The organism is Novosphingobium sediminicola, from assembly GCF_014196525.1.
In the GTDB taxonomy this organism is placed as follows: Bacteria; Pseudomonadota; Alphaproteobacteria; order Sphingomonadales; family Sphingomonadaceae; genus Novosphingobium; species Novosphingobium sediminicola.
In genome coordinates, this window is record NZ_JACIDX010000013.1 from 1 (window position 1) to 57671 (window position 57671).

47 protein-coding genes, 1 tRNA gene, 1 pseudogene and 1 other annotated feature (1 of these 50 running past the window's edge) are annotated in these 57671 nt (G+C 60.0%); of the genes and pseudogenes, 35 read left to right on the forward strand and 14 right to left on the reverse strand.

Annotated elements, in window-relative coordinates; translation table 11 throughout:
- Positions 1 to 580: 580 nt before the first annotated feature.
- Both GGR38_RS16070 and GGR38_RS16075 read right to left on the reverse strand, forming a co-directional pair.
- Positions 581 to 1009 (reverse strand): hypothetical protein, encoded by a 429-nt coding sequence (locus tag GGR38_RS16070; RefSeq protein WP_183627197.1) that lies wholly within the window; start codon positions 1007 to 1009, stop codon positions 581 to 583.
- Entirely contained in the window at positions 993 to 1649 is a 657-nt protein-coding gene (locus GGR38_RS16075) for a hypothetical protein (protein WP_183627198.1), read from the reverse strand. The genes GGR38_RS16070 and GGR38_RS16075 overlap by 17 nt, the downstream gene beginning before the upstream one ends.
- Positions 1650 to 1851: 202 nt before the next feature.
- Between GGR38_RS16075 and GGR38_RS16080 the strand changes: the two genes are divergently transcribed.
- Positions 1852 to 3080, forward strand: a protein-coding gene (locus GGR38_RS16080) for an IS3 family transposase (RefSeq protein ID WP_183627199.1) whose coding sequence is annotated in 2 segments (ribosomal slippage) — positions 1852 to 2140 and positions 2140 to 3080 — 1230 coding nt in all. Because the reading frame shifts where the segments join, the coding sequence is not laid out codon by codon here.
- Positions 2133 to 2249, forward strand: a sequence feature (AL1L pseudoknot). Its footprint overlaps the gene before it by 117 nt.
- Before the next feature lie 134 nt (positions 3081 to 3214).
- A complete protein-coding gene (locus GGR38_RS16085; protein ID WP_183627200.1) occupies positions 3215 to 4111 on the forward strand; it encodes a 3'-5' exonuclease in 897 nt (298 codons plus the stop codon).
- Positions 4112 to 4238: 127 nt separating this feature from the next.
- Here the strand turns inward: GGR38_RS16085 and GGR38_RS16090 are convergent, their stop codons facing one another.
- Positions 4239 to 7820, reverse strand: a complete 3582-nt coding sequence (locus tag GGR38_RS16090) for a DEAD/DEAH box helicase (RefSeq protein WP_246404779.1) — start codon at positions 7818 to 7820, stop codon at positions 4239 to 4241.
- Complete coding sequence (locus GGR38_RS16095) at positions 7813 to 8613, reverse strand: hypothetical protein (protein ID WP_183627201.1); 801 nt, start codon at positions 8611 to 8613, stop codon at positions 7813 to 7815. Before GGR38_RS16095 ends, GGR38_RS16090 begins: the two co-directional genes overlap by 8 nt.
- A gap of 368 nt (positions 8614 to 8981) precedes the next feature.
- Between GGR38_RS16095 and GGR38_RS16100 the strand changes: the two genes are divergently transcribed.
- The 7 genes from GGR38_RS16100 (at position 8982) to GGR38_RS16130 (ending at position 18040) form a co-directional block, all read left to right on the forward strand.
- Complete coding sequence (locus tag GGR38_RS16100; RefSeq protein ID WP_183627202.1) at positions 8982 to 10421, forward strand: IS1182 family transposase; 1440 nt, start codon at positions 8982 to 8984, stop codon at positions 10419 to 10421.
- A gap of 468 nt (positions 10422 to 10889) precedes the next feature.
- Positions 10890 to 11726, forward strand: coding sequence for a TIR domain-containing protein (locus tag GGR38_RS16105; RefSeq protein ID WP_246404782.1), 837 nt, complete (start codon positions 10890 to 10892; stop codon positions 11724 to 11726).
- A 312-nt stretch (positions 11727 to 12038) separates the two neighbouring features.
- The gene (locus tag GGR38_RS16110) at positions 12039 to 12815 is read left to right on the forward strand and encodes a MerR family transcriptional regulator (RefSeq protein WP_183627203.1); all 777 of its coding nucleotides are present in this window, start codon (positions 12039 to 12041) and stop codon (positions 12813 to 12815) included.
- A gap of 321 nt (positions 12816 to 13136) precedes the next feature.
- Entirely contained in the window at positions 13137 to 14684 is a 1548-nt protein-coding gene (locus GGR38_RS16115; RefSeq protein ID WP_183627204.1) for a hypothetical protein, read from the forward strand.
- Positions 14685 to 14739: 55 nt separating this feature from the next.
- A complete protein-coding gene (locus tag GGR38_RS16120) occupies positions 14740 to 15630 on the forward strand; it encodes a hypothetical protein (RefSeq protein WP_183627205.1) in 891 nt (296 codons plus the stop codon).
- A 270-nt stretch (positions 15631 to 15900) separates the two neighbouring features.
- Positions 15901 to 16791, forward strand: coding sequence for an SIR2 family protein (locus GGR38_RS16125; RefSeq protein WP_221227133.1), 891 nt, complete (start codon positions 15901 to 15903; stop codon positions 16789 to 16791).
- A 43-nt stretch (positions 16792 to 16834) separates the two neighbouring features.
- The gene (locus tag GGR38_RS16130; RefSeq protein WP_183627206.1) at positions 16835 to 18040 is read left to right on the forward strand and encodes a hypothetical protein; all 1206 of its coding nucleotides are present in this window, start codon (positions 16835 to 16837) and stop codon (positions 18038 to 18040) included.
- Between the two features lie 49 nt (positions 18041 to 18089).
- Here the strand turns inward: GGR38_RS16130 and GGR38_RS16135 are convergent, their stop codons facing one another.
- The 3 genes and pseudogenes from GGR38_RS16135 to GGR38_RS24635 form a co-directional block, all read right to left on the reverse strand.
- Positions 18090 to 18581 carry a hypothetical protein gene (locus tag GGR38_RS16135; protein WP_183627207.1) on the reverse strand — a complete coding sequence of 164 codons (492 nt, stop codon included), beginning with the start codon at positions 18579 to 18581 and terminating at the stop codon, positions 18090 to 18092.
- 744 nt (positions 18582 to 19325) lie between these two features.
- A complete protein-coding gene (locus tag GGR38_RS16140; protein ID WP_246404785.1) occupies positions 19326 to 19616 on the reverse strand; it encodes a hypothetical protein in 291 nt (96 codons plus the stop codon).
- A 39-nt stretch (positions 19617 to 19655) separates the two neighbouring features.
- Positions 19656 to 19718: pseudogene (locus GGR38_RS24635) on the reverse strand (toxin-antitoxin system HicB family antitoxin); the annotation flags it as partial.
- A gap of 397 nt (positions 19719 to 20115) precedes the next feature.
- Here GGR38_RS24635 and GGR38_RS16145 point away from each other — a divergent pair.
- A complete protein-coding gene (locus GGR38_RS16145) occupies positions 20116 to 21594 on the forward strand; it encodes a hypothetical protein (RefSeq protein WP_183627209.1) in 1479 nt (492 codons plus the stop codon).
- Between the two features lie 102 nt (positions 21595 to 21696).
- Here GGR38_RS16145 and GGR38_RS16150 read toward each other — a convergent pair whose 3' ends face one another.
- A complete protein-coding gene (locus GGR38_RS16150; protein ID WP_183627210.1) occupies positions 21697 to 22947 on the reverse strand; it encodes a tyrosine-type recombinase/integrase in 1251 nt (416 codons plus the stop codon).
- 163 nt (positions 22948 to 23110) lie between these two features.
- Positions 23111 to 23184, reverse strand: a tRNA-Cys gene (locus tag GGR38_RS16155).
- Positions 23185 to 23446: 262 nt separating this feature from the next.
- Between GGR38_RS16155 and GGR38_RS16160 the strand changes: the two genes are divergently transcribed.
- From GGR38_RS16160 to GGR38_RS16195, 8 genes are read left to right on the forward strand one after another with little or no spacing between them, the layout of a single operon-like run.
- Complete coding sequence (locus tag GGR38_RS16160) at positions 23447 to 24559, forward strand: S-(hydroxymethyl)glutathione dehydrogenase/class III alcohol dehydrogenase (RefSeq protein WP_183627211.1); 1113 nt, start codon at positions 23447 to 23449, stop codon at positions 24557 to 24559.
- A 13-nt stretch (positions 24560 to 24572) separates the two neighbouring features.
- Positions 24573 to 24959 (forward strand): VOC family protein, encoded by a 387-nt coding sequence (locus GGR38_RS16165; protein WP_343059133.1) that lies wholly within the window; start codon positions 24573 to 24575, stop codon positions 24957 to 24959.
- Positions 24959 to 25381 (forward strand): NAD(P)H-dependent oxidoreductase subunit E, encoded by a 423-nt coding sequence (locus GGR38_RS16170; protein ID WP_183627212.1) that lies wholly within the window; start codon positions 24959 to 24961, stop codon positions 25379 to 25381. Before GGR38_RS16165 ends, GGR38_RS16170 begins: the two co-directional genes overlap by 1 nt.
- Entirely contained in the window at positions 25378 to 26889 is a 1512-nt protein-coding gene (locus GGR38_RS16175; protein ID WP_183627213.1) for an NADH-ubiquinone oxidoreductase-F iron-sulfur binding region domain-containing protein, read from the forward strand. Before GGR38_RS16170 ends, GGR38_RS16175 begins: the two co-directional genes overlap by 4 nt.
- A complete protein-coding gene (mobA, locus tag GGR38_RS16180) occupies positions 26886 to 27419 on the forward strand; it encodes a molybdenum cofactor guanylyltransferase (RefSeq protein WP_183627214.1) in 534 nt (177 codons plus the stop codon). The genes GGR38_RS16175 and mobA overlap by 4 nt, the downstream gene beginning before the upstream one ends.
- A complete protein-coding gene (gene fdhF / locus GGR38_RS16185; RefSeq protein WP_183627215.1) occupies positions 27409 to 30243 on the forward strand; it encodes a formate dehydrogenase subunit alpha in 2835 nt (944 codons plus the stop codon). Before mobA ends, fdhF begins: the two co-directional genes overlap by 11 nt.
- Entirely contained in the window at positions 30240 to 30449 is a 210-nt protein-coding gene (locus GGR38_RS16190) for a formate dehydrogenase subunit delta (protein WP_246404787.1), read from the forward strand. The genes fdhF and GGR38_RS16190 overlap by 4 nt, the downstream gene beginning before the upstream one ends.
- A 1-nt stretch (position 30450) precedes the next feature.
- On the forward strand, positions 30451 to 30861 hold the full coding sequence (locus GGR38_RS16195; RefSeq protein WP_183627216.1) for a ketosteroid isomerase-related protein: 411 nt from the start codon (positions 30451 to 30453) through the stop codon (positions 30859 to 30861).
- A gap of 267 nt (positions 30862 to 31128) precedes the next feature.
- On the opposite strand, the gene GGR38_RS16200 is transcribed toward GGR38_RS16195, so the two are convergent.
- Both GGR38_RS16200 and GGR38_RS16205 read right to left on the reverse strand, forming a co-directional pair.
- Positions 31129 to 31758 carry a winged helix-turn-helix domain-containing protein gene (locus tag GGR38_RS16200; RefSeq protein WP_246404790.1) on the reverse strand — a complete coding sequence of 210 codons (630 nt, stop codon included), beginning with the start codon at positions 31756 to 31758 and terminating at the stop codon, positions 31129 to 31131.
- Positions 31759 to 32031: 273 nt separating this feature from the next.
- A complete protein-coding gene (locus tag GGR38_RS16205; RefSeq protein ID WP_183627217.1) occupies positions 32032 to 33240 on the reverse strand; it encodes an LL-diaminopimelate aminotransferase in 1209 nt (402 codons plus the stop codon).
- A gap of 456 nt (positions 33241 to 33696) precedes the next feature.
- Here GGR38_RS16205 and GGR38_RS16210 point away from each other — a divergent pair, with 456 nt between their 5' ends.
- The 8 genes from GGR38_RS16210 (at position 33697) to GGR38_RS16245 (ending at position 43433) form a co-directional block, all read left to right on the forward strand.
- On the forward strand, positions 33697 to 35541 hold the full coding sequence (locus tag GGR38_RS16210) for a PHA/PHB synthase family protein (protein WP_246404810.1): 1845 nt from the start codon (positions 33697 to 33699) through the stop codon (positions 35539 to 35541).
- Positions 35542 to 35850: 309 nt separating this feature from the next.
- Positions 35851 to 36819, forward strand: coding sequence for a phasin family protein (locus GGR38_RS16215; RefSeq protein ID WP_183627218.1), 969 nt, complete (start codon positions 35851 to 35853; stop codon positions 36817 to 36819).
- A gap of 285 nt (positions 36820 to 37104) precedes the next feature.
- Entirely contained in the window at positions 37105 to 37476 is a 372-nt protein-coding gene (gene clpS, locus GGR38_RS16220; protein ID WP_216650793.1) for an ATP-dependent Clp protease adapter ClpS, read from the forward strand.
- 199 nt (positions 37477 to 37675) lie between these two features.
- Positions 37676 to 38902: an LPS export ABC transporter permease LptF gene (lptF, locus tag GGR38_RS16225; protein ID WP_183627219.1), complete on the forward strand. Its 1227-nt coding sequence runs from the start codon at positions 37676 to 37678 to the stop codon at positions 38900 to 38902.
- Positions 38899 to 39993, forward strand: a complete 1095-nt coding sequence (gene lptG, locus GGR38_RS16230; RefSeq protein ID WP_183627220.1) for an LPS export ABC transporter permease LptG — start codon at positions 38899 to 38901, stop codon at positions 39991 to 39993. Before lptF ends, lptG begins: the two co-directional genes overlap by 4 nt.
- 180 nt (positions 39994 to 40173) lie before the next feature.
- Positions 40174 to 41058: a sterol desaturase family protein gene (locus GGR38_RS16235; RefSeq protein ID WP_343059137.1), complete on the forward strand. Its 885-nt coding sequence runs from the start codon at positions 40174 to 40176 to the stop codon at positions 41056 to 41058.
- A 129-nt stretch (positions 41059 to 41187) separates the two neighbouring features.
- Positions 41188 to 42339, forward strand: a complete 1152-nt coding sequence (locus GGR38_RS16240; RefSeq protein ID WP_183627221.1) for an N-acetyltransferase — start codon at positions 41188 to 41190, stop codon at positions 42337 to 42339.
- 329 nt (positions 42340 to 42668) lie between these two features.
- Complete coding sequence (locus tag GGR38_RS16245) at positions 42669 to 43433, forward strand: response regulator (protein ID WP_183627222.1); 765 nt, start codon at positions 42669 to 42671, stop codon at positions 43431 to 43433.
- Here GGR38_RS16245 and GGR38_RS24455 read toward each other — a convergent pair.
- Entirely contained in the window at positions 43424 to 45103 is a 1680-nt protein-coding gene (locus GGR38_RS24455; protein WP_183627223.1) for a CHASE domain-containing protein, read from the reverse strand. The two genes, GGR38_RS16245 and GGR38_RS24455, sit on opposite strands and share 10 nt — an antisense overlap.
- 157 nt (positions 45104 to 45260) lie before the next feature.
- Here GGR38_RS24455 and GGR38_RS24565 point away from each other — a divergent pair, with 157 nt between their 5' ends.
- Both GGR38_RS24565 and GGR38_RS16260 read left to right on the forward strand, forming a co-directional pair.
- Positions 45261 to 45545 (forward strand): NepR family anti-sigma factor, encoded by a 285-nt coding sequence (locus GGR38_RS24565; protein ID WP_343059139.1) that lies wholly within the window; start codon positions 45261 to 45263, stop codon positions 45543 to 45545.
- A complete protein-coding gene (locus GGR38_RS16260) occupies positions 45542 to 46120 on the forward strand; it encodes a sigma-70 family RNA polymerase sigma factor (protein ID WP_183627224.1) in 579 nt (192 codons plus the stop codon). The genes GGR38_RS24565 and GGR38_RS16260 overlap by 4 nt, the downstream gene beginning before the upstream one ends.
- Here the strand turns inward: GGR38_RS16260 and GGR38_RS16265 are convergent.
- Positions 46117 to 47388, reverse strand: a complete 1272-nt coding sequence (locus GGR38_RS16265) for a dicarboxylate/amino acid:cation symporter (protein ID WP_246404792.1) — start codon at positions 47386 to 47388, stop codon at positions 46117 to 46119. The two genes, GGR38_RS16260 and GGR38_RS16265, sit on opposite strands and share 4 nt — an antisense overlap.
- Positions 47389 to 47538: 150 nt before the next feature.
- Between GGR38_RS16265 and glmM the strand changes: the two genes are divergently transcribed.
- The 3 genes from glmM to thiD all read left to right on the forward strand — a co-directional run bounded on the left by glmM (position 47539) and on the right by thiD (position 50055).
- Positions 47539 to 48876: a phosphoglucosamine mutase gene (gene glmM / locus GGR38_RS16270; RefSeq protein ID WP_183627225.1), complete on the forward strand. Its 1338-nt coding sequence runs from the start codon at positions 47539 to 47541 to the stop codon at positions 48874 to 48876.
- 211 nt (positions 48877 to 49087) lie between these two features.
- Positions 49088 to 49312, forward strand: a complete 225-nt coding sequence (locus GGR38_RS16275) for a DUF1272 domain-containing protein (protein WP_183627226.1) — start codon at positions 49088 to 49090, stop codon at positions 49310 to 49312.
- Positions 49309 to 50055 (forward strand): bifunctional hydroxymethylpyrimidine kinase/phosphomethylpyrimidine kinase, encoded by a 747-nt coding sequence (thiD, locus tag GGR38_RS16280; RefSeq protein ID WP_183627227.1) that lies wholly within the window; start codon positions 49309 to 49311, stop codon positions 50053 to 50055. Before GGR38_RS16275 ends, thiD begins: the two co-directional genes overlap by 4 nt.
- Here the strand turns inward: thiD and GGR38_RS16285 are convergent, their stop codons facing one another.
- Positions 50056 to 50943 carry an LOG family protein gene (locus GGR38_RS16285; protein ID WP_183627228.1) on the reverse strand — a complete coding sequence of 296 codons (888 nt, stop codon included), beginning with the start codon at positions 50941 to 50943 and terminating at the stop codon, positions 50056 to 50058. It abuts the gene before it with no gap.
- 252 nt (positions 50944 to 51195) lie between these two features.
- Here GGR38_RS16285 and GGR38_RS16290 point away from each other — a divergent pair, with 252 nt between their 5' ends.
- The 4 genes from GGR38_RS16290 to GGR38_RS16305 all read left to right on the forward strand — a co-directional run.
- Positions 51196 to 52455, forward strand: a complete 1260-nt coding sequence (locus tag GGR38_RS16290; RefSeq protein ID WP_183627229.1) for an efflux RND transporter periplasmic adaptor subunit — start codon at positions 51196 to 51198, stop codon at positions 52453 to 52455.
- The gene (locus GGR38_RS16295; RefSeq protein WP_183627230.1) at positions 52452 to 55631 is read left to right on the forward strand and encodes a CusA/CzcA family heavy metal efflux RND transporter; all 3180 of its coding nucleotides are present in this window, start codon (positions 52452 to 52454) and stop codon (positions 55629 to 55631) included. Before GGR38_RS16290 ends, GGR38_RS16295 begins: the two co-directional genes overlap by 4 nt.
- A complete protein-coding gene (locus GGR38_RS16300) occupies positions 55628 to 57049 on the forward strand; it encodes an efflux transporter outer membrane subunit (protein WP_183627231.1) in 1422 nt (473 codons plus the stop codon). The genes GGR38_RS16295 and GGR38_RS16300 overlap by 4 nt, the downstream gene beginning before the upstream one ends.
- A gap of 94 nt (positions 57050 to 57143) precedes the next feature.
- Positions 57144 to 57671, forward strand: the 5' end (the start) of a protein-coding gene (locus GGR38_RS16305; RefSeq protein WP_183627232.1) for an MATE family efflux transporter. Its footprint extends 858 nt past the window's final position; 528 of the gene's 1386 nt are visible here — the first part of the coding sequence; the start codon lies at positions 57144 to 57146; its stop codon lies off the right edge, out of view.

Sequence of the window (57671 nt, forward strand, 5' to 3'; positions counted from 1 at the left end):
TCGTTATATTGCTCAAACTCGTGAGTCTGGCTTGGGAACCTCAAGGCCCATTTTATGCCCGACGATCCGAACATTTTGGGGTTCAGCAACCGCTGGTATAAAGAAGGCATATCTACGGCGATAGAATGTGCCCTTCCGAGCGGGCGCGTCATCTAGCTTCTCACATCCCCCCTCTTTCTGGCCACCAAACTGGAGGCTTATGCCGGGAGAGGTCAGAACGACCCCCTCGGGAGCCATGACTTGGAAGACATCATCACTGTGGTGGATGGCAGGGCCGAACTGGGGTAAGCGCCGTGAGGCCAGATGTTACCAGCCTGAATTGCGCGCGTTGTGACTTGCCCACATTGAGACGCGGGCGATGCGCCCCGGCTGGCAAGAAATGAGACAAAGCCGCCCTTTTCTGTTCACGACAGTGGATGACGGGTTTCGTGCAAACCTGACGCTTCGCTCTCAAGCCAAGAGAAGCCGTCTAGGGAAAACTCATTGCGGCATTGGAATGGTTCCCTTTGAGCATCAGAGCCCACCCTCACGGGAGAAATTGCAAGAAGAGATCGAAACGGGAACAGATTAGCGCTAAGGCTTAGACCTTCCGGATAAGATCACCCAAGGCTACGCTCTGAAACGGAAGCCTTATGGTGATTGTCTCGACATCGGGTTCGCTAAACATTGATCGCGGGCTCAAGAGGGACGATCCCTTCACGACTTTTCGATCTTGCTGTATGTCAGTGCATTCGACAACTGCCATGCGATCCATGACCGAAGCAATCTTTCCGATTCCCCGTACTACCTCGAAGCGTCCTAGGCTTTCCTGAGTGACAGGATCAACAATTTCGGGGCCAACTCCGAAGACCACCACTCTTTGCCCGACCGTTATCCCGTTGGTTGAGCCTGCGTTGATCAGGACTCGTTCGGAATCCTTCAAGAGTTCGTTCTGCATAACTTCGCCTAAGTGATCGATGTGTCCGATAACTCGCGGCAGTTTTGCGTAAGGGTCAGAAACTTGGTCCATGGCCGCCTCGGGTCAAAAGAAGATCGAAAATCTCAGGGGTGAATGGCATCGTGCAGACGGATTGTGGTGTCTGCGCTGCGCCGCCCGGCCTTATCAGTACGCGCCGCAAATTTTCCGCTTCGTTGGCCATGATGCTGGTCCTAATATGCTCGTAGCCATCGATCCAGTCAGTGACCCGAATGTTGATTTTGCCATTTGCTTGCACGTTGAGCACGCCGCCATGGCCAATAAGATATTCAAAACCGCTTGGATCATCGAAGTAGATGGAAACGGCCATAGATTGACCAAACAACGGATGAGGTTCGAGTAGCAGCGAAACGATCGTAAGCTCCCCATTTGCCAGAGCTTTGAGCACCTTGGGAACGGGTGAAACAATCTCGCCCCTGACGGTTTCGACCTCGCTCTGAAGTGCATTGCACCGAGCCATCGTGCTCCTCAACGCTTCGTAAAGGATCCAGATCATGGCAAGCAAAATGACGAGGATGCCGACGGCAGCTTGAGCAGGCACTGCTTTGTCGGCAACGACGAAGATACCGACTGCGCCTAGAACAGCGCAAGCAATGGCCAAACGGAACCCGCCCCATTCCATAAGGGCCACAAAGAAAGCGCGACCAGCAGTGGTTGGGGCAGTTTCAATCACGGGGTCTCCGAAAGGTCTGTTCTTAGACGCGCAACTGGTCTGTGCCAAAAATCGACATTCGCTACAATTCATTTTCGGAATGCAGCGTATACGAAACGCAGGTGGCGCTTCGTATACGCTATTGTCACGAGTGAGCTGTGCTGCAATGGTGAACCGCACCGAGTTTGCCGGAGGCTCCAACTTCTGAGAAAGTGGAGCCGATATGAGCAAAACGACGAACAAGTTTGCGCCTGAGGTCCGCGCCCGTGCGGTGCGCATGGTGCTGGATCACGAAGGCGACCATCCTTCTCGCTGGACTGCCATCGTCTCGATCGCGGAGAAGATCGGCTGCGTCCCCCAAACCTTGTTTGGATGGGTCAAGAAGGCCGAGGTCGACAGCGGCAAGCGGGCCGGTGTGCCAACCGAGATGGCAGATCGCCTGAAGGCGCTTGAGCGCGAGAACCGTGAGCTGCGCCAGGCCAACGAGATCCTGCGGAAGGCGTCGGCGTATTTTGCCCAGGCGGAGCTCGACCGCCCGTTCAAACGATGACCGCCTTCATCGATGCACATCGCGATGAGTATGGGGGCGAGCCGATCTGCAGGGTTCTGCCGATTGCCCCATCCTCCTATCGGGCGGGCGTTGCACAACGAAGCAATCCGGAATTGCTGTCGGACCGGGCTCGGGAGGATCAGCGTCTCAAGCCTGAGGTGACGCGCGTCTTTGCCGAGAACTTTGGGGTTTATGGCGTGCGAAAGGTCTGGCGGCAGATGAACCGCGAGGGTTTTGCTGTTGCCCGCTGCACCATTGCGCGCCTGATGCGTGATCTGGGCCTGCAGGGCGTGATCCGGGACAAGCCCGTGCGCACGACGGTCAGCAACAAGGCAGCGCCATGCCCGCTCGATCACGTCAACCGGCAGTTCCATGCCCCGGCGCCCAAGATGCTCTGGGTGTCCGACTTCACTTATGTCGCGACATGGGCAGGCTTCGTCTACGTGGCCTTCGTGATCGACGTCTATGCCCGCTATATCGTGGGCTGGCGGGTCAGTCGCACCGCTCATGCCGGCTTCGTGCTGGATGCGCTGGAACAAGCCATCCACGAACGCCGCCCGGTGCATCGTGGTGGCCTCATTCACCACAGCGACCGCGGATCGCAATACGTGTCTATTCGCTATTCCGAGCGCTTGGCAGAGGCGGGGATCGAGCCTTCGGTCGGCAGCGTGGGTGACAGCTATGACAATGCTTTGGCCGAGACCATCAACGGCCTCTATAAGGCCGAGGTGATCCACCGGCGCGGGCCATGGCGATCCTTCCAAGCCGTCGAATTTGCCACGCTCGAATGGGTGGACTGGTTCAACCACCGCCGCCTGCTCGAGCCCATCAGCAACGTCCCGCCTGCCGAGGCCGAAGAACTCTATTACGCCATGCTGGACGACATCTCCATGGCTGCCTAACTTAAACCAAACAGCCTCCGGCAAACCCGGGGCGGTTCAGTCAGCCAACGCCAGCAAGCGTTGGGGGCCAACCCTATGAATCAATGGAAATGGATGCTAGTGCAAGGGCCGCTCGTTTAGGCTAAGGTTGCCGTATGTCGAAACAAGGTGATAGGGTTCCCTCATTCACTGCGCTCGAGCAAGCCGCTGATTTTTTGGATGCGCATCCTGACTACAAGGTGCTGCGCCGCCTGCGTCATGTCGACTGGCTCTATAACGGGCCAACTGAGGGCGAAACGCGTGTCGGAGTTGCCGTTGACGTTGAAACCACCGGCCTGGATCACGAAGCTGATCGGATCATCGAACTGGCTGTTCAACGCTTTCGATTCGATGCACTTGGACGAGTCACCCAGATCGGGAAGGCTCGTTTGTGGCGTGAAGACCCGAGCATTCCGATCGATCCACACATCACGCAGTTGACCGGCCTCACGGCACAGGACGTGCTTGGCCAGTCAATTGATGTGAACGCTGCCGTGGAAATCCTCAAATCAGCTGATATCATTATCGCTCATAACGCAGCCTTCGACCGCCCCTTCGTTGATCGACGCCTACCGGCAATCGGCGGCAAACCTTGGGCCTGCTCAATGGCCGAGCTAGACTGGCTCGGTTTGGGTTTTGATGGTCGGGCTCTAGGACATCTGGTTTCACAATGCGGGTGGTTCTACGAAGGTCATCGTGCGGAAAATGACGTCCTCGCCCTGATCTACCTGTTGGCTCACACCTCACAGGATGGTGAAACTATCCTCGCAAAACTGCGGGCAGCTTCGGAACAACCGACCTTTCGAATCAATGCAGTCGATGCACCGTTTGACGCCAAGGACAGCCTCAAAGCTAAAGGCTACAGGTGGGACGCGACAATGCGCTTTTGGTGGAAAACCATTTCTCAGCCTGACCTGGATGCGGAGACCCAGTGGCTTCGGCGGGATATCTACCTGGAGCGTGGTATGCCAGCGGTCTTCCCGCAATCCGCATGTGAACGCTACAGCAGGTAAATGGCGCTGTCTGCCACGGTCATTCGGCATTGAGAGGCCACAGCGCGCCCCGCCCATGAGCTCCGAGCCGAATGTTCATCGCTAGAATAAAGTAGCATCAACTTCAACGGCGAGCATCTGGGCCGGGCTACCGAGAAACCCAATAGCGTATCTTACCTTCACCCTCGCACCCGTGGCAGCGCATGGCTTCACCCGAATATGGACTGATGCCGGAACCGTTACCCGTTCCATTACAAAGGCCACACTCGTGCTCCTCTAGATAACGCTCTGCCCCTTCATCCTCACCGTCATCGTCATCGCCTTTGGTCAGATCACCAAGCCCCGCCAAGAGGTGCGCCTTGGCGACACGGTCGATCGTAGCATCAAACGGTTCATCTATCGCGCCATTTTGCAGGTGCGTCCGGACGCTGATGAACTCATTGCGAGCTGCCACTCTTGACTTAGTAGCTCCAAGGCAGACAGCATTTGCCAATGCCTCAGGGCTGTTACACCCCCGGCGCACCGCACCCGGCAGAGTTGCAATGACCAGAGAAACTGGTTCAGTCATTTCTGTGGCTGGCCTCGCCGCAAGGATTCGCCCAGGCAGACCCGCTACGAACGCGATATCCGATACGACCCGAACCACAAAATGCCGAGCGACCTCGCAGGTCTTCAGCTTCCGGGGATCCGTCCCGGCTGCCCGCTCTAGGTCGCACAATGGCTTACCAGCCATCCACTGTTCAGTAAGCGCTCGCAGCACCGGTAATGCATGTTGGGCCTGCGCTACTGGGCTAGCCAATTCTTTGTAAATTTTGCCGAATAAGCCTTCAACATCACCTGGCCTGAGCAACTGGAGCACATATTCAGGATTTTTCTCGAGCCAGATGAACAGCACCGCGATACAGGTCATGGTATCGCCGCCGAATCTACCTTCATCGATCCAGGCAGCCAAACTGGAGAGGATCTCGATTGAGAGGCCAGTCGCAGATGCAACTTGGGCGAGCCAAGAAGCATCCTCTTGAGGGGCCTGCTCGGAACGAAGGGTCAGGGCAGCGGTGATACGGCTTTCGATCCACGCGGCTCTGTCCTCGCTGCGTTTACGATAGGCAGCAAACGAACGGCTAAGCATCGTCCGGGCCGGGCCGTCAATGTCCTCTTCGGAACCCGTCGGAAGCCGTGCGAGAAGGTACTTTTCGTTCGCGCCAATGCCCACACCGTCATGGATGTGGTCAAGTAAACCTGTGAGCGGATCATCGATCTTGAGGCACTGGTCCGACTGGGCAAATATCCCCTGCAGCGACATCCAATGGTCGTCGATCCTGCTTGCGCTATCGTCAAAATCTACCACTTTACTGGGGACGATCAGCACAAAGCCTTGGCCGCTTTCGCCAGCCCGGCCCGCGCGGCCAGCAGCATTCAGCAACTCGTGAGCTTCGAGTTGCTGCATCCTATCGACCGCGTTATCCCAGCGGCTGTCTCCTGCGATCAGCACGATGTCACTGGGGAGGTTCATCCCCTGCGCTACGGTGGATGTTGCGAACAAAGCGTCGAGCCCGTCTCGGCGCTCAAACAAGGATTTGTGCAGATCGCGCTCATCCTTGAGAAGCTGAGCATGATGACTCGTAGCACCTCCCAGGACGCGCCCTTCGCTATCAACGCTGACATAGCAATACTGCGGCCCGCCCATCTCCTCCACGATACGCTTGTACATCGCGGACTCATCGTCGGTCATAACGACACGCCGGTCAGGGAGTAACTGGCGAAAAACCTTTACCGCTCCCTCGGCAGCAACGGTCGATTGTACGAAGATGAGTGTTTTGAGCTTGTCGCCTGCAGCCGCAGCGGCAATTTCGGTGGCCACTCTGTTGCCATTCGGCGTCAGATACCAGCTGAGGGATTGGCTTGTCCCGGTGTTGAAGCCAATTTCCTCATCCAGCAGCGGCATGAGAGCGTAATCGCTTCGATCAATTGTCGCCCAGGTTTGACGCAGGCAGAAAAAGGCAAACGGCCGAGCCGTGAGTTGAGACCTCACCGCTACGGGGGCATCCTTAGTTTTATGCGTGCGACGGGCTTCGCGGAGGAAGTCTTTGAGTTCCCCGATCCGTGTTGAAGAGTACGTTACGCATCCGCGGGCTTGACGTGTTGGTTTCCAGGCCAGATCCAGCGATAGAGCAGCACGTCCTGTGAGCGCCTCGAGCCACCCAGCAAGCTCCGTTGCATTGCTCATCATAGCCGAAATCAGAAGAAGGTCGGCTTCGGGCGCAACCTGGGTCAGATTGAGAATGCAAAGCATTGCATCAACCCCGCGACGGCTTCGATCGGCATCGCGAGGGTGTATAAGATGGCATTCGTCAAAGACGATAAGCCCAACATCGGTAAAAGCCTCAGCCTGAATGGAGAGCAGCATCAGGCATCGCTCAGGCGTGGTGACGATAATCTCCGGAAGCGAGATCGTGTCGGAGAAGGCTGCCTCGTCATCGAGATCGCCGATCACCTCATAATCATAAAATGCCTTTCTCAGTGCAAAGGCGGTCTGGTCAACCAGCGCGAGCGTTGGCGCCAGGAAGACCACTTTTTTCTCTTGAAGAAGCGCAGAAGCGATCTTGAGTTCTGCGAGCGTAGATTTGCCCCCGCCTGTCGGGAAGCTCACCGCCGACGATACACCCGGCGTCAGATAGCCTTGCTCAATCGCATCTCGATGATTTCGCCACAGGTAGGGTCGTTTGCGTGCCGCACCGCGTACAATCCGCCACCAGGCATCCTCGGCGACACCGGCGGGCGCTTTAATCCGCGCGACACCTGCTTCGATCAGATCCCGTGAAACTGCAAGCAGCAGATTGGCAAGGTGAAGAGGACCAGGGAAAACGCTAACCGCGACGGCCCCATCCTCGCCGAAAACCGCATCAAGCCGCATCAATGCAAGCTCTTTCACCTCGCGGAATATCGCCTGTGCCTCCGATGCCTTTGCAAGTTCGGCCGGCGGAGCGAGTATCTCGGTGGCTAGGGCGCCGACACCTGCGTGAAGCCGTCGCAAAAGAGCATCTGTCGCGAGCCCGGCAGGCGAAATATCGGCAGGAGGATCATAAGCCGTCACTGGCGTGACAAGCAATCCACTGAGACGCCCCTTCGCTAGGTCGGCGATGCCCCTGACCAGCTGAGCTTCGCCCGTGTTGCCCTCAGACACTCGAATCCGTTTCGCCATTTCGGCGGCATCGGGCTGAGCATCGGCGATAAGAAATAGGAGGGTAGCCGAGATTTCTGGGGCCACGCGAACGGCGTCAATGAAGGTGGCCCGAGGAATTGCCTCATCCGGCACCTCCGCCTCACCGCCAGCGCTCGCGTGCACTCGAGGGGAGATGGGATCTTCATCCATCTCGTCTTCGCTATCCAGATCATCCGCATCATCGAGCGACGTTGCGGTGCCAACGATCTCAGCCATAAGGCAGAGCTGATGGGCGGTCCCCGCAACAAAAGCCGCAGCGGCGCGGCTATCGCGCGCCGGATCAGTCGCGACGAATGCCTCCTGAGCAGCAGCAAGACGCCGCATCTCATCGATCAACTCGACCAGCGCCTCAGTCCGAGATGCCATGTTCGTAAGACCACGCATGCGCACACGTGCAGCGACGATTTCTGCATAGGCATTTGTAAATTGCTGCGGCAAATCATTGAGATCGAGCTCATCAAGCGGCGGTGCACTCGCAATCAGCTCGACAGTGACCGGATCAAACATCGTCACCCCATGCCTTGAGTTCTGCCCGCGCCTGGGCGCAGAAGGTATTCATCCAACTCCGCAGATCGTCGAAATGCATAGTATCGGCTCGGCGTCGCTTGGGGTCACCAGGTGCAACCAAATCGAAGCCCCTGAACAAGCGTTTGCGGGCCTTATCCTTTGCATGTGTGTCGCTGGTGGAGATGCTCACTCGGTAATGACGAACCTCATCCCAAAGAATGGTTTCGATCGCTTCATCCACTTCGAGATCGGGAAAGTGCCGCTGCTGCGCCTCTAGGATGGTCGTGGTCTCCTGAATAAGCTCTGGCATTCGCTCACCTCTCTCGAGCGCTTTAACCCCGCCCCACACGTCCTCCCGCACCGTCGCCCGAGGTGAGTCCGTCGCCTTATCCTCGAAGATAACGATTGCCGTGACCGACTTCCCCTTGGTGTCCAATCTCAACTGCATGCCGTCGAACCCTTTGTGGGCCGGAATAGCGTGCGGCGCCCTTGCAACCACCCCCACTTCACTTCGTAGGGCGGCAATCCAGGATATCGTCTGGAACACCCATCCGTCTCGATGCCATGCATCCTGGCCTGCAGGGACAGTCAGACGTTCGATAGCAGCGGCAGCGGCCTCGCTTCTCGTTGGCATTGGCTTTTTGTCGACGCCAGCCAAGATCTGGGCAACATGCCGATATTGACCGAGTGCCACCATCGCGACCTTGCGGGCAAGGTCCGTCTCATCGGCAATCTCCCAGCGCCACCCGTGGCAAAGGTCTTCATGATCGATAGGCGTTAGTGTAAGGGGCACAACAGCTATTCTACCATCCTTGGATGTGTAAGATCAGCAAGACACTAAGCATACAAATTTCCATTTTGGAACATCGAAACTGTTGATATTAATAATTTCGGCTAATCGGACTCTGGTGTAAAAATTGAATAGCACCTCTTTCGGCAGAGGTTTCAGCTCCAAAGTCCAGATTGAACGAATGGACGCTTTTGACGGTCAGGAAAGGGGCCTTGGACGGCGGCTTCGACCGAAAGGTTTATGTGGCAAAGAACGGCAGGTGTTGGCATAAGCCGTCATTCCAAGCACCCAACCGTAACGACGCATTTTGGTCCAGACTGTGTGAAAACGCGTTAGAAATGGTATGATGGCCAGACAGTCTGGAGGGTCATATGGGGCGCTTCATCACCGGTGCGGATCGTAGCCAAACGACACTTTTCCCGCCGTGTGTTGATGACTGGATCGGAGAGGATAATCCGGTTCGGGCGGTCGAAGCCTTTGTCGATACGCTTGATCTTGGGAAGCTTGGTTTTGCTGGTGTTGAGCCTGCTGCGACGGGGCGCCCTTCTTATCATCCCTCGGTTTTGCTTAAGCTCTACATCTATGGCTATCTGAACCGGGTCCAGTCGAGCGGCCACCTGGAGCGTGAGGCCGACCGGAACGTCGAACTTATGTGGTTGATCGGGCGGCTCGTGCCCGACCACAAGACGATTGCTGACTTTCGCCGCGATAATGGCGAAGCGATCCGGCAGGTCTGCGGGCGCTTCGTCCTGTTGTGTCGCCAAATGGGACTGCTGGCGGGTGCAAGCATCGCCATCGACGGCAGCAAGTTCAAGGCCGTGAACAACCGGGATCGCAACTTCACCAAAGCCAAGCTGGAGCGCCGACGTCAACAGATCGAGGAGAGCGTTGCTCACTATCTGGCCCAGCTGGATACTGCCGACCGGCAGGAGCCGACGGATGTGCTGGTGGCCAAGACGGACAGGCTCAAGGAGAAAATCACGAGGCTCGAGCAGGTGATGGAGCGCCTCAATGGACTGGAGGCGCAGATGCTGGCGTCACCAGACCGCCAGATATCGCTGACCGATTCTGACGCGCGATCAATGTCGAGCAGCGGACGCGGAACGGGCGTTGTGGGCTATAATGTGCAGGCCGCTGTCGATACCGAGCACCATCTCATTGTCGCACACGAGGTCACGAATATAGGCACCGACCGGGCGCAGTTGAGCGGCATGGCGAAGAAGGCGAAAGCAGTTTTGGACGTAGAGCGGCTCGATGTGGTGGCCGATCGCGGCTACTTCTCCGGCGAAGAGATACTGGCCAACGAACAGGCAGGCATCACCGTGACCTTGCCGAAACCGATGACCTCCCATGCCAAGGCGAAAGGGCGGTTCGGAAAAGCTGACTTCATCTACCTGCCAGAGCAGGATGTCTATTGCTGTCCGGCCGGCGACATGCTGACCTATCGCTACACCAATGTGGAAGCGGGTCTGACGGTAAGCCGATACTGGACGAGCGCTTGCCCGAAATGTCCGATCAAGGTTCAATGCACACCGGGCAAGGAACGGCGCGTCACCCGATGGAAGCATGAGACCGTCCTCGAAGCCATGCAGGAACGGCTCGACGCCAATCCCGACGCCATGCGCATACGACGCCAGACGGTCGAGCATCCCTTTGGTACCCTCAAAGCCCGGATAGGCTCCACCCACTTCCTCACGAAAACCAAGCCGCGTGTTACAACCGAAATGGCGCTCCACGTTCTGGCCTATAACCTGACCCGAGTGCTCAATATCATGGGAAGCAAGGCAATCCTGAAAGCCATCGCAAGCTGAGGCTGCGTGCAAACCACCAAGGTTCGCCGTCCTCAAAGCCAACGGTACCCAAGCACAGATTTGCCAATCGCGTTTTTACACAGCCTGGATCGCGACCTGCCAGTGCTGGATGGTGGGCGTTGCCGCCGCCAAAGGCGACATTAAGCGCCCAGGGTCGGGGCATCGAAACCGGTCCTATATTCACGTCGGCTACAACGCTGCGGAAAGATGAGCACTGGGATATTGCTGCCGGTCAGCGCCACGACCGCGATCGTCCAGATATGCCAATATCGGTCATTCGTGGAGCCAGCTGTGCGAGCGACAAGAATCCGCCTCGTATGTAGGGATGTCGCAGTTTAGACATCCATGATAATCTAAATCGAGTATGCGTTTGAGCAAGCCTTGAGACTTCGGCATCGCGTCACGGCCAATTCGATGTGCGGGTCGACCTCGAGCAGCAATAACTACCTGACGGAGGGCGAAACGAATATGTTAATCGAAGACGATGAAATCAGAGGCGTATTGCTACGGCAGTTTCACAGTCTGCGGCATAGTAATGGTGGATGGGTGCCGATTTCCGAGACGCTTCTCGCACCCCATCCGGTTGAGTTGCGCATCATCGGTGGGGTGTGTCAGCAGCTTTCGGATGTAGGGCTGATCGACTGGAAAGAACTCTCTGGAAATGAGGGATTTGAGGCCGGCATGGCCAAGATCACTGGTAAAGGCGTAGCGGCGGTCGAGCGCGGCAGTTCACCTGACATCTCCATCCGTTTTCCGTCAAGCAATGGCTCAGCGCTAGGAAATGCGGCGGGCGAACCGAAAGAATTGATAATATTAGAAAATAATGACTCGAAGGATTCACTTGTGACTGAAATCAGCACTAAGGTGTTTGTTGTCCATGGACGAGATGATGCAACAAAGAACGAAGTATCCCTATTCCTGCGCACTGTCGGTCTGGAGCCGATCATTCTTCATATGCGCCCCAACGGCGGGCGGCACCTGCTCACCAAATTTCAGGAAGAGTCGAGTGGGGCTGCTTTTGCAGTAGTCCTGATGACGCCAGATGACGAAGGCGGGCTTGCTGGTGCGACCCAAATGAAGCCGAGAGCACGGCAAAATGTTGTGCTTGAGCTTGGATTCTTTCTTGGCAAGCTCGGCCCAGCCAATGTTGCCGCACTCATGAAAGATGATGTCGAAAGACCATCAGACTTTGATGGGATCGCATACATTCCCTTCGATGCGAGTGGCAGTTGGAAGACGCTGCTTGCTCGCGAGTTGGAGTACGCACATGTGCCATTCGATCATGGAAAGTTGCTGACGGCATAAAACAATGTAGGCGCGAACGACTGAACCTAGTCGACTGTTGTCGAAGGCTGACGGGGATCCGAGGGATCTAGCCGGCGTTCACAAGCACTTTTGCGAATGACAGTTTTCTTCATAAGCGGTCCTTCAAGATCGAGGTCGACAACCGCTTGTCAATTTCAAATCCGTTTGGGTGGCCAGCTAGGCCGCTATCAGGCAATGTGGTCGCCATTGAGAGCCGTTGCTGTATGACTACGGGGCCCACGCTTGAGCGCTCTATAATCATACGCAATTTTTGCGTTTATCTAGACGCAATCTTTGCGTATGATTGCGTCTATGCATGATGCCTATCCAACCAACCTGTTCTCGAGGCAGCAGATCGCCGAGATCACCGGCCTTGACGACTCCACACTCAATTACTGGATGCGTGAAGGCGTGCTGCGCGCAGCAGAGGGCGGTACAGGCCGAGGAAGCCACCGTAAATTCACCTACTGCGAAGCAACGCTAGCGGGTATTCTCAATGAGTTACACCATTTCGGTATAGGAGTGAAAGCCATGGCGCAGCTTGCCTCACGCTTTCACGATGCCGTTGATTGGATGGCCGAGCGCGCCATCGACATCCATAATCTTGGGAGGATTGTCGAGGCATCCCAGATCAGGCGAGAAATCATCGAGAAGGGCTGTTCGACCGTGACTTACGGGCGCTCCGAAATCATTCCTGAACACGCAAACCTGCTTGTCCACCGCGACAACTATGGCGCCTGGGTGGAACTGGACTGGGATCAGGCGATCGCTTATCAGTTCCGGAACAGGAAGAAAAGTCAGCTTTCTCAGAAGGAAAAGGACTTGGTCTTTTCCTGGGACAGCGTGGAGGCGATCCGAAAATTCAATCGCCATTTGGACTATTTCGAAGCCATTGCCGAGATCGAACTCAGGCCGCCTGGCTATCTCGATGTCCAAGGATCCACCCTGATCGGCCGGAACGAGGACGGCGAATGGGAGATTTTCTCTCGCGAAATCGGTGACGCAACGCCGATCAGCTACATCGGCATCGACATCAGGACTCTGACTTACCGCATGTGGAGCCCACTGCTCGGAAGTGTAGTACAATGAACCCTGTCGCGCAGATCATCTTGGCTGTGGGCGTAGCCAGCATGTTTATCCTGCTCAGTTGTGTGGGGATTATCTGGGTGGTGCGGTGCGATCCCAAAAAGCCGCATTACCGCCTGCCGGCCATCGCCACGGTCGTCGGCCCCCTCATTGCACTCGTCATCGCTCTAACAAAGCTCCGCTAGCCGTGAGGCCCCTGCCCCGGCAAGCGAGCTAGGACACCCAATTCCACCATCCCTGACTGAGGACAAACGCCTCGGCAAGCTTGCCCTGTTCCGCACGACATGAAAAATCTCATGTGCAAGCGAAACTGGAGCATTCAGAATGGTGGTGATAATCGAGCTTCCGAACTTCGCGGAGATGGACGACGACGAGGTAGCCCGCCACCATCTGACACGCATGCTCGACGGCCAATGGAGCCACCAGACCCGCGCGTTGCTTCAGCATTTCGGCTCAAGGATGCTCGATCTCAACGACAATTGGGCAGAGACCTCGACGATCTGGACCTGTCCAGTATGCCGCCGCGACAAGCCGTCGATCGCCCGAATGACACCGCAGGGTGTGCTACTCTGCCAACTCGACGAACATCACGATCATCTGCGCGACCACGTCGAGACGTTGGTCAAGGCGAACCGCGGCAAAGAGAGCGGTGAAGAGATGTCCAGACGCGCTGCGGCTCGACTCTCAGTCATGAGCCTGTGTGAGCGGTTCACGCCCACCATCATCTGCGCTGACTGCAATCAGGCCGATGCAAAAGCCAAGGCTGGCATCCCCACTATGGAACGCAGCTTCAGCTTTTCCCCCGACGAGATCGCGAGTTTCATCGAGCCCCTGCCGAACAGACCCCACAAGGTTCTCGTCGAAAAGGCCGAAGCGCTCTGGGAGGAGTTGCGCGCCGACTTTGCGGATAGGCTCGATTTCGCTGGCAGGATGGCAAGCCGCATCGCCAGAGGCAAGCATGAGAAAGAACACCACCACGCAGGCATAATCATCCGGGATGTCCGACGCGAACTGATGATGCTGTCGGATCTAGTAAGTAAAGCGGGTGGACCGCAGCTACGCTCGCTCAGTCTTGCCTGCGACCTGTCCAATCGATCACGGCGTACCGACGGCAACGCCAGTTCTACAAAAGCGCCCCGTCCCAGCAGGGTGGTCACGCCGACACGCGCAGACCTTGAGGCCTCCAACAACAGAAGAAGGCCGGATCTCTGGACCATGGCCAGCGAGGACTGGATCTGTCAAACCTGCGAGCGAAGAAAGTTCGAGGTGTTACGTAAAAATAACAAGGGAGGATGGACGGGCAATATCCATCGCATCCACACCTACAGCGACGAATGCAACGCGCACAGCATCCAACGCAGGAGCAAGGTCGGCGACTATGAGCGAATCTTCGGAGCGCACCAGGCACTGGAAATTTGCCAAGATTGCCGCGCAATCCTAACCGAAGCAGCTAAAATCTTACCCGGCACTGGCCCGGATGCCTTCCCTCCGGAAGTCCTCAAGAGTCTAATCGGCGCCCCAGAAGCACATCTGGCCCACAGACTGGACAGGGAAGCTATTCGCCGCGCTGTGCGCATGAATACTCTTTGGGCAGAAGCTGCAGGAGCCTATTGGCACCATGTCTCGGATGCCAAGGCCGCCCTTCTCGGGCTTAGCAAGATCGATACCTATCAACCTGAACAACGCCAGGCGATCCGGGACCAGTTCTATGTCTATTGGAGTCTACATCAGCATGGCACTGTCCCGACAGACCGATCGTATTATGAATGGCTCGTAGATGAGGGGCGTCGTTTGATTGCATTGGAAATTCGGGACAGTGCACGAGCCGCCGAAAGCTTCAACAAAAAGGGAGTGACAGAGCAGTTCAATTGAATCACTGACCGCGTCGTGGTAGATAATAAAAAAGGGATAGGGATTTTCAGATGACATGAAGACGCGGGCGCAGCGATGGCACAATTTCAAGGAACATCTCCGGTTCAAATATGCCCCACGTATCGTCGATTGGCTTCTCGACAAGTCGACAAACCGCGCCAAGGCTTGGATTAGGGCCCATGGAAAGCTGCGTATCCTAGTCGACAACACCGTCCTCCACCATGCCGTCACACATGAGACAGGCTGGGTATCGACAGGAACGAGCAATTGGGGCCCCCTCGAGATAGGCACCGGCTATTCCGCGCGTATCCCCGTCCATCCAACTGATCCTGCCTCCCGCGAGTATCAGAATGTCTGCTTTCTGCCTGGTTTAGCGCACCTGATGCGGATGGGCCTGGTTACCATCTACACTTCAGCGGAACTCAAGGACGAACAATTCCGCCAGCCATCGGGACGCTATCACGGCTATGGCTATTTCGATTACAACCTATTTGGCGATCTCCAGATCGAGAGCATTGATGGGCATGTGTTTCCGACGATGGGGCCGTCTTACATGAACCTGCCGTCTGCCGAGGACCAGCAGCGAGCACGCATCCTCCAGCACCGCTCGGACAAGCTGTTCGACGCGCTGGTCCAATGTCTAGGAATTAAAAACAGCCAAGACGCTTGGCATATCCATACAGCCGAAAAGCATGGCCTGTTCTGTTTTCTGACGATGGACTTCAAGTTGATCAGGACGGTCGAGGCGCAGGCACGCGCTACGCCTGTCCGATCACTGACCACCAAGGTGCTAACGCCTGAGCAGCTCGCCCAATCCATCGGGCTAATGCGCTTTCCACCGCATCTGTTCAGCTATCACGATGCTAGTTTCTTCGTCCGATCCGATCTGTCGATGCCCGAGGGAAAGCGGAGACCGCTAAAGAATTATAAGCGAGATCGGGCGTGAGCAGCGCGAATACGAAAGGTTTGGGAAGCCAATGTCGCAAAATACAAGGTGACGATCCTTGTTTGCGACATATTCTCAGTACGGCAGGTAGAAGTTGGATTCCCGGCCTGGAAGATTGATGCGCCAATCAGATCCTTCCTAGAGGCACCAAGAGGTCAATTTCCTCGGCATGGTCCATCTTGCCACCGCCAGATATTGGCTCAAATTTGTTCACACCAACTATCAACCGTCGATGCTGCAGTGTAATCGCGATGCGGGGAGATGGACGCCATGGCACTTACTGATATTCTGCAGGAGAAACATGAAAATCTGGCGCTGGTGATAGGCAACGGCATACATCGATACGGCCCGCAACGAGTAAACTCTTGGGACGTCCTGCTGCTTGATCTCGCACATCGGCACGGAATTGATATCGACAGGATGCCGATCGGGGCATCGGCGACCGAGATATTCGACATCATCGAGTTGAATGCGCGCGGGCGGAGCGGGGAGCTTGGAAAGGAGTTCTGCGAGTTGATGCGTGACTGGCAACCGCTTCCGCATCACCAGCAAATCGTGGACTGGTCCAAGCGGCACGCTGTGCCAATCCTCACCACGAATTTCGATCAGGTATTGAGCGAAGCTGCAGGCGCCAAACTGATGCGGCCGAAGGTTAAGGGCTTCACTGACTGGTATCCATGGGATAGCAGATACGGGGTCGAGCTGTTCGAGAACCCCTGCGACGGCTTCGGAATTTGGCACATAAACGGGATGGCAAACTATGCGCGCAGCATCCGCCTCGGGCTGACACAATATATGGGTTCGGTCCAACACACGCGTAGTTGGCTGCATCGGGGGGGAAGTCGGCTATTCGAGGCAAAGGATAGCGAACAATGGGCAGGGCGGCGCACGTGGGTGCACCTCGTGTTCAACAAGCCACTTCTGATCTTCGGCCTCGGACTTCGTGAGAATGAGGTCTTCCTGCGCTGGCTGCTCATCGAAAGAGCCCGCTACTTTGCCAAATTCCCGGATCGACGGAAGCCAGCATGGTACGTCTACATCCACGATCCCGACGACGTCACGCAGGAGGGGCGACACTTCTTCCTTGAGAACATAGGAATCAACTGCGTCGAAGCGCAGAGCTACGACGCGATCTACGCGAACAACGGGTGGCGAGCATGACCGGCATCCGTGTCGCCTTTGGGCGCAGCCAAGGACCAGTGCGTTGAAACGTCCGCTGATCGTCTACCTCGACACTCAGGACCTGTCGCGCTTCGGCGACGTCCTTCGCGGCAAGGGAGATGCGCAGCACGAAAGGCTCTTCAACGATCTCAAGGCCCGGAAGCTGGCCGGCGATGTAGTATTCCCTGTGACGCTGCCGATCATGAGCGAACTGTTACAGTATGATCCGGCCCATCGCGAAACGACACTCAGGAAGGCGGAAGCTGCTGAACAACTCTGCGGTGTCCACGCAATGCCCCACACAACTAGGCTAGCCGCCATGGAGGTCGCGCGCAGCGCCTATCAATCCGGCCTCATAGCCAGCGCTCCGAACGTCGAAATCCCTTCAGATGATCGTCTATGGTTCCCGTCTCTGACGGACACGCTGCACGATCTAAGGGCGAGCATGCATGCCGAAGCGCTGCAGTCTCTGGCGATGAGCCTTCCGGAACTAACGATGCGCCAGCGTGCCGAGGAGATATTAGAGACTGTCGACTGGGGCGCCGAGCTTGTAACCTTAGCGCCGAAGATCGCGGAGGAAGTCGGCCTCCCAACCGAGACTGTACTGGCCTCGGTGGCGCCCTTCCTGCGAGGCGAAATATCGTCAGTAGAGGCTAGCCAGCGCATGCTCTCTGGAATTTTAGCGCCGTCCGCGTTCGTAGACATGTATTTTGAGCGATGGGGGCCGATGGGAACTTTGCCCAGTTGGATAAGCGCAGCCAGCGCAATGGTGTTTCGCTACCTTAGCGCTGTGAGGGACAACGTTAGCCGATTGCGAATCGCGAAGGACAGGAAGCAGATGAGACTGCTTGTCTCACGCCTGCAGCCTACTTTCCGAGCGATCAGCTTCGAACTCGCCCGGATGTCCGCTGCAGAGTTTGAACTCAGCGATGAGATCATCGACTCGATTGCGGCGGACGAGAATGCAGCGTCGGCAATCCCGTCGGCGAAAATCGCAGCAGCCGCGCTCGAGGCTTACACGCTCCAGATCTTGGGCGTCACGACCGGTGGTTCGAAGATCGAGGGTAGCGTCGGCGGCGACGTTCTTCACGCCTTCTACCTACCATATGTTGATCTATGGAGAGGTGATCGACGATTTTGCGCAGCGCTTCGGCAAGCGCTCCCCTGCTACAGAGACCGAATCAGCGGCGCGCTGGCTGAACTGCCGAAGAAGATCGAGGCGGAACTGATTTCTAGATCTGCCAAGTGATCGCGGTCGCACCGAGATCGGCAATAATCCACATGGCGCGCTTCTTGCCTCACCCAAAGATCAAGCTTCCCGAACCACGCATGTCATCGATCAGCCATTGGGCAAATTCACTACAAGCTGGAGACCCGCAAAAACCCCAATACTGAAAATTTCGACCTAATGATTTCAATCGGTTGGAAGCCAAAAACTCAAGAATTTTGAGGTTTTTGCGGGTATCCAGCTTGTGGGGGTTGCGGTTGATGATGCTTGTAGAAACGTGATCCTCCCGCTTCGAAATATTCCACGCCCGAACCTTGGCGCGTAGGTCTCGATCGGAGAGGATGAAGGCTACCGGGCATTGCCAGAGGAAGAATTGGCGATGGGCTGAGAAGGCAAAGCTGCCCGCAACCACGCTTGCGTAATCTCTCGCGCTGAGCATCGTGTTGGCCTGATAGGGCGTTTCGCAACATTCACCGTAGAAATCCAAAACCGCACCATATTGCGCCTGGCTTGGTGGATGGGGAATTTCGCAACCGCAATAAGGCAGCGTCTGCTGAATCAAGAGCTTTCCACACTACATTCGCGCTCATTAAATCTAAAAATTCTTTGACGACGCCGATTAGCAGGGCGCTTTTTAATCTCCCGAACCTTGCCCACTTTCTCAAGATTAATGTTGCAAACCCGGATGGTCTCGCGATCGCAGGTCAAACTCGTGTCAAGATCAATCATTGTTGCGTTCCGGGGCCACGCCCCCTCTCCACCGTTACAGAACCGTACAGACTGAGACCATGCCGTAAATAGAGGTTATAACATCAAAAATTATGCAGCCCATCAAACATGGGGGGCCCATCTGTGTGCACCCTTTCGTCCGGTATATTCTTGGAAATCCCAGATCTAGGCGCCTAGTTTTTGGGCCTTATCCACCAAATAGTCTTAGATGCCGCTATGCGCACCGTAGCCCCTACGGCCCTCACGTCCTCATTCGTGCAAAGCAGTGAGGCTGACCAGCAACATACAATGTCAGTTGAAAGAAGCATCTTTCGAACCAGTTCAATCACAAAATCAGGCACTTCAACGATCAGATGCCTGAACCGTCCCAAACTCGGCGTTCATGTCCCCCGATCGGGGCGCCTGAACCTGTCATTAGTTCACAGCCATCGCAGCGCGCTGGAATACCTAGGCCTAGGACAAAGCCGTCGTTCACGTAGTCGAAAGTGAATGCCCTATTACAACTGGAACGGTCAAAAATTTGAGTGCCTGAACCTATCGCTCAAACTGATATAGTCGAACGCTGTGTAGAGACGCTTCAATGGGGGATTGACCATTCATTAAACCGGTCGAGAAGTTTCGGGTTCTGATCCAAATCAGCTGACACTTTCGCCTGCCGCCAAACACTTCCGCGCTTTATTTTTATTTCTATCGATATTATTCTCTGCTCAACATAAGAGAATGAAATAATATTTCTCCTTACCAGGTGAGCAACAGGAGAATTATTCTCAATAATTATAATTGAACCATGAATATAATCGTCTAAATAATTCAAAAAATCTGCTCTACTTAAGGCATAATCTGCCGACAATTCTAAAATATCATTCATAGAACAGTTCATTCCGTTCGATAAATCGAACAGTTTCTTGTGCAATTCTGAACTTATTCTTATTTGAAACCGCCCCGAAAATTCCCGGCTATCGTTTCTCATGCTCGTGCCCTCGGTGAAAGTTATAACTCCATCTCTACCGCAGGTTCTCCGTAGTGTCAATGAAACCTACTGTGTCGGATGACTGCAGATGCTGCTACTTTGCTCCGGCTCTATGGAAGGAGCACGGGGGCCACTTGCGCGGAGATCGGGGCGTGAGGAAGGAACCGCAGCCAATCGACCATTCCGGGGCGGGCGGTTTCGTACCATCCGCTTCAATCGAGACCAGCCATTTGCGACCGGTTCTGGACAGCTTCTGCTGGTTCCAGCGCCTCCGGTCAATTCATCGATAGAAACCCTCCGGCAACCCCGAAACAGTTAAAATTGACTGAATTAATGTACAATAATAGTGTTGTTTCTGCTAATTTCCTCAACGTACCGGATCAAGGTATTAATAATAATGTTAATCCCAAACGAAGCTATCGAAACCTTTCGCAAGGGGGATCTCGAGATCGACTGCTATCGGATGACGCTCATCCAGGAGAAGGCCGATGGAGAGCACTTTGAGGGCAACGGTTACATTCGCCAAACGGACGATGGCTCACTCGCATTCAAGATCTATGTGACGTCTCATAATGGTGCGCCGATGCAGCATATAGCCGCACAAATGGCTAAAGCGCCGGGAAAAATGATCCCGGACGACGCATACTATCTGCTCAAGGCGACGGCCTATGATGGGACAGACTGGACTGGAACACGTATGCTCCCCAGAATCCACTGGGGAGCCAACGATGACATTGTTCTGATCGAAGGAAGCCTGCAATCGATCATTGCCCATCTGACGATGCCCCAGCGCCAGCACGTCCTCAACCTTCATTTCTTCGAGGAGTTCGACATCCCCTGCACCTTGATGAGTAAGATAGAGGATCATGGGGCGATCAATTACAACCGCGATCGCGCTGAATTCAATGTTGACGGAGCTGCATTCGAAATTCGCAAGCACACCCATGGCGAAACGACTGTGGAGATAGCCTCAGACGATCCCCTGCCTGCCTCGTTTGATCTGCGCGTCCAGGAAGCACTCCAATTTATTATCGCTAGGCCAGCTTTCTGGCGGGCAAGGCTACAAAGCCATGATCAAGAGCTTCACCTTGAGCTTGCTTCTCCGTGGCGCAAATCACCACGCACCCAATTTTCAACACCAATTTCCAGCGTATCGTTGAAATACATGGAGTATGGCTGGTGCCTCTTCTCTGCGTTCCTCACCTATGTTACGTCTAAAACACAAGGTACGCACTGGAATCCGGTCGCTTATCACCTCCACGGTGCCTATGAAGCAACCGCAAATTCGATCAATGCCAGAGCCGTTGGGCTCTGCGTCGCAGTCGAAGCTGTTGCGAGCCTCATCAAGATTGAGGGTGACGGAACTCAGGATAAAGAGGTCAAGGAGTTTCAGACAAGCATCCGCTCTTGGCTTGAAGCCCAGACCGAATTGCCGGCCTCCATTGCGAAACGTGCCAAGGGTTTGATCGGCACGATGGGCACCAAGCGACCCCAGGACATTCTCCACGCCCTTGCTCTGAAAGGGCTGGTGGAGAAGGATTATATCGATGCTTGGTCGGATCTCAGAAACCGGCATGTCCATCCCAAGCTGAAGGATCTGGCCAAACCTGCTCCAACACAGATGCAACCGCTTTTCGACAAAATTTTGCGCGTCGAGGTTCTACTGCATCAAATGACATTCCACCTGATCGGCTATCAAGGATGTTTCACTGACTATGGTGCACTCGGCTTCCCGATTAGAGAATATCCATTGCTGGTTCCGCGGAATTCGATTGATCAGCATCGAGATACTGCGAAACCTGAGAATCTAACGCGCCGCGTGAGTCCTCTCAGTTCCGGATCGTCAGACGCAACTGCCGCCGGACAGCCTGAATGAAAGGCTGCTCGGCTCGACCAGCGCCCCGAAAGGGACGTATCGATTCACCCCTCAATCAGCGACACTCACTCGCCAGAGGAAACCCATTCGATGCCCCTAAGCCTACGATCCACTGTGTCCAAATTGGGGCCGCAATATCTTTGCGCCGACACGTAATTGGTCGAGATAATCCGACCAGTGCTGCATCATCCTTACACGCTCTTCCCAATACTGCCCGCGAGCATAGGCGCGCCGGATTGAATTGCCGTCGGCATGGGCTAACTGACGCTCTATCGCATCGGGATTCCAGCACCCCATTTCGTTGAGCAACGTTGCCGCCATTGCTCGAAATCCATGGCCCGTCATCTGATCCTTGGCATAGCCCAGTCGACGCAAAGCCGCGTTGATCGTGTTGTCGGACATAGGTCGATCAAGCGCCCGAAGGGAGGGAAACAGGAAAGGACTATAACCCGAATCGTGCTCGATCTCTGCCAGTATGGCAATCACCTGCCGGGACAATGGAACGGCATGCGGGCGACGCATTTTCATCTTATGGCCCGGGATCGTCCATACCCGCCTCTCCAGATCAAACTCACTGAATTCAGCCCAACGCAATTCTCCGGGCCGCACGAAGACGTGAGCCAGCAACCGCAAAGCAGTCCCGGTAAGAGGATGCCCATCGTAATCATCAATGGACCGCAGCAAGGCTCCTGCCTCCATCGGGGTAGTGATTGCCGCACGATGAGTTGTTTTAGGCGTCGCCAACGCTCCGCGCAGATCTGAGGCAATATCTCGTTCAGTGCGCGCCGTGGCGATGGCATATCTGAAAATCTGACTCGCAGCGGTGCGCGCTCGATTGGCGGTATCGTAACGCTTGGTTGCTTCGATTTTCTTCAATGCCAGAAGCAGTTCATGGGCCGTAATTTCTCGGATCGGACGGCGCCCTATGGCGGGATAAAGCTTCGCCAACAGCCACCGGGCCTTTTTAACCGTCATCGCCGCTGCGCCCTCGGCAATGATTTTATCAAGCCATTCCGCGGCCACCGCCTCAAAGGTATGAGCAGCTGCGAGTGTTCGCGCAATCTTGTCCAGCTTGGCCTGCTCTACAGGATCAACACCTTTGGCCAACAGCCGACGCGCATCAAGTAAGCGCTCGCGCGCTTCACCCAGCAGGAGTTCCGGCCAACGCCCAAAAGTTATGGTTTTCTGCTTGCCGTAAATGCGGTAATTCATGCGCCATACGCGACCACCGGCTGGCTCAACCAGCAGGTATAAACCATCGCGGTCGCTCAGTTTGTAGGGCTTGTCTTTGGATTTCGCGCGCGACACCCATGCCGCTGTAAGCCCGGATTTCTGCCGCTTCCCGTACGTCATGATGGTATCTCCGTATCGGCATGTCGGAGCCTACCATCACTTCATCCATCATATGGGTGAGATTTGGTGAAATGCCTCGACATCACGCGAGGCATAATACCAGACAAAAATGGCAGAAAACAGCCATTTACGGGACCTTCTCAGACGTCCTGAGAGGCAAAATTGGAGGCCCGAGCCGGAATCGAACCGGCGTGCACGGATTTGCAGTCCGCTACGTCACCACTCCGCCATCGGGCCATCCATGCGGTGAGGCGCTGCCACTAGACGAGGTCGAGGCGCTTGGCAACAGCGATTCTTGCAAATTTATGATCGCGGTTTCGGAACAACACTGACCACTCCGCGCCGGAGATTGCCTCCTTGCCATTGGCCCTTTGCGGGACCACAATTATCTTTCCATCGCCTTGATGCCATTGGGGCGTTGACGCCGCCCCCGTCCGGTTTGTATGTAAAGCAAACAAAATGGTCGGGGACTCATCGGCCTATTCAGGAGAGCATACAGATGAAGACCCGCGCCGCCGTTGCTTTTGCGCCCAAAACTCCGCTCGAAATCGTGGAAGTCGATCTCGAAGGCCCCAAGGCCGGTGAGGTTCTGGTGGAGATCATGGCAACGGGCATTTGCCATACCGACGCCTACACGCTCGATGGTTTTGATTCGGAAGGTATCTTCCCCAGCATTCTGGGCCATGAAGGCGCAGGCATCGTGCGCGAAGTAGGCGCGGGCGTCACCAGCCTTGTCCCCGGCGACCATGTGATCCCGCTCTACACCCCCGAATGCCGCCAGTGCAAAAGCTGCCTCTCGGGCAAGACCAACCTGTGCACCGCGATCCGCGCAACGCAGGGCAAGGGCCTGATGCCCGACGGCACGACCCGCTTTTCGTACAAAGGTCAGCCGATCTTCCATTACATGGGCTGCTCGACCTTCTCGAACTTCACCGTCCTTCCCGAAATCGCGCTGGCCAAAATCCGCAGCGACGCGCCATTCCAGTCGGCCTGCTACATCGGCTGCGGCGTGACCACGGGCGTGGGCGCGGTGGTCAACACCGCCAAGGTGCAGGTGGGCGACAATGTGGTGGTGTTCGGCCTCGGCGGCATCGGCCTTAACGTCATTCAGGGTGCGCGTCTGGCCGGCGCCAACAAGATCATCGGCGTCGACCTTAACCCCGACCGTGAGGAATGGGGCCGCCGTTTCGGCATGACCGACTTCCTGAACACCAAGAGCATGAGCCGCGAGGAAATCGTGGCGGCCATCGTGGTGATGACCGATGGCGGCGCAGATTACACCTTTGACGCCACCGGCAACACCGAGGTGATGCGCACCGCCCTTGAAGCCTGCCATCGCGGCTGGGGCACCAGCATCATCATCGGCGTGGCCGAGGCGGGCAAGGAAATCAGCACGCGTCCGTTCCAGCTCGTGACGGGGCGCAACTGGCGCGGCACGGCCTTTGGCGGGGCCAAGGGGCGCACAGATGTGCCCAAGATCGTCGACATGTACATGCAGGGCAAGATCGAGATCGACCCCATGATCACCCATGTCATGGGCCTTGAAGAGATCAACACCGCCTTTGACCTCATGCACGAAGGCAAGTCGATCCGCTCGGTCGTCGTGTTCTAAATCGGGAGAAAGAATGATGTTTACCCATATCATGGTCGGCTGCAGCGATCCGGCAAAGAGCAAGGTCTTTTACGATGCGCTCTTCGGCGCGCTGGGCGGCACCCCCGGTTTCGACACCGGCAAGGGCGCTTTCTATCAGCATAATGGCGGGGCCTTTGGCTTCACCCTGCCCGCCAATGGCGAACCGGTCAGCTATGCCAATGGCGGCACCATCGGCTTTGCCGCAACCAGCACCGACATGGTCGAGGCATGGCACGCGGCGGGCCTTGCCAATGGCGGCTCCTGCGAAGGCGCGCCCGGACCGCGCCCGATGCCGGGCCGCAACCTTTACGGCGCCTATCTGCGCGACCTTGATGGCAACAAGATCTGCGCCTTTGTCGATCTGACGGAAAAGGCATAATGAGTAACGAGCGCCTGCAAGAGATCCTCGCCCGGCATGCCGGGACCGAAGGGCCGCTGTTGCCGATATTGCACGATGTGCAGCGGGCCTTTGGCTGTGTGTCGGCCGACACACAGCAGGCCATCGCGCAGGCGCTCAACCTGTCCCGTGCCGAGGTGCATGGGGTGGTGAGCTTTTACCACGACTTCACCGAGGAAGCCGACCCGCGCCCCTGCGTTCAGCTCTGCCGGGCCGAGGCCTGTCAGGCGCGCGGGGTTGAGGCGCTGGTGGGGGCTGCAGAGGCCGCCGCCGGGAACCGGGTGCGGATCTCGCCCGTTTATTGCCTTGGCCTGTGCAGCGTCGGCCCTGCGGCAAGGATCGGGGATACGCTCCATGCGCGGCTCGATGCGGCCTCGCTGGTGCGGCTGGTGGAGGCGGCATGATGATCGTCCGCATTTCCGATGATTCGCTCGCCCTCGCGCTGGGGGCTGATGCTCTGGCCTCTGCCTTTGCGGCGGCGGGCGCCACGGTCGAGCGCGTGTCGAGCTGGGGTATGCACTGGCTCGAACCCTTGGTTGAGATTGACGGCATCGGCTATGGCCCCGCCACGATCGATGATGTGCCCGCCATCCTTGATGGTACCAGCGCGCTGAACATCGGCCCGATTGCCGAACACCCCTTCATCAAGCCCCAGCAGCGCCTGACCTTCGCCCGCGCCGGGCGGACGCGGCCCCTGAGCCTTGAGGATTATGAGGCGACCGGCGGCTGGTCCGGCCTGCGCCGCGCGCAATCCATGTCCGGCGAGGCGGTGATTGCCGAGGTTACCCAATCCGGCCTGCGCGGTCGCGGCGGGGCGGGCTTTCCGGCGGGGATCAAGTGGAACACCGTGGCCAAGGCGCCGGGCGGGCGCAAATATGTCGTCTGCAACGCCGATGAGGGCGATTCCGGCACCTTTGCCGACCGGATGCTGATGGAGGGCGATCCCTTCCAACTTATCGAGGGTCTGGCGATCTGCGCCCATGCCGTCGGCGCGCAGACAGCCTATATCTACACCCGCAGCGAATATCCCCATGCGATCGCCAAGCTGCGCGCCGCCATTGACCTTGCCGCCGCCATCATCGCCCCGCTCCACATGGAAGTCCGCGAAGGCGCGGGCGCCTATGTCTGCGGCGAGGAAACCTCGCTGCTCAATTCCATCGAGGGCAAGCGCGGCGTGGTGCGCGCCAAACCGCCTCTGCCCGCGCTCGAAGGTCTGTTCGGCTGTCCCACGGTGGTCAACAATGTGCTGACCATCGCGGCCATCCCGCATATCCTGTCCGAAGGCGGGGCGGCGGAATATGCCGCGCTGGGCGTGGACCGCAGCCTTGGCACCAAGCCGATCCAATTGGCGGGCAATATCAAGCATGGCGGGCTGTATGAAACAGCCTTTGGCATTTCGCTGCACGATCTGGTCTATACCGTCGGCGGCGGCACGGCCTCGGGCCGCCCGGTCAAGGCGGTGCAGGTGGGCGGACCTTTGGGCGCCTATATTCCCCCGACGCAATTCGATCTGCCGTTTGATTATGAAGCCTATGCCAGAGCCGATGCCTTGATCGGCCATGGCGGCGTGGTGGTGGTGGACGACAGCGCCGACATGGGCCGCCTCGCCCGTTTCGCCATGGAATTCTGCGCGGTGGAAAGCTGCGGCAAATGTACGCCATGCCGGATCGGCTCCACGCGCGGGGTTGAACTCCTCGACCGCATACGCGCCGGGGCCGAGGTGCTCGATCCCGTAGGCGCTCTGCCCCAGATGCACAATGCGCCCAAAGTGGCCCGCACCGCCGATCAGGATATCGCTCTGTTGGAAGAGCTGTGCGATACGATGAAATTCGGCTCGCTCTGCGCTCTGGGCGGGTTCACGCCCTATCCGGTGTTGTCAGCGCTGAAGCACTGGCCGGAGGATTTCACATGATTCTGGGTGCGGTTCTTGCCGGCGGCCTCTCCACCCGCTTTGGCAGCGACAAGGCGCTGGCCGTGCTAGACGGTCAGACGCTGATCGCGCGCGCGGTGGCCTTGCTGGCCCGCCAATGCAGCGCGGTGGTGGTGGTCGGCCGCGAGGAGAGCCCCGCCCCCTGCATCCCCGACTGGCCCGCGCCGGGCATGGGGCCGCTGGGCGGATTGGCCGCCGCGCTGCGCCATGCGCGCGACAATGGCTTTACCGATGTGCTGTGCGTCTCTGTCGATGCGGTGGGGCTGGATGACCGCCTGCTGGGTCAACTCTTCCCCTCGCCCGCCTATGTCGAGAGCCAGCCCGTGATCGGCCTGTGGCCCGCCCATGCCGCCGATGCGGTCGAGGCGATCCTGCGCGGTGACGGCAAACATTCGCTGCGCGCGCTGGTCGAGGCGACCGGCGCTAGGGGCGTCACGCTGCATCGCCCGCCCGCCAATATCAATTCCCCCGACGATCTCGCCCAATGCGAGGAGGCAATCCATGGCCTATGAAATTCAGCCCGATTTCGGCACCCCGGCGCGTGATGGCGCTCCGGTAACCCTGACCATTGATGGGCGCGCCGTCACCGTTCCGGCGGGCACCAGCGTGATGCGCGCCGCCGCCGAGATTGGCGGGGCGATCCCCAAACTCTGCGCCACAGATAACGTCGAGGCGTTTGGTTCGTGCCGCATGTGTCTGGTCGAGATCGAGGGCGCGCGGGGCCTGCCCGCGTCCTGCACCACGCCGGTGGCGGCGGGGATGGTGGTGAAGACCCAGACGCCGCGTCTGGAGAAGATCCGGCGCGGGGTGATGGAGCTTTACATCTCCGACCACCCGCTCGACTGCCTGACCTGCAGCGCGAACAATGATTGCGAGCTTCAGGATACCGCCGCGCAGGTCGGCCTGCGCGATGTGCGCTATGGCTATGCGGGCGAGAACCATCTGGGTCAGGCGCCGGACCTGTCCAACCCCTATTTCGCGTTCGATGCCAGCAAGTGCATCGTCTGCTCGCGCTGCGTCCGGGCTTGCGAAGAGGTGCAGGGCACCTTTGCGCTGACCATTGAGGGACGCGGGTTTGATTCGGGCGTTTCGGCGGGGGCGAAGGCTGACGATTTCCTGTCGAGCGAATGCGTCTCCTGCGGGGCCTGCGTTCAGGCCTGCCCGACGGCGGCGCTGAACGAGAAGTCGGTGGCCGAGATCGGCAAGCCCGAACGCGCCGTGGTGACGACCTGCGCCTATTGCGGCGTGGGCTGCACCTTCCGCGCGGAAATGCGCGGCGATCAACTGGTGCGCATGGTGCCGTGGAAGGATGGCAAGGCCAATCGCGGGCATAGCTGCGTCAAGGGCCGCTTTGCCTGGGGCTATGCCAACCATGCCGACCGGATCACCAAGCCGATGATCCGCGAGGCGATCACCCAGCCCTGGCGCGAGGTGTCGTGGGAGGAGGCGATCAGCTTTACCGCCAACCGCTTGAAGGCGATCAAGGCGCAATATGGCGCGCGAGCCTTGGGCGGGATCACGTCGAGCCGCTGCACCAATGAAGAAGCCTTCCTTGTCCAGAAGCTGGTGCGCGGAGGGTTTGGCTCGAACAATGTCGATACTTGCGCGCGGGTGTGCCATTCGCCCACCGGCTATGGGTTGAAGACCACCTTCGGCACCAGCGCGGGGACGCAGGATTTTGACAGCGTCGAGGATTCAGACGTCATCCTCATCATCGGTGCAAACCCCACCGATGGGCATCCGGTGTTCGCCTCGCGCATGAAGAAGCGGTTGCGCCAAGGGGCGAAACTGATCGTCATCGACCCGCGCCGGATCGACATGGTGCGCAGCCCGCATATCGAGGCCGCGCATCATCTGGCGCTGCAACCGGGCACCAATGTCGCGGTGTTGACGGCGCTTGCCCATGTGATCGTGACCGAAGGGCTGGCCGATGAGGCTTTTGTCCGCGAGCGTTGCGATTGGGATGAGTATCAGGATTGGGCGCGATTTGTGTCCGATGCTCGCCATTCGCCTGAGACGCTGGAGCCGGTAACGCGGGTTCCGGCGGAGGAATTGCGGGCGGCGGCACGGTTGTTTGCCACCCGGGGCAATGGCGCGATTTATTACGGCCTCGGCGTGACCGAACATTCGCAGGGTTCCTCCACCGTCATGGCGATTGCCAATCTGGCGATGGCGACGGGTAATGTCGGTCGGCGCGGCGTGGGGGTGAACCCTCTGCGCGGGCAGAACAATGTGCAGGGCGCCTGCGACATGGGCTCGTTCCCGCATGAATTGACCGGTTATCGCCATATTTCCGATGGCGACACGCGGGCGCAGTTCGAGGCGGAATGGGGCGTGGCGCTGGATGCGGAACCGGGTCTGCGCATTCCCAATATGCTGGATGCGGCGGTCGATGGCAGCTTCCGCGCGATCTATATTCAGGGTGAGGATATCCTGCAATCCGACCCCAATACGCATCACGTTGCCGCAGGGCTTGCGGCGATGGACTGCGTGATCGTGCATGACCTTTTCCTCAACGAAACCGCCAATTACGCCCATGTCTTCCTGCCGGGCAGCACTTTCCTTGAGAAGACCGGTACCTTCACCAATGCCGAGCGGCGCATCCAGATGGTGCGCCGGGTGATGGATCCGGCGAACGGTTATGAGGACTGGCAGGTCACGCAATTGCTGGCCCGCGCGATGGATCTGGATTGGGATTACAGCGATGCAGGCCAGATCATGGATGAGATCGCCCGCCTGACGCCTTCGTTTACCGGGGTGTCGCATGCACGGCTGGATGCCGAAGGCTCGCTGCAATGGCCGGTGAATGAGGCGCATCCCGATGGCAGCCCGATCATGCATGTCGATGGCTTTGTGCGCGGCAAGGGTAAGTTCGTCGTCACCGAATATATCCCCACCGATGAGCGTACCGGGCCTCGCTATCCGCTGCTGCTGACAACGGGGCGGATCCTCAGCCAATACAATGTGGGCGCGCAGACGCGGCGGACCGCCAATTCCGTGTGGCATGCCGAGGATGTGCTGGAAATCCACCCGACCGATGCGGAAAACCGGGGCTTGTCCAGTGGCGATTGGGTGAAGCTGGCAAGCCGGGCGGGTGAGACGACCCTGCGCGCGCTGGTGACCGATCGCGTGGCGCCGGGCGTGGTTTACACCACCTTCCACCACCCCGATACGCAGGCCAATGTGGTGACCACCGAGAACAGCGACTGGGCCACCAATTGCCCGGAATATAAGGTGACGGCGGTGCAAGTCATGCCCTCGAACGGGCCGACCGCGTGGCAGCGCGACTATGAAGCGCAGGCCCAGCAGGCGCGCAGGATCGAGGCAGCCGAATGAATACGACCGATCATCTGATCAAAATGGCCAACCAGATCGCCGCCAACCTTGCCGCCCAAGGGCAAGAGGTGGCGATCCGCGAGACCGCCCAGCATATCATCGACTTCTGGGACCCACGCATGAAGGCCGGAATCGCGGCGGCCGATCGCGCGCAATTGTCCGAAATCGCCCGCGCGGCGGTGGGCATTGTAACGGCAAAGGCCTGAGATGAACCAGAATGAAGCGCTGGCCCTGCTGGGGCGTTATTATGCCGCGTTCAATGCGGGCGATAATGAAGCGATGCTTGCCTGCCTGACCGAGGATGTTGCCCATGACATCAATCAGGGCGCGCGACAGATCGGCAAAGAGGCTTTCCGCCAGTTCCTCGCCCATATGGATCGCTGCTATCGCGAAAGGCTGGAAGATATCGTGCTGATGGCCGATGATCAGGGCGAGCGCGGGGCGGCCGAATTTACCGTGCATGGGCAATATCTCGCCACGGACGAAGGGCTGCCCGAGGCGAAGGGGCAGAGTTACGTCCTGCCGGCGGGCGCGTTTTTCAGCTTTCGCGATGGGCTGATCGCGCGGGTTGGCGTCTATTACAATCTGGCCGACTGGATGCACCAGGTCGGGGCATAGGCGCTTTTTCCAAGATTGCTTTTCAACGCCTCGCGCCCAAGGGTTTGCGGGGCGTTTTTACACCATATAACCAAAATGGATAGGCCACCCGTTCAGCGGGCAAAAAAAGACCCGGCCAAAGCCGGGTCGTGGAAGTTTGGGAGAGGATGCCTGAAAGGCACGTCCGATATGGGCTGGAATGGCCGGATCGGCAAGGCCAGAATTGTCTGAAATTCCTATTTGGATATATTAAATATAATTGAAATCCAAATTGGCTTCAATCGCCAATTATACACCTATCTGGATATTTTCTGTATTCATCAAGTCCATTTCAGCACGTCCAACCAGTTGATAACCACCCCCCGGCGCCGTCTGAATCCAGCCCGGCAAGCCCGCCACGGCCAGTTTCGAACGCAAACGACTCGTATGAACTGCCACGCTGTTGGTTTCCGGCACAAAGGACAGGTTCCACACATCACGCAGCAATTCGCGCTTGCCCACCGTTTCGCCCGGCGAATCCATAAGCCGCCAAAGGACCGCAAATTCGCGCGGATGCAGTCCCACCGACTTGTCGCCCACAAAGGCGTCACGCTCGATCAGATCGAGCCGCAGCGGCCCATGCTGACGCCAGCGCACCAGCGCTTCGGCCTGCTGTGTGATGCGCAAGGCGCGCGCATGCAATTCGGGCAGGCCGATGGTCAAATCGCAAATATCGCCAAAACCGCGCCGCAACAGGCGCGCGCGCTCCTGCCCGTCGCTCATGCCGATCACCAGCGCCCAGCGCCGCAACCGCACGCCGCGCGCGCCATTGAGCCAGCGCCATACACCGGCATCCACCGTTTCATGATCAATCAGAATCGGAGTGTCAGGCGTCAGTGCACGAATGGCTTCGGGCGAATTGATATCGTCCGACTGCATGCGCCACCCAGAGATCCGCAGATCGACGTCCCCGAAAATCGAACGTCCGGCCAGCCAGTGAAAACACCGCACCGCGTATCCCCCAAACAGAAAAACAATTCATCATCGGGGACAGTGGGCATAATAGCTGAGCCATTGGTAATGCCAAAAAGTTAACGCTCATTTAGGCATAGGCGGCGCATTTGGGGCGCGCATGACAAAGAAAACATTAAACCAAAACGCCCGGCGCATCTCTGCACCGGGCGTCATGTTAATTCCAAAATCTTAAAAATTTCAGCCCGTTTTGCCCGGGGGAACATTAACCCCCATGCTGGTCAGATAGCGCTTTACGTTGCGCGCGGCCTGACGCAGGCGCTGTTCGTTTTCGACCATGGCGATGCGGACATAGCCTTCGCCATCCTCGCCATAGCCCACGCCCGGCGCCACGGCGACTTCGGCATGAGTCAGCAATTGCTTGGAAAATTCCAAAGACCCAAGATGCGCCAGCGCAGGCGGCAAAGGCGCCCATGCGAACATGCTGGCCTTGGGGCTGGGAATATCCCAACCGGCGCGGCCAAAGCTTTCCACCATCACATCGCGGCGCTTTTGATAAAGCAGTCGGTTCTGTTCAACGATATCCTGCGGGCCGTTGAGCGCCGCACAGGCCGCCGCCTGAATCGGGGTGAACGCGCCGTAATCCAAATAGGATTTCACCCGCGTCAGCGCCGCGATCAACTGCTTGTTTCCAACCGCAAAGCCTACGCGCCAGCCGGCCATGCTGAAGGTCTTGGACATGCTGGTGAATTCCACCGCAACATCCTTGGCGCCGGGCACTTCGAGGATCGAGCGCGTCGGGTTCCCGTCAAAATACAGCTCGGAATAGGCAAGGTCGGACAGGATCCACACCTTGTTTTCCTTGGCCCAGGCCACCAGCCGCTCATAGAACGCCAGATCGACCGTTTCGGCGGTGGGGTTGCTGGGATAATTGACGATCAGCACCGAGGGACGCGGCACCGAATATTTCATCGCGCGGTCCAGCGAATCCCAATAACGCTCATCCGGCGTCGTGGGCACCGAGCGGATCGTCGCGCCCGCGATAATGAAGCCGAACGTGTGGATCGGATAGGACGGATTAGGCGCCAGCACGACATCGCCGGGCGCCGTGATCGCGGTAGCCAGGCTGGCCAGCCCTTCCTTAGACCCCATCGTCATCACCACTTCGGTTTCGGGATCGAGATCCACGTTAAACCGGCGGCCATAATAATTGGCCTGCGCCTTGCGGATGCCGGGGATGCCTTTGGACGCCGAATAGCCATGCGCGCTGGGCTTTTGCGCCACTTCGCACAGTTTTTCGATGACATGGGGCGGCGGGGGCAGATCGGGGTTGCCCATGCCAAGGTCGATGATGTCCTGCCCGCTAGCTCGTGCTGCGGCCCGCATCGCATTGACTTCGGCGATGACATAGGGCGGCAGTCGCTTCATGCGGTAGAATTCTTCGGACATCGGACCTTTCCTGTATTTTTCCCCACGAACACGCATCGACACATACGCCACCATGGCGAAGTGCGGGCGCCCAAGCGGCGCCACCACGGCGGGGGAGGCCGCTCCCATGCGCCTTTTTGCCCCGAAACGCGAGAGCGGGATGCAAAAAATTTGCAAGCGGCCCCGGCGCGCTCGCAAAATCAGGAAAAGACCGTCATCAATTTTACGCCATGCTGGCGCATCAAATGCTTGCCGCAGGCGCACAGTCGTATCATGCTGGGCCGGAATTGAGGCGACCGGGAGAACAAGCGCATGAGCACCACAACCGATGGCATCGAAGGCGCCGGCACCAAGGCCCCCTCCCTCGATCCGCTGTCGAGCTTGATGATGCTCCCGTTCGAGGTGGCCAGTCAGACGATGGATCAATGGCTTAATCCCAAGACCGCGCTTCCCGATGTACTGGAACAGGCTGGCGCGATGATGGATGCCGGATTGGCCGGGGATGGCCCGATAGGCAATGGCGAGGACGCCGCGCATTGGGCCGATGTGGCCGGGCGGATGCAGGCCAAATGGATGGAATTCCAGACCCAGCAGGCGGGCAAGGCGATGTCGGGCCTGCTCTCAGGCGATCTGTTCAAGGCCGAGTTGAACGGCCTCGCCTCGCTCTCGCCCGCGATGAACGAGATGCTGGCGCAATGGGGTCGACAGATCCCGCTGGTGCGGCCAGAAACCCAGCAAAAGCTGCTCTCCGATGGGATGAAGCTGTGGGAGGGCGTGCTGGCGCAATGGGGGCTGCATACCGGCAAGGGCGAGGCGCAGACCGCCGCCCTGCCCCGCAGTGACCGCCGATTTGCCGATGCGGCATGGCGCGAGACGCCTTATTTCGCGCTGGTGCATCAGACCTATCTGTTGATGGCCGAACAGATCACGGCGATGGCCGATTCGGTCGAAGGGCTGGACGAACCGCGCAAGGAGCAGTTGCGCTTCTATACGCGCACGATGATCGAGGCGCTCAGCCCGGACCATTTCGCGCTGACCAATCCGCTGGTGATGGAAAAGGCGATCGAGACGCGCGGCGAAAGTCTGGTCAAGGGACTGGAGCATCTGCTTGAGGATGTGAAGCGCGGGCAGTTGAGCCATACCAACCGGGACGCCTTCAAGGTGGGCGAGAATATCGCCGCCACGCCCGGCAAGGTCGTGCATCGCACCCCGTTTTACGAATTGATCCAATATTCGCCCAGCACCGAACAGGTGATGGCCACGCCGTTGCTGATTTTTCCGCCGTGGATCAACCGGTTTTACATCCTCGACCTCAATGCGAAGAAGAGCTTCGTCAAATGGGCGGTGGATCAGGGGATCACCGTGTTTCTGGTGAGCTGGAAATCGGCCGATCCGAATGACCCCGACATGGATTGGGGCGCGGTGACATGGGACGATTATATCGGCGCCCAGATCGAGGCCATCGACGTGGTGCGCGAGCGGCTGAAAGTGCCCTCGGTGCACACTATCGGCTATTGCGTGGCGGGCACGACGCTGGCGGCCACGCTGGCGGTGCTGGCGCGGCGGGGCGAGGCCGAGAAGGTGGCCAGCGCGACCTTTTTCACCGCGCAGGTCGATTTTGAAAAGGCGGGCGAGCTCAAGACCTTTATCGACGATCAGCAACTGGCCGCGATCGGCGCGCTGGCGCAGAACGGGGTGATCGACGGGCGCTATCTGGCGGCAACCTTCAACCTGCTGCGTTCGCAGGATCTGATCTGGAGCTATGTGACGCGCAATTACCTGCTGGGCGAGGATTATTCGGCCTTCGACCTGCTGTTCTGGAATGGCGACAGCACGAATCTGCCCGCTGGCTGGCATCAATCCTATCTGCGCGACCTCTATCGCGACAATCTGCTGGTTCAGCCCGATGCGCTGAGCGGTTGCGGCACGCCCATCGATCTGTCGCGCATCACCACGCCCGCCTATATTCAGGCCGGGCGCGAGGATCATATCGCGCCGCCCGAGAGCGTGTGGCGTCTGAGCGGGCAGTTGAAGAACAGCCCACATGTGTTCGTTCTCGCCGGGTCGGGGCATATTGCGGGCGTGGTCAATCCGCCTGCGGCCAAGAAGTATCAGTTCTGGACCAATGATGAGCAGGCCGAAAATCTGGCCGCCTTTGTCGCACAGGCGAAGGAAACGCCGGGCAGTTGGTGGAATCACTGGCTGGGCTGGCTGCAGGAGCAGGCGCCCGAACAGGTGGCTGCCAAGGGCAAGCGCATTCCGGGCGGGCGCGGCGACAAGGTTCTGGCCGATGCGCCGGGCGATTACGTAAGGGCGCGATAGAGGGCCTGCGAGCCCCCTTTATGCTGCAAGTGCGAAATGCTGGATTTTCACCCGCGAGCCTGATGAGCTTTTCGCGCCGCAAATCTATTACGAAAACGCCTTATTTGTTTGATTTTCATCAAGCTTGGGCGAAATCGTCTCCGATACGGGGTAATCATATGCTGCGGCGCACAAAAAGCGCTTGACTCCGAGGCGCCGAATCATCATTGTGCATCGCAACAAAGGTGAGGATCTCGGCAGGCCCGATCACATCGGACGCACTGGGATTATGCACCAATTCAACAGTCGGTTGAACGGGAAGCAGGTCCAATGAGCAAGAAGCCCACTACCAAGGCTACCTTTCGTACCACGCGCGCACCCATTGCCAAGCCCGCCGCGTCGTCGATCACTCCGGAAACCGCTGTTGAGGCCCCTGCTGAGGCATCGCCTGCCATCGAAGTCGCAGCCGTTGAGCCCGAGATCGAAGTGACGCCGGTGGCCGAACAAGCCGCGCCGGTTGAAGAAGCACCCGTTGCCGAGGAAGCGCCTGTCGAGGCCGCTCCCGAGCCGGTCGCCGAAACGGTCGCTGTCGAAGCTCCCTTCGAAGAAACACCTGCTGTCGAGACCGAGGCCAAGATCGAGGCGCCGGTTGCGCCCATCGTCGCCGAAGAACCGGTGGCCAAGCCCGTCCGCAAGCCTGCCCCGCGCAAGGTTGCGGCCAAGCCCGAAACCGTATCCCCCACCTCTGTTCCCGAGGTTGAAGCCCCCACCGTGGAGGTGAGCGCCCAAGCCCCGTTGCCGACCGAAACCGCCGCACAGCCGCCGCGCTGGCCCAATATCTTCGCCAAGGAGTTTGCCATGTCCACGTTCCCCAGCTTCGATTTCGCTGCCCCCTTCCAGACCGCTTTTGCCGACTTCCAGGAAAAGGCCAAGACCGCCTATGAAAAGGGCAATTCGGTGTTTGGCGATTACAGCGAATTCGCCAAGGGCAACGTCGAAGCTCTGGTCGAATCGAGCAAGATCCTGGCTGCCGGCCTGCAGGAACTGACCTCGGCCTATGTGTCGGAAGGCCGCGCCGGCTTTGAAACGCTGACCGCCGAAGTCAAGGAACTGGCCGCTGCCAAGAGCCCGACCGACTTCCTCAAGCTGCAGAACGATCTGGCCAAGAAGCACTTCGACGACGCCGTCGCCGCCGCTTCGAAGCATTCCGAAGCGCTGGTCAAGCTGGCCAACGAAGCGGCTCAGCCGATCTCGACCCGCGTGACGCTGGCGGTCGAAAAGATCAAGGCTGCCGCCTGATCCATTAATGCGGGGCGGCCCTGTGCCGCCCTTGCCTGCAAAGCCCGGCTTTTCCGCCCTCTCACCGGATTGCCGGGCTTTTTGCCGCCTGTTCGGGCCGACTTTCCGTTTGCATGATGCGCGATAATGCGCCAACTTTGTGAACCTCGGTTATGGTTTTGACCGAATATGCGACAGGCTCGCGCATAGAAGCGCTTGTCCTGCCCCCATGATTCGCGGTATTTGGGCCGGATGATTCTCTCCCGTTCCCCTATCTCGGCCACATGTGGCTTGGCGGCCCCATGCATGGATGCCGCACATCCCCATCATGCCGCCGATGCGCGCCCCATCTTTGCCGGTGAGGATGATGATCGCGGCGGTCAGGGACAGATCGGCCTTGCCACGCGCACCCGCGCGCGACCTAAAAAGCCTAGCCAGTTCAAAGTCTTGATGCTGAATGACGATTATACACCGATGGAATTCGTCGTCATGGTGCTCAAGCGTTTCTTCAACATGGATCTGGAACAGGCCACCCGTGTGATGCTGCATGTGCATCAGCGCGGCGTGGGGGTCTGCGGCATTTTTCCCTATGAAATCGCCGAGACGAAGGTGAATCAGGTGATGGATTGCGCAAGGCAGAACCAGCATCCGCTGCAATGCACGCTGGAAAAGGCCTGAGGCCACACCTCGCAGCCGATTTGCGACAGGCGACCTCGCGCCCCCTTGCGCCGGGCCGTTCCCCCGCTTAACTGAACCGCGAAACTCGGGTTGCGGTGCGCCTTTGCATTGGCGCGCCCGGCCCGCTGTGTGAAGAGAGCCCCCATCGCGTGACATCCCGCCCGACCCTCTATCGCCAGGCCGCCGTCGCGGGGCACGCATGAAATTCTTTACCGCCGCCGACCGCTATATCTTCCGACTGGTGCTGATGCCGATGCTGGCGGTGTTCATCATCGCGGCCTCGCTGCTGCTGGTGGACAAGATGCTGCGCCTGTTCGAATTCGTCTCCACAGAGGGCGGACCGGTCAGCGTGGTGTTCAAGATGCTGGCCAATCTGCTGCCCGAATATGCCAGTCTGGCGATTCCGCTCGGGCTGATGCTGGGCATTTTGCTGGCCTTCCGCAAACTGGCCATGTCGAGCGAGCTGGACGTGATGCGCGCGGTGGGGCTCAGCTATACGCGGCTTCTGCGCGTGCCTTTCATGATCGCGCTGCTGATGGCGGCGATCAATCTGATCATCGTCGGCTATGTCCAGCCGATGGCGCGCTATTATTATGAACAGCTTGATTTCGAACTGCGCACCGGGGCGCTGGGCGCCTCGATCAAGGTGGGCGAATTCAACACGCTGAAAGACCGGATGAGCCTGCGCATCGAGCAGAGCCGCGAGGATGGCCATGAGCTGGTCGGCATTTTCGCGCGCGTCACCGAGGCCAATGGCGAGGTCCTCTCGATCAGCGCACGCCGGGGCCGCTTCCTCGCGCTTCAGGAAAATCTCGATACGGTGATCCTGCGCCTGACCGACGGTCAGATCGTGCAGAGCCCCAAGGGATTGAACCCCCGCGTGCTCAGCTTCAGCACGCATGACCTGCCCATCGACCTGCCCGCCTTGGAAAAATTCCGCAAACGCGGCGGGCGCGAGCGCGAATATGTGCTGCCTGAATTGCTGAAGATCGGCTGGGACAAGGGCAGCAGCGAGCATGACAAAACTGTGGTCAAGGCCAGCCTCAACTATCGTCTGGTCGAAGTGGTGATGATCCTGATGCTGCCCTTGCTGGCGGTCGCGCTGGCGGTGCCGCCCAAGCGTTCATCCTCCTCACTGGGGGTGTTCGTCTCGATTGTGATGGTTGTGGCCTATCACAAGGTCAATGAATATGGGCAATCGGTGGCCGAACTGGGCCGGATCGATCCGGCGCTGGCGCTGTGGGTGCCCTTTGCGGTCTTTGCCGGAATGATTGCGTGGATGTATTACACGCTGGCCTATGTGCCGGGCGGACAGCCAATCGGCGCGCTCGAACGCTTTGCCGCCACGCTGGGCAAGGCGATCACGCGCCTGCTGGACCGCACCGCGGCGCAAAAGGGCGCCCGCAAGAGCGAGGCCGACGCATGATGGACCTGTTCCCCTCGCGCACGCTCACGCTCTATTTGTCGCGCCTGTTCATCACGCGCATTCTGGGCGTGCTGGTGATGCTGGTGCTGGTGCTGCAGGTGCTGGACCTGCTCTCGGAGAGCGGCAATATTCTGGCCCATCCCGGCAATGGTCAGGCACAGATCTGGCATTATGTCACGCTGCGCGCGCCGCAACTGGTGGCGCGCTTCCTGCCCTATTCGGTGCTGCTGGCCACGCTTTTCACCTTCTTTCCGCTCAACCAGAACAGCGAAGTGATCGCGATGCGCGCGGCGGGCCTGTCCGCGCATCAGATTCTCGCCCCGATGCTGGCCACCGCGCTGGTCGTCTCGGGCGTCAGCTTTATGTTCAACGAGATGGTCGTCACCCGCGCCACCGCCGATCTCAAGGCATGGCAGAATGTGCAATTTGGCGAGATCCCTAACGAACCGGCCGAACGCACCAATCTCTATCTGGCCGACGGGTACAATATCCTTGGCGCCGATACGATGAACGGCAGCGGCAAGGCGATCCGCCTGCACGGGGTGACATGGTATGAACGCGACCCTCAGGGGTTGATCACCCGCCGCGTGATTGCGCCGCTGGCCACCTATGCCGCGCCGGGCTGGCGGCTGGACAAGCCCGAAAGCTTCGATGTGGCCAGCGCGGTGCTGACCCGCCCCGGCCCGATGGTGGTGGCCAAGGGCATCACCCCGGCCCAGATCGACATCACCCAGGCCGACGCCGACCGCATGAACCTGTTCCAGTTGCACCGGACCATTCAGGCGCTGCGCGCGGGCGGGCGACGGACCTCGGATCTGGAAAGCAAATGGTGGCACAAGATCTCGGGGCCTTTGTCGGCGCTGCTGATGCCGCTGCTCGGCTCGGTGGCGGCCTTTGGTCTGGCGCGTTCAGGGCAATTGTTCATCCGCGCGATTCTGGGCATGGCGCTGGGTTTCACCTATTTCGTGGTCGACAATCTCAGCCTCGCGGTCGGCAATTTTGGCGGTTATCCGCCGCTGGTGGCGGCATGGGCGCCGTTCATCCTGTTCCTGCTGGTGGGCGAAACCGTATTGGTGCGTACCGAGGAATAGGCCGGTCAAACCGGTTGGCATAAAACGCCCTACCCCCTGCCTTGCCCCGTTTATGCCCCAATTGCATGGTCTAGGGCGCGCAAGAGACGAGCGCGCCCTGCTTCCCATAAAGGCAGAGGCCCTTGCCCCGCCCGCCTCGGACCTTTAAATACGCGCCAAGACTTTCGAGGAACCGATCACGTGGCCACCAACAACGCCGCACTGGACGAAGCCAAGCTGCCCTTCTGGAAGCGTTCGCACTATCTTGACCGCATGAATTTGCGCGATCTGGTGTTCGCCTATTTCCAGCATTACACGATCATCGCCTATCTGGCGCTGGCCGTGGCGGGCTTTGTCGTGTTTGGGTGGAACCCTACCGGCCTGTGGCGCGCAGCGGCCATCGTGGCTGCGGCCGCGGCGGTCTATCCGCTGGTCTGGCATCTGCTCCACCAATATATCCTGCATGGTCAGTGGCCCTATAAGTTCAAGCTGCTGGCCAGCACGTGGAAGCGCATCCACTATGACCACCATCAGGACCCCAACCATCTGGAGGTTCTGTTCGGCGCGCTGCACACCACCGTGCCCACGATCTTCATCGCCACGGCCCCGGTCGGCGCGCTGATCGCCGAGGACGGACATCGCATCGGCGGGGCGGCACTCGCCTTCTCGATCGGCATCCTGACCACCTGCTATTATGAATTCATGCATTGCATCCAGCATCTGGCCTTCAAGCCGAAGTGGAAGTGGGTGCAGCACATGAAGCAGCGCCACAATGAGCACCACTATGTGGACGAGGACGGCAATTTCGGGATCACCAATTATTTCTGGGATCACGTGCTGGGCACCTATTATGAAAAGAAGGACCGCCCTGGCCGCAGCCCCACCGTGTTCAACCTTGGCTATACCGAGGAAGTGGCGAAGAAATACCCTTGGGTGAAGGACTTGTCGGGCGGCATCGCCAGCGACCATCCCCGCCGCCGCGCCATCGTCAATGCCAAGAAACTGGCCGCGCAGGCCGAAGCGCCCACCGAGGAACAGATCCTGGCCCATGCCGCCGAAGCGGTGGGCATGGACACCGAGGCCTGATCCATCGGCGCGAAAATTCTCGCCTGATACAAAGTTGATGATGCGAGGGCCTGACCGCCCTCGCATTTTTCTTTTATTCCCAGCACGCCCCGCTACACATCGCACCGCAGATCAAGGGAGAACCGCCAGATGACCGCCATCACCATCACGCCCGCCAACACCAAGGCCGAGCGCGCGCAATGGGTGGATTACGTCTATGTGGCCAATGCGGGCGATCCCAATTTCGTGCCGCAATTGCGGATGGAGGAAATCGAGAAGGTCACCGCAGGCGGCAATCCGTTCCATGAACATGCCGATTGCCAATTGCTGCTGGCGCGGCGCGGCGGGCGGATCGTGGGCCGCATCGCAGCGATCATCGACCATCAGGCCACCAGCCAGCCGGTTGAACAGGGCATGGGGCCGGGCACCGGCAATTGGGGCGCGCTGGAGGCAGAGACGCAGGAAATCGCCAATATCCTGATCGCCAGCGCCGAAGATTGGCTGCGGGTGAAGGGCATGCATCGGGTGCTGGCGCCGATGAATCTATCGGTGTGGGAAGAGCCGGGCCTGCTGGTCAAGGGCCACGATCATCCGCCAACGGTGATGATGGGCCACCAGAACGCCAAGTTCCAGCCCTGGATCGAAGCGGCCGGTTACACCCCTGCCAAGATGCTCAACACATATGAACTGGACATCACGCAAGAATTTCCGCCGCTGATCCAGCGCATCGTCAAATCGGGCGAGAAGAACCCGCGCATCAACATCCGCGGCGTCAATCTGAAGGAATTCGACAAGGAAGCCGCGATCATCCTCGACATCCTCAACGATGCGTGGAGCGACAACTGGGGTTTCGTTCCCATTACCGACAGCGAAGTGGCCTATACGGGCAAGAAACTGAAGCCGCTGGTTAAATCCGATCTGGTGCAGATTGCCGAATATGACGGCGAACCGGTCGCCTTCATGATGACCCTGCCCGATATGAACGAGATCCTGAAAAAGATCGGGCCCAAGCCCTCACCGCTGGGCTGGATTCGACTGTTGCTGTGGATCTGGCGCCCGAAAGTGCGCACGATGCGCGTGCCTTTGATGGGCGTGCGCAAGCGGCTGCAATCGAGCCGCATGGCCAGCCAGTTGGCCTTTATGATGATCGAATATATCCGCCGCAATTCGGTGGCCAATTATGGCGCCAGCCGAGGCGAGATCGGCTGGATTCTGGACGATAATCAGGGGATGAATTCCATTGCCCGCGAAATCCATTCGACGGTGAACAAGGAATATCAGATCTATCAAAAGGACCTGTGAGCGGTCTTTGGGGGTTGCGGCACCGACCCTGTCCCCCAGCCCTACCACCCACAGGGCAATCGCGGAGGCGATTTCCCATCCATAAATTAGAAGGCCCTTGCTCTGGGGGGAGCAAGGGCCTTCACGGGATCGCGCCACCGCCGCGCTAGGACGGGAGGGGGGTCTGCAACGGTGACAAAGGGAAAACTCACGTCGCAAAATTTGGTTCCCGTATTTTTGAAAATTATTTTCGTCATGGCGCAAATGATCGCAATTGCTAGGATGCAAGGCTGTCCAATCCGCTCTATGTATCGGAAAAGACGGGCACCTGCCGCTGGTTGAGGGTCAATATGCCTTTGGGAACTGAAATCGCATCGCATTTGCCCTTTCTCCGGCGCTATGCGCGCGCGCTGACCGGGGATCAGCAGACGGGCGATGGTCTGGTGCGCCGCCTGCTGGAAAGCGCACTGGCCGAGCCGGAATTGCGCGCGCGGCTGGGCGGTGGGCGCCTGCCGCTCTATCGCGCCTTTTCCGATCTGTTCATCGCTCAGGACGCCCCAGCGCTTTCCCCTGCGCGCGCGCCCGCCGATCTGCGGCTGGGCCGGATCGCCCCGCTGGCCCGTCAGGCGCTGCTGCTGACCACGATCGAGGATTTTACCCCATCGCAGGCTGCGCAAATTCTTGGCCTGACGCCCGAGGAAACCGCCGATCTTGCGCGCGGCGCGGTGGCCGACATCGCCCGCGACAGCGCGACCAGCGTGCTGGTGATCGAGGATGAACCGCTGATCGCGATGCAGCTTGAAACGCTGGTCACCAGCATGGGCCACAGCATTTTCGGCACCGCCGCCACGCGCACGCAGGCGCAGAAACTGGTGGCGCAGGGCGTGCCGGGGCTGGTGCTGGCCGATATTCAACTGGCCGACGGATCGTCCGGGCTGGATGCCGTGGCCGATCTGCTGGCTGTGGCCGATGTGCCGGTGATCTTCATCACCGCTTTTCCCGAAAGACTGCTGACCGGCAACGGGCCTGAGCCGACCTGGCTGATCACCAAGCCCTTCCGCGAGGATGCCGTGCAGGCGGCCATGGCGCAGGCTTTGTTCTTCCGTCAGAGCTGATCGGCGCCTTCCCCACGTTTCGCCCGCATCTTGAACATGGCGGGCGAACGCAAGGGCAGCAGCATTTCGCAGCGCACCCCCTCGCGGGCAAAGACCAGTTCGAACCGCTCACCCAGTTCATGGGCCAGAATACGCTCGATCAATTCTGTGCCAAAGCCGCGCTGGCGCTGTTCGGGCACAGGCGGCCCACGGCATTCCTCCCAATTGACCCGCACCCGGTCTGCGCCATAGAGCGCCCAGCGAATACAGACGCACGCCCCTTCGACCGACAGCGCGCCATATTTGCTGGCATTGGTGGCCAGTTCATGGATCGCCAGCCCCAACGAGAGCGCATCATTGGGCGCCAGTTCAACATCCGGCCCTTCGAGCATCACCGTATCCCCCCGCGCATAAGGCGCCAGTTCCGCCTCGATCACACCGCGCAAAGGGGTCGTGCCCCAATTGCTGGCGATCAGCAGATCATGCGTGGCCGAAAGCGCCCTGATGCGCCCTTCCAGCGCGTCGGCAAATTCATTGAGCGCAGGCGATGACGGATCGCGATTTCGTCGCCGCGTCAGGGCGATGATCGAAAGCACATTGGCCAGCGTGTTCTTCACCCGGTGGTTCAGCTCGCGGCTCAAAACACCGCGGATCGAGGCCTGTTCGCGCAGCCATGCCAAAGAGGCGCGATCCTCCGAAGCCTGCCGCGCGACCAGCCATGCCATCCCCGCCAGCAGCCCGGCCACCACCGAACCCAGCGCCAGCGTGATAATCGCCACCTTGGACAGGCCGGGCGCCGCAGGCGGGCTGACCACCAGCACCATCGGGCGATGCGCCACCATCACCGGCATCTGCACCTGCCCGTCCGAGCCTTCCGCCGGTCCCACCTGTGCCAACAGGCGATCGGGCCGCACCGCGCCATCATAAAGCGACACGGCAAAATCATTCACCGGCTCCAGTTCGATCACCGATTGCAAAAAGACCTGAGCGTTGAAAGGCGCGCCCAGAACGCCGCGTATCCGCCCCGTCCCTTTATCGAACAGCGGCATATAGATCAGAAAACCGGGCCATGCGGGCCGCCCCCGATCCATTTCCAGCCGAATAGGGCCGGTGGCGATGGGGCGCTTTTCATGCTCGGCCCGGTCGATGGCGGTGCGGCGCTGGATTTCGGAATACATGTCAAAGCCATAGGACAGGCGGCGACGCGGCGTGGGATCGCCCAGATAGGTGACCGGCATCAAAACCCGCGCGCCCGGCGCGGGGGCGGGGTGGACGGTGAAATTCGTCATCCCCTCCGCCCGGCGCGCGGCCTCAAAGGCGGGGATCTGGCCCGGCGTGATCGCCTCGGCCCAACTGATACCCTCGGAACCGCGATATTCATCGTCGCCCGACAATTCCTGCGACAGGACGATAAATGCGGCCTGCGTCATATCATTGCGCTTTTCCAGCAACAGCGCCGTCGCGCGCAGATAGGCCGTATGCGCATTGACCCGCCGCCCCAGCGAGGCCCCCACCACACTGGCTGCGGCGCGGGCCTGTTGCCGGCGCTGGCGATTTTCGGTGCGTTCGGTGGTATAGGCGTAGAGCAGAGTGGCCAGCATCGCGAGCACAAAACCGGCTATCGGCAGCGCGCGCGGCATGCGTTCATACCAGCCTTGCGTGCCAACCTTATGTGCGATGATTCGGTCCAAAATCCGCCCCTTGCCCCGCCAATTGTGCCAGTTTGCAACGCTATCATGCAACAAACGGTTGCGCGTGGGAACCAAGCTGGGCAAGCTTCGTTCCCGTGCCAGTTAGTTTATGTAAGATTGGCGAATTGGGCGGGGCGCTCAAATTGGGCAGGTTGATGTGAATCGCGAGCAAAAGCCACGCAATGCTGATGTAACGGGCGATGTTGTTGCCCGATCACCCGGTTCGGGCGAAGATCTGGCCAAGGCGGTCGTTTCCGACGAAACCGGCGCGACGCCCGAAATCGAGGCCGAAATCAGGGATCACGATCAAAAAGATGGCGGCTGCGACGAAGCGCCGCCATGGGCCGCGCCGCTGCGCGATATGTATCAACAGGTAGTCGAAGAACCGCTGCCCGATTTCCTGTCCGACCTGCTGTCCCGGCTCGACCGCGACGACGAATGAGCGCGTCCCAGACCCAACAGCCCGATTTCAAACGCGAGCTGACGCAGGTCGTGCCCCATCTGCGCGCCTTTGCGCGCGGGCTTTGCGGGCGGCCCGATCTGGCCGACGATCTGGTGCAGGACACGTTGCTGCGTGCATGGGCCGCGCGCGACCGCTTTGTGGCGGGCACCTCGATCCGGGCCTGGACCTTCACGATCCTGCGCAATGCATGGTTTACCGAAATGCGGCGAAACCGCTTTCGCGCCGATTATGACGAGGCCGTGGCCGACCGCATCCTGACCTCGCCCGCGGGGCAGGAGGCGCCGCTGCATCTGGCCGATCTGTCGCGCGCGCTGATGGAATTGCCCGCCGAAAGGCGCGAGGCGCTGCTGCTGGTGGGCGCGGGTGGCTTTTCCTATGAAGAGGCCGCCGCGATCTGCGGATGCGCGGTGGGCACGATCAAGAGCCGGGTGGGTCGTGGCCGCGCGCAACTGACCGCGATGATCGAGGAAGGCCGTATTCCCACGCGCGGCAATGCCAGCGAGAGCAGCCGCGCGCTGATGGCCGAACTCGACCGGATCACGCCCAAGGATTAATCCTGAGACCCGGCCCTGTCCACGCTGCTGGTCACGGCCACATCCATGAACACATTGCCCAGCGTCCGCATCAGATCGGGCAGCATTTCCACCGCCACCAACAGCGCCAGCGGCCCCACCGGCACGCCCATGGCAATCGCCACCGGGCCGATGGACAGCACAAAGCTGATCGAGCCGGGCAGCGAGGGCGTGCCAAGCTCGGTCAGCGCGGCCACCGCGATCCCTGCCAGCATGGCCGAAACGCCCAGCGGCGTGCCGGTCAGATGGGCGACATAGATCACCACCGCCAGATTCATCGCCGGCCCCGTCGCGCGGAACAAAGCCACGCACAAAGGCAGACTGAATTCCGCGCTCGACGAACGGATGCCGAGGCGCGAACAGGCCGAAAGCATCGCGGGCAGGCTGGCCAGCGAGCTTTGCGTGGAGGCCGCCACCACCGAGACAGGCAGCATCGAGCGCAGATATTGCCCCAGCGCCAACCGCCCCGCCACCACCGCGATCACCGGCGCCGAAAGCAGCACCAGGCCGCCGATCCCGGCCACCAGCGTGACATAATGCGCCAGCGCGCCCAGCGCCGCCGTCCCGGTCTTCACCGCCAGCCCCAGCGCCAGCGCGAACACACCGATGGGCGCAATCGACAAAACCCAGCCGATCATCACCATCATGATGCCCGCCAGCGCCTCAAAGAAACCGATCATGTGGCGGCGCGGCCCTTCGGGCAATTTGCCCATGGCCAGCGCGAAAACGGCAAAGAACACCACCACCGGCAGCATCTCGCCCCCCGCCGCCGCCGAAGCGATATTGGAGGGCAGCACCGCCAGCAGAAATTCCGACAGGCCCGGCACCGGCCCGGCACTCTGCGCCGCGCTGCCCGCCAAGGCTCCCGCCGCTGCGCCGGGGATCGGCCACATGTCCAGCCACAGCGGCATGACCACCACCGCCACCGCGCCGCTGACCAGATAGAAGCCCAGAATCCAGAAGATCGCCCGCCGCGCCATGGCCCCTGCCCGCGCGGCCGCCGCTGTCTGAACCAGCCCCAGCACCAACAGCGCCACCACCAGCGGCAGAATCGTCATCTGCAAACCCTTGAGCCACAAGGTGCCCAAAGGCTCGATCACCCGCACCACCGGCAAGGCCGCAGGAAAGCGCGAGAGCACCAGCCCGCACAGCAGCCCTGCCCCCAGCGCCACCAAAGCGCCCAGCGAGGCCACCCGGATTTCCGGCAGGTTGAAACCGCCCTTTTCCGCCTGCTCAACCTGATCCGTCAACGAATGCCCCTGTGGTTTACCATTGCCCGCCTTACCATTGTTTGCGTGACATTAACTTCGCCGCGTCACATAGCAAGGCAAGCTGCGCGTGCCATGCCCGGAACAGCATGAGCGATGCGCAAAAAGACGGATCGGTTTGGGGACAGACGAATGGGACGACAGTTTTTCGGCACCGATGGCATCCGCGGGCGGACCAATGCCGGGGTGATGACCGCCGAAATCGCGATGAAGGTGGGTCAGGCCGCAGGCACGCATTTCCTGCGCGGCAAGCATCGCCATCGCGTGGTGATCGGCAAGGATACGCGGCTTTCGGGCTATATGCTGGAAAACGCGATGGTGGCGGGGTTCACCAGCGTGGGCATGGATGTGGTGCTGCTGGGCCCGATGCCGACGCCCGCCGTTGCGCTGCTGACGCGCGAATTGCGCGCGGACGTTGGCGTGATGATCTCGGCCAGCCACAACCCCTATGAGGACAATGGCATCAAGCTGTTCGGCCCAGATGGGTTCAAGCTCTCGGACGAGGATGAGCTGGCCATCGAATCGATGCTGGGTCAGGCGCTGCCTCTGGCCGACAGCCCCCAGATCGGGCGGGCGCGGCGCATCGAGGACGCGCGCGGGCGCTATATCCACGCGGTCAAGGGTTCGGTGCCGCATAATATCCGCCTTGATGGCCTGAAAATCGTGGTCGATTGCGCCAATGGCGCGGCCTATCAGGTGGCCCCCTCGGCGGTCTGGGAATTGGGCGCAGAGGTGATCGCGGTGGGCGTCACGCCCAACGGCAAGAATATCAACGACAAATGCGGCTCGACCCATCTTGATCTCATCAAGGAAACTGTGGTCGCCTCGGGCGCGGACATCGGCATTGCGCTCGATGGCGATGCCGACCGGCTGATCGTGGTCGATGAAATGGGCCAGACGGTCGATGGCGACCAGTTGATGGCGCTGATCGGCACGCAATTGCACCAGCGCGGCGAATTGCGCGGCGGGGGCGTGGTGGCCACGGTCATGTCGAACCTGGGGCTGGAGCGTTATCTGAACGCGCAGGGCCTGAGTCTGGAGCGCACCAAGGTGGGCGACCGTTATGTGCTCGAACGCATGAAGGAAGGCGGATTCAACGTCGGCGGCGAACAGTCGGGCCATATGATCATGCTCGACCATGGCACGACCGGCGACGGCACCGTGGCCGCGCTTCAGGTACTCTCGGCGCTGGTGCAATCGGGCAAGAAAGCGAGCGAATTGCTCCACCTGTTCGATCCCGTGCCGCAATTGCTGAAAAACGTGCGCTTCTCAGGCGGCAAGCCGCTGGAGGCCGAAAGCGTGCAAAAGGTAATCGCGGACGCCGAGGCGCAACTGGCCGGGCGCGGTCGTCTGGTGATCCGGCCCTCGGGCACCGAGCCCGTCATCCGCGTGATGGCCGAGGGCGATGATGCGGCCGAAGTAGAGCAGGTGGTGGATGCCATTTGCGAGGCGGTGAAGGCGGCGGTTTAACGTAAGTTTGCCTCCGGCGGGCAAAGGGTCTTGGACCCTTTGCAATCCCTTTAATGGGGTGGCGCATGGCCTGCCGGGGAGCGGCGGTTTAAAAGCCTGCGGCGCGGCAGAGTTGCGCTGTGGTTGAACCTGTGACGCAACAATGACAGTAATGGGGGTGCAGGGGGTCTAGATCCCCTGCTCATACCTTTTTCTTGGAAAACCCATCATCATGCTCGAAATGCGCCCCGATTGCGAAAAATGCGGGCAAGACCTGCCCGCCGAGGCCCCCGGCGCCTTTATCTGCTCGTTCGAATGCACGTTTTGCGCGGAATGCAGCGAGGAGTTGGACGACCTTTGCCCCAATTGCGGCGGCGAACTGATGGACCGCCCCACCCGCGCGAAAAAGCACCATGCCAAGAACCCGCCCTCGACAGTGCGGCATTACAAGGGATGAAGCCTGCTCGGATTCTCACCATTGCCGGATCGGATTGCAGCGGCGGCGCCGGGCTTCAGGCCGATCTGAAAACCATCACCATGCTGGGCGGCTATGGCATGAGCGCGATCACCGCCATCACCGCCCAGAACACGCGCGGCGTCTTTGCGGTCGAGCCGCTCTCGCCCGAGATGGTGGCGGCCCAGATCGACGCCTGCCTTGATGACATCGGCGTCGATGCGGTGAAGATCGGCATGCTGGGCAGCGCGGCGATCACGCATATCGTAGCCGACCGGCTGGAAAAGATCGCCGCACCCGTGGTGTTCGACCCCGTCATGGTGGCGACCAGTGGGGGCCTGCTGGCGGATGCCGATACGGTGGCGGCTTTCGGGCGGTTGATGGCGCTGGCCGCGCTGACCACGCCCAACCTGCCCGAACTGGCCGCGCTGGGCGGCGAGGCGGCGGTAAGGACCAAGACGCAAGCCTTGCTGATAAAAGGCGGCCATGGCGAAGGGGCGGTGATCAAAAACCGCCTGATCTCCCCCAATGGCGAGCATATTTTCACCAGTGAGCGCATCGACACCCGCCACACCCATGGCACCGGCTGCACATTGGCCAGCGCGATTGCCACCGGGCTGGGCCAAGGTATGGCCTTGCCTGAGGCGGTCAAACGCGCGGGCGATTTCGTCCATGCCGCCCTGCTGGCCGCGCCGGGCTTCGGCGCGGGCCATGGGCCCCTAGGACATCAGGCCGTCAGACTCTGATCATTCGGCAAATTTGGGAAAGCAGTCGATCCCGTAATAGCCGGTGATGTGCTCCCAAGCGTCCTCGGCAGTTTCGACCGGCGTGAACAGTTCCAGATCGCGCCGGTTGACCACGCCTTCCTCGACCAGAGCCTCGAAATTGACGACCCGGTTCCAGAATTCGGCGCCGAACAGCAGGATCGGGATCGGCTTCATCTTGCCGGTCTGGATCAGGGTTAGCAGTTCGAAAAATTCATCGAACGTGCCAAACCCGCCCGGAAACACTGCCACCGCCCGCGCGCGCAGCAGGAAATGCATCTTGCGCAGCGCGAAATAGTGGAACTGGAACGCCAGACGCGGCGTGACATAAGGATTGGGCGCCTGTTCATGGGGCAGCACGATGTTGAGCCCGATGGTTTCGGCCCCGACCTCGGATGCGCCGCGATTGGCCGCCTCCATGATCGAGGGGCCGCCGCCCGAACAGATCACGAATTGGCGCATGCCCTTTTCGACAATCGCGCATTGGCTGGCGATACGGGCCAGTTTGCGCGCCTCGTCATAATAGCGGGCATTGGCGGCAAGGCGCTCGGCAATCGCCTTTTCCTCGGGCGTGGTGGCGGCCGCGATGCGCTCCTCGACCTTTTCAGGCGCCGGAATGCGGGCCGAGCCATAGCATACCAGTGTCGAGCCGATCCCGGCCTCGTCCAGCAGCATTTCGGTTTTCAGCAATTCGAGCTGAAAGCGCACCGGGCGCAATTCCTCGCGCAGCAGAAATTCGGTGTCGCGAAAAGCCAGCTTGTAGCTTGCGCTTTGGGTCTGGGCGGTGCGGGTTGCATGCTTTTCAACAAAGCCTGCTTCCTGTTCGGCCTTATAAAAACGGCGAGACAGTCGTTTTTCTTCTTCGGTCATATTCTGCTCTTATCTCTTCCAATTGACCTTTCTAGCGCAAAAGAGTGAATGGGCAATGACCGGGAGAAGCTTGAGAATCAGATGGTAGGGCCGGTTTCGGTGGCGGCCTAAGGGGTTGTTCTTGTGTTTATATAAAAAATTTATATCCGTTCATCCTCAATTCAGCGCCCCCCGTGCTTGGAGCAAACTCGAAGAGCTGGGCGTGCTAGGGGCTGATAGGGATTGGCGGCACGATGCAGGCGAGGAATAAAAGTGACGGATAATCAAGCGGGTGGCACGCTTTCGGTCAAGAATCAGCTTGGCCTTTTGCTCAAGGCGGTGCTGGCAGTGGGGGCGGTTGCGCTTCTGGTGCTGGCCTATCGCCATTTCACGTATAAAGAGCCGGTGGCGCCCGCGCCGCTGCCCGAAGGCATTGTCGAAATGTCGCCTTCGCAACTGGCCACGCTCAAGGTGGAAGCCGTGGGCGGGGGCGATGGCTGGCTGCAGACCGCCGCCACGGGCATGATCGCGGTGGATGAAACCCGCGCCACGCCGATTTTCCTGCCCTATTCGGGGCAGGTCACGCAGGTGATGGTCCAGCAGGGCGCCACGGTGGTTCAGGGCCAGCCCCTGCTGACCTTGCGCACCAGCGATGTGGTGGACGCGCGCAATGCGCTGTTCGGCGCGGCGGCCAGCCGGTCGAGCGCCTTTGCCGCAGCCAAGCTGGCCGAGGAAAACCTCAAGCGTCAGGAACAGATCTATCGCACCGCCGGCGGCGCGCTGCGCGATTATGAACAGGCGCGCAACGACGCCGTCGCCGCGCAGGCCGCGCTGCGCAGCGCAGAGGCCACCCTTGGCGCCGCGCGCGACAAGCTGGAAATCTATGGCAAGAGCCAGGGCGAAATCGCCAAGCTGGAAGGCGCGCATGACGTCAACGGCTATCACCCCGAAACCACATTCCGCGCCCCCATCGGCGGCGTGATCGCCAGCCGCGCGGTCAGCCCGGGCCAGTTCGTTCAGGTGGGCGGCACCACGCCCGTGATGACCATCGCCAATCCGGGCCGGGTATGGCTGGTGGCGCAACTGGCCGAAAGCGATGCGCCCCATGTGCATTTGGGTGACCAGGTGGATGTAACCGTCTCGGCGTTTCCGGGGCGCGTGTTCCAGGCCGTGGTCGACAATATCGCCAGCGCGCTTGATCCGCAAAGCCACCGCCTGCCGGTGCGCGCCACGATCGCCAATCCGGACGGGGCGCTCAAGCCCCAGATGTTCGCCAATTTCACCATCCGCCATCAGGACAGCGCCCCCGCCAATGGTCGCCCCGTGATGTCGGTTCCCGCGCAGGCCGTGATCCGCGAAAGCGACAATGCGCGCGTGTGGATCCAGATTTCGCCCAACCGCTTCCGCTGCGTCGATGTCACGCTGGGCGAGAGCCATAATGGCCGGGTCGATGTGACTTCGGGCCTCAAGGGCGGCGAAAAGGTTGTCACCTCGGGCGCGATCTTTGTGAACGAAGCGGGATTTGGCGCGTGAACAGTCTTGTCCGTTTTGCGCTGCGTTCGCGCATGCTGATCATGGGGCTGCTGGCAGGGATGCTGGTGGCCGGTGGCATTGCCTTTTACAACCTGAACATCGAGGCCTATCCCGACCCCGTTCCGCCGATGGTGGAAATCATCACCCAGTCCCCCGGCTCCAGCGCCGAGGAAATGGAACGCGGCGTCACCATTCCCATCGAGGTGCAGCTGGCGGGCCTGCCGCATATGACGGCGATCCGCACCATCAGCCTGTTCGGCCTGTCCGACGTGAAGGTGCAGTTCACCTACGATTTCACCTTTGAACAGGCCCAGCAGCAGGTGATCAACCGGCTGTCGCAATTGGGCACCCTGCCCGGCGGCGTGGTGCCCGAACTCTCGCCCACCAGCCCGATCGGCGAAATCTATCGCTATCGCATCAAGGCCCCCAAGGGCTATTCGGTGATGGACATGAAAACGCTCCAGAACTGGATTCTGGAACGCCGCTTCAAGGCCATTCCCGGCGTGATCGACGTCACCGGCTGGGGCGGCAAGGAGCGCGCCTATGAGGTGGTGGTCGATTCGGCCAAGCTGACCGCGCATCAGACCAGCGTTGCCGCCGTGATCGCCGCTCTGGGCAAGGGCGACGCCAATGTCGGCGGGCAGACGATTAACTTTGGCCCCCAGGCCGCCATCGTGCGCGGCGTGGCGTTGATCCAGTCGCCGGCTCAAATCGAGAACACGCTGGTCACCAACAATGCGGGCGTACCGGTCTATATCCGCGATGTCGCCAGCGTTCAGGTGGGCAACCAGCCGCGCTTTGGCGTGGCGGGCCTTGGCAATGAGGACGATATCGTCGAGGGCATCGTGCTGATGCGTCGCGGTTCGCAATCCATGCCCACGATCAACGCGGTCAAGGAAGAGGTCGAGAAGATCAATGCGGGCGGCATCCTGCCTCCGGGCGTGACGCTGGTTTCGAACTATGACCGGTCCAAGCTGATCGATGTCACCACGCATACCGTGATGGAAAATCTGGTGGTGGGCATTGCGCTGATCTTTGCGCTGCAATGGGGCCTGCTGGGCAATCTGCGCAGCGCGATCATCGTGGCCACCACCATTCCCTTCGCGCTGGCCTTTGCGGTTCTGATCCTGACGCTTCAGGGCGAAAGCGCCAACCTGCTCTCGGTGGGCGCGCTCGACTTTGGCCTTGTGGTGGACGCCACGGTCATCATGGTGGAAAATATCTTCCGCCATATGGTCGAACGATCCGAACATGTGGAGCGGGGCGAAAGCCACTTCTCCTTTGCCACGCGCCTTGGCTCGATCCTGCATGCCAGCAGCGAAGTGAGCCGCGGCATCTTCTTTGCCGCCGCGATCATCATCGCCTCCTTCCTGCCGCTCTTCACCCTGACGGGCGTGGAAGGCCATATCTTCGGCCCGATGGCCAAGACCTATGCCTATGCCATCGCGGGCGGGTTGATCGCCACCTTTACCGTGGCTCCGGTGATGTCGGCGCTGCTGCTGCCCGATAAATTGTCGGAGGTGGAAACCTGGATCGTCCAGCGTTTGCGCCGGGTTTACGAACCGGCCTCCGGCTTTGCGCTGGCAAATCCGGTGGTGACGCTGGGCGGCGGGCTGCTGCTGTTTGGCGCGGCGATGGTGGGCGTGCGCACGCTGGGCGTCGAATTCCTGCCGCATCTCGAAGAAGGCAATCTGTTCATCCGCGGCGAATTGCCGACCTCGATCTCGCTGGAGGCGGGCCTGCCCACCACCAATGCGATCCGGCGCCGCATCGCCTCCTATCCCGAAACGCAGAATGTGCTTTCGACGCAGGGCCGACCCGATGACGGCACCGACCCGACCGGCTTCTTCAACGCCGAATTCTTCGTGCCTTTGAAGCCGCAGAAGGAATGGCCATCGGGCATGGACAAGGACAAGCTCGTTGCCCAGATGAGCAAGGATCTGGCCGATCACTTCCCCGGCGTCGATTTCTCCTTCTCGCAGATCATCGAGGACAATGTGTCCGAGGCGGCCAGCGGGGTGAAGGGCGCCAATTCGGTCAAGCTGTTCGGGCCTGATCTGGAAACGCTGCAAAAGATCGCCAATCAGATCAAGGATGAGATGTCCAAGATTCAGGGCATTGCCGATCTTGGCGTGTTCCAGTCGCTGGGCCAGCCCACGGTGCGCATCGATGTCGACCGCGAAAAGGCGGGCCGCTATGGCCTGACCCCCGATGACATCAACCAGACCGTGGCGGCAGCCGTGGGCGGCGCATCGCCGGGTGAATTGTACGAACCGCACACCGACCGGCACTTCCCGATCATCGTACGTTTCCGCCCTGAGCAGCGCGACAGCATTGACACGATCAGCCACATCACCGTGGCCACGCCCAATGCCACCGGCGGCGTGACGCAGGTTCCCCTGTCCGAGGTGGCCAGCATCCGCCTCGTTTCGGGCGCCAGCTTCATCTATCGCGAACATCAGACCCGCTATGTCCCGATCAAGTTCAGCGTGCGCGACCGCGATCTGGGCAGCGCCGTGGCCGAGGCACAATCGCGCATCGCCCAGAAGATCACGCTGCCGCCCGGCTATACGCTGGAATGGGCGGGCGAAATGTCGAACCTGAAGAATGCCGTGGCGCGGCTTGAAGTGGTGGTGCCGATCAGCCTGCTGATCATCTTTGCCCTGCTCTATGCCAATTTCGGCAATATCCGCGACGCCTGCCTTGCCTTGTCGTCCATTCCGATGGCGATCATCGGGGGCGTGCTGGCGCTGGTGCTGACGGGGACCTCCTTCTCGATTTCGGCCGCCATCGGTTTTGTCGCCTTGTTCGGCATTGCGGTGATGGACGGGATTTTGGTGGTCAACAATTTCAACACCGCGCTCAATGAAGGGCAAAGCCGCGAGGAAGCACTCAAGACCACCACGCGCAATTCGCTGCGCCCGGTGGTGATGACCTGCCTTGTAGCGGCCATCGGCCTGCTGCCTGCCGCCGTTGCCACCGGCATCGGCTCTCAGGTGCAAAAGCCGCTGGCGCTGGTGGTGGTGGGCGGCATGACGCTGGCCCCGGTGCTGATCCTGCTGGTGCTGCCGCTGCTGATCGGGCGCTATTCCAAGCATGTGCCCAACAAATATGCGGTGGCCCATGGCAAGGATGAGCGCGATCTGCCCCATCATCATGAGGGAGAAACGGCATGAACATGACCGCCCTTTTGCTGGCAGCAACGGTGCCGGCTCTGCCTTTGCCCCCGACGCCTGCGGGCAATGCGCCGGCCTCGGTGCTCAGCGCCCCGGTCGCCCCCGAAGGCGGCCCGGCGCAGACCATCGCCGTGGGGACCCCGGTCCCCGCGCAATGGTGGCGCGAATTCGGCAATGATGCGCTCAATGCGCTGGTCGAGCGCGGCCTCAAGGCCAATCCCGATATTGCCGCAGCCGACGCCACCCTGCGTCAGGCGCAGGAACTGGCCCGCGCCTCGGTGGGCGGTCTGCTGCCTCAGGTCGATGCGGGCTATCAAGCGAGTCGCGCGCGGACCAGCAACACGATCGCGCCGGTTCTGGCCGATCAGAATGTGATGCTCTACACGCTCCACACCGCGCAGGTCAGCCTGTCATGGTCGCCCGATGTGTTCGGCGGCGGGCGGGCGCGGGTGCGTTCGGCGCGGGCGGCGGCGCGGGCGCAGGCTGCAAGGGCCGATGCGGCGCGCTCGATGGTTGTGGCCAATCTCGTCCAGTCGGCGATCCAATATGCCGCGCTGGGCGAGGAAATCGACGCCACGCGCGATGCGGTCACCGCCTATCGCGATGTGCTGGCGCTGATCAAGCTGCGCCAGAAGATCGGCGCGGTGGGGGCTTCGGATGTGGCGGCGCAGGAAACCGCGCTGGCCGCGATCGAGGGGCAATTGCCGGGGCTGGAGCGCGCGCGCAAGGCGCAGGAGGCCCAGATCGCGGTGCTGATCGGGGTGGCGCCGGGTTCATCCCTGCCCCCCGTGCCGCGCATGGATGAACTGACCCTGCCCGCGCAATTGCCCTTGAGCCTGCCCGCGCAGGTCGTTGCCCATCGCCCCGATGTGCGCAGCGCCGCCGCGATCATGGAAGGCGCCTCGGCCGATATGAAAGCCGCGGTGGCCGCCCGCCTGCCCTCCTTCACGCTGAGCGCGCAATATGGCGGCACGGCCAACACATTTGCCGACATGTTCGCCAGCGGCAATCCGTTCTGGACGCTGCTGGGCGGGGTTTCGGCGCCGATCTTCCACGCGGGCAGCCTGCTGCACCAGAGCCACGCCGCAAGGGCCGCGCTGGAGGCCGCGCAGGCGCAGTACCGCTCGACCGCGCTTCAGGCCTTTGCCGATGTCTCGAACGCGCTGACCGCGATCAAGACCGATGGCGATGCGCTGGCCGCCGCCGACCGGGGCAATCGCGCTTCGGCCGACAGTCTGAACTTTACCCGCCGCCAGTATGAGCTGGGCGCGGTGGGCACTTTCACCCTGCTCCCGGTTCTGGCTGCAAGGGCCGAGGCGCGCAGCACATGGGTTCAGGCCCGCGCGGCGCGGCTGGTTGATACTGTCGCGCTCTACCAATCGTTGGGCGGCGGAACGGGCCAGCAATTGGGCCAATAAGATCGCAAGGGGCGCTCTGCCGGGGCGCCCCTTTTCTTTTCAGCAACACGAAATTGCTTTGTCCCGCAACAAAGCACGCCTATGCCCGCGCGTGATGACGACGGGGGCGAACACGGGAATCTGGCGCAGCGAAGCGCTGGCCACGCTGCGACTGGCGGTGCCATTGGCGGCGGCCAATCTGTTGCAAATGGCGGTTTATGCCATTGACGTGATCTTTGTCGCGCGCTTGGGTCAGACCCCGCTGGCCGCCTCTTCCCTCTCGGTCAGCCTGTTCGGCCTGCTGGCGTGGAGCCTGTCGGGCCTGACGGGAGCGGTCTCGGCGCTGGTGGCGGCCGAGTTGGGCGCGCGCAATCATGCGGTGCGTTCGGTGCGGCGGTCCACGCGGATGGGCCTGTGGCTGGCGGTGGGCACGGGCACGCTGGCCATGATATTGTGCAGTTTCGGGCGCGAGATCCTGCTGCTGACCGGACAGGCGCGCGAAGTGGCCGATCTGTCCGGCGGGTTTCTGCATGTGCTGAAATGGGCGATGGTGCCGATGCTGATCGCCAATGTGCTGCGCTCGGTGGTTTCCGCACTGGGAAGGCCGGTGTTTGCAACCTTCATCACCGCGCTGGCCATCGCG

Coding starts and splice junctions, on each gene's coding strand:
- mobA (WP_183627214.1), top strand. CDS start 26,886: ATGATTCTGGGTGCGGTTCTTGCCGGCGGCCTCTCCACCCGCTTTGGC.
- GGR38_RS16275 (WP_183627226.1), top strand. CDS start 49,088: ATGCTCGAAATGCGCCCCGATTGCGAAAAATGCGGGCAAGACCTGCCC.
- GGR38_RS16085 (WP_183627200.1), top strand. CDS start 3,215: ATGTCGAAACAAGGTGATAGGGTTCCCTCATTCACTGCGCTCGAGCAA.
- GGR38_RS16195 (WP_183627216.1), top strand. CDS start 30,451: ATGAACCAGAATGAAGCGCTGGCCCTGCTGGGGCGTTATTATGCCGCG.
- GGR38_RS16200 (WP_246404790.1), bottom strand. CDS start 31,758: ATGCAGTCGGACGATATCAATTCGCCCGAAGCCATTCGTGCACTGACG.
- GGR38_RS16240 (WP_183627221.1), top strand. CDS start 41,188: ATGACCGCCATCACCATCACGCCCGCCAACACCAAGGCCGAGCGCGCG.
- GGR38_RS16170 (WP_183627212.1), top strand. CDS start 24,959: ATGAGTAACGAGCGCCTGCAAGAGATCCTCGCCCGGCATGCCGGGACC.
- GGR38_RS16090 (WP_246404779.1), bottom strand. CDS start 7,820: ATGTTTGATCCGGTCACTGTCGAGCTGATTGCGAGTGCACCGCCGCTT.
- GGR38_RS16070 (WP_183627197.1), bottom strand. CDS start 1,009: ATGGACCAAGTTTCTGACCCTTACGCAAAACTGCCGCGAGTTATCGGA.
- GGR38_RS16115 (WP_183627204.1), top strand. CDS start 13,137: ATGGTGGTGATAATCGAGCTTCCGAACTTCGCGGAGATGGACGACGAC.
- glmM (WP_183627225.1), top strand. CDS start 47,539: ATGGGACGACAGTTTTTCGGCACCGATGGCATCCGCGGGCGGACCAAT.
- GGR38_RS16160 (WP_183627211.1), top strand. CDS start 23,447: ATGAAGACCCGCGCCGCCGTTGCTTTTGCGCCCAAAACTCCGCTCGAA.
- clpS (WP_216650793.1), top strand. CDS start 37,105: ATGGATGCCGCACATCCCCATCATGCCGCCGATGCGCGCCCCATCTTT.
- GGR38_RS16205 (WP_183627217.1), bottom strand. CDS start 33,240: ATGTCCGAAGAATTCTACCGCATGAAGCGACTGCCGCCCTATGTCATC.
- GGR38_RS16140 (WP_246404785.1), bottom strand. CDS start 19,616: ATGAATGATATTTTAGAATTGTCGGCAGATTATGCCTTAAGTAGAGCA.
- GGR38_RS16260 (WP_183627224.1), top strand. CDS start 45,542: ATGAGCGCGTCCCAGACCCAACAGCCCGATTTCAAACGCGAGCTGACG.
- GGR38_RS16100 (WP_183627202.1), top strand. CDS start 8,982: ATGGGGCGCTTCATCACCGGTGCGGATCGTAGCCAAACGACACTTTTC.
- GGR38_RS16145 (WP_183627209.1), top strand. CDS start 20,116: ATGTTAATCCCAAACGAAGCTATCGAAACCTTTCGCAAGGGGGATCTC.
- GGR38_RS16165 (WP_343059133.1), top strand. CDS start 24,573: ATGATGTTTACCCATATCATGGTCGGCTGCAGCGATCCGGCAAAGAGC.
- fdhF (WP_183627215.1), top strand. CDS start 27,409: ATGGCCTATGAAATTCAGCCCGATTTCGGCACCCCGGCGCGTGATGGC.
- GGR38_RS16120 (WP_183627205.1), top strand. CDS start 14,740: ATGAAGACGCGGGCGCAGCGATGGCACAATTTCAAGGAACATCTCCGG.
- GGR38_RS16245 (WP_183627222.1), top strand. CDS start 42,669: ATGCCTTTGGGAACTGAAATCGCATCGCATTTGCCCTTTCTCCGGCGC.
- lptG (WP_183627220.1), top strand. CDS start 38,899: ATGATGGACCTGTTCCCCTCGCGCACGCTCACGCTCTATTTGTCGCGC.
- GGR38_RS16300 (WP_183627231.1), top strand. CDS start 55,628: ATGAACATGACCGCCCTTTTGCTGGCAGCAACGGTGCCGGCTCTGCCT.
- GGR38_RS16175 (WP_183627213.1), top strand. CDS start 25,378: ATGATGATCGTCCGCATTTCCGATGATTCGCTCGCCCTCGCGCTGGGG.
- thiD (WP_183627227.1), top strand. CDS start 49,309: ATGAAGCCTGCTCGGATTCTCACCATTGCCGGATCGGATTGCAGCGGC.
- GGR38_RS16150 (WP_183627210.1), bottom strand. CDS start 22,947: ATGACGTACGGGAAGCGGCAGAAATCCGGGCTTACAGCGGCATGGGTG.
- GGR38_RS16125 (WP_221227133.1), top strand. CDS start 15,901: ATGGCACTTACTGATATTCTGCAGGAGAAACATGAAAATCTGGCGCTG.
- GGR38_RS16215 (WP_183627218.1), top strand. CDS start 35,851: ATGAGCAAGAAGCCCACTACCAAGGCTACCTTTCGTACCACGCGCGCA.
- lptF (WP_183627219.1), top strand. CDS start 37,676: ATGAAATTCTTTACCGCCGCCGACCGCTATATCTTCCGACTGGTGCTG.
- GGR38_RS16110 (WP_183627203.1), top strand. CDS start 12,039: ATGCATGATGCCTATCCAACCAACCTGTTCTCGAGGCAGCAGATCGCC.
- GGR38_RS16190 (WP_246404787.1), top strand. CDS start 30,240: ATGAATACGACCGATCATCTGATCAAAATGGCCAACCAGATCGCCGCC.
- GGR38_RS16285 (WP_183627228.1), bottom strand. CDS start 50,943: ATGACCGAAGAAGAAAAACGACTGTCTCGCCGTTTTTATAAGGCCGAA.
- GGR38_RS16210 (WP_246404810.1), top strand. CDS start 33,697: ATGATGGATGCCGGATTGGCCGGGGATGGCCCGATAGGCAATGGCGAG.
- GGR38_RS16105 (WP_246404782.1), top strand. CDS start 10,890: ATGTTAATCGAAGACGATGAAATCAGAGGCGTATTGCTACGGCAGTTT.